The sequence below is a fragment of the Streptomyces lycii genome (genome assembly GCF_009735685.1).
Lineage (GTDB): Bacteria > Actinomycetota > Actinomycetes > Streptomycetales > Streptomycetaceae > Streptomyces > Streptomyces lycii.
In genome coordinates, this window is the sequence record NZ_WHPN01000331.1 from 1 (window position 1) to 44,854 (window position 44,854).

Consider the following 44,854-nt stretch of genomic DNA (forward strand, 5'->3'; position numbering starts at 1 on the left):
GTCCCCGATCATCGCCCCCGGTCTCCAGCCGGCGCTGCTGACCGCCGCGCTCGCCGCGCTGATCGCGCTGGCCGCACCGCTCCACCAGGCCGTGCTGGCCGTACCGGTGGTGCTGCTCCAGGCGGTGACGGCGGCCGGCTGGTTCCGGCTGAACGGCATGTGGCCGGCCCGGCAGGGCATCGCGCTGGCCTTCGCGGGCGGGCTGACCGCCGACATCGCGCTGCTGGCCACGGGGCCGGGCGACGCCGCGACAGTGGGGATCGGCACCCTCGGCGTCTGGTTCCCGCTGGTGCTCATCCTCCAACTGCGCAACCGGGGTTCGTCCGACGAGCGGCTGTACGCGCTGACGGCGGGCCTGGCGTCCAGCGCGCTGGCGATCGTGGCCGCGGGCCATCTCGCGGCCGCAGCGCACTCGGTGACGGCCGTGGTGGCGGGCGCCGTCGCGGTGGCAGCGGCCACCGTCGTGCGGGCGCTGCCGCTGCCGGCCGCCGTGTCGTACGCCGCCGCGCTGGCGGCCGCCGTGGCCGCGGGCCTCGGGGCCGGGCTGTTCGCGGACGCGGGCGGACCGGGCGCCCTGCTGGGCGCGGTGGCCGGGGTCTGCGCGCTGGTCGGGCTGCGGGTGGCGAGCTACGACTACCCGTCCCGCTTCGTGCACATGACCGCCGGTGTCGCGCTGCCGCTCGCCGTCGCGGCGCCCGCCGTGTACGTCCTCAGCCGCGCCATCGGCTGATCCTTGACGTTAGGCTCGGCCGGAACGGGGTCTTGATCACAGCTGGGGGGATGGAACCAAGATGCGCGCACTGCGAATACTTCTGATCACCGCCGTGGTGCTCGGCGGCCTGTTCGTGGCGGCGGACCGGGTGGCGGTGGGGCTCGCCGAGGACGAGGTCGCCAAGAAGGTCAGGAGCAGCCAGGGGCTGAAGGCGGACCCGAAGGTCTCCATCGAGGGCTTTCCGTTCCTGACCCAGGTGGCGACGAAGGAGCTGGAGGAGGTCAGGGTCGACCTCGGCGGCATGACGGCCAGCGCCGAGGGGCACGCCCTGCGGGTGACCGAGATGACCGCGAACCTCTACGACGTGCGGATCGGCGGCAACTTCTCGACCGCGACCGCGGCCTCCGCGACCGGCGCCGCGTCCATCGGCTACAGCGACCTGTCGAAGGCCGCCGACGAGGGCATCATGATCAGCTACGGCGGCGAGAGCGACTCGGGCAAGCCGCAGGTCAAGGTCACCGCCAACATCAGCCTGCCGGGCCTGCCCGCCTTCAACGGCAGCGTGCTCAGCACCGTCAGCATCGTCGACGGCGACACCCTCCGGCTCCAGGCGGACGACATCCCGGCCGAGGGCATTCCCGGCGTGGAGGAGCGGGTGCGGGAGAAGGTCGACCGGGACTGGAAGATCAGCGGCCTGCCGAAGGGCCTGGAGTTCGACACGGTCACGGTCACCAAGTCCGGCATCGACGTCACCGTCAAGGGCAACCAGGTCGCGCTCGCCGGCTGACGCTCCCGGGGCCCGCGCTCACCGGGCGGCCCGCCGCACCGCGCGGCGGGCACGCCACCCGGCGGCACACCGGATGACCACGGCGGCCGGGCGGGCGCGCGGCCGTGCGGACGCGCACCCGGGCGGTCTCGCGGCCGCCGGGCCCGTGAACGGGCCGGCCCATGAACGGGCCGGCCCATGAACGGGCCCGGTCCATGAACGGGCCCGGTCCATCGCCGACAGCTCCGTGACGGGGGCGGCCCGAGACCGGACGCGCCCGCCGTCCCCCGCGGCCCGGCCTCCGCCACGCGGCAGGGCGCCGCCCCTCTTCGGCCGGGGCGCCCCCTCCCGGCCGGGCGCCGCGGAGCCGGCCCTCTGCGTGGGCGGCGCCGCGGGGCACTCCGGCACTCCGGCCGAACGCACCGCTTGTCCCGCAGGGCGAGACGGTGGCGTCCGCGCCTCAGAAGTCCTCCGGACCCCGACGGCCCGCCGCCGGGCCCGCGGCCCTCGGACCTCTCCCCTGAGTCCCACATCACGGACATTCGCGTCTCACCATATGACCCACCGGTGACACATCCGCTTCCGGATCCTTACGATCGGACGCATGAAGCGACAGGCGGAACTCACGAAGCGGCGGGCAGTGGACCTGTGCCGCGTCGCCGCCATGCTGTGTCGCACCTTCTGAGCAGGGCTCGAACCCCCGCTTTCCCGGCCCCGCCGAGGGCCGCCCCCATGCCGTAAGCGCGTCGCCGCGCACCGACCCTGTCCGCAACGGGAGAAGTGTGCAGGCGGTGCCCGCCCCCTCGCATCCGCAACTGCCCCGGAGGAGTACGAAATGAGCCGCAGCGACGTTCTGGTGGACGCCGACTGGGTCGAGGCCCACCTCGACGACCCGAAGGTCGTCATCGTCGAGGTCGACGAAGACACGTCGGCCTACGACAAGAACCACATCCGGAACGCCATCCGGATCGACTGGAAGAAGGACCTCCAGGACCCGGTGCGCCGCGACTTCATCGACCAGGAGGGCTTCGAGAAGCTGCTCTCCGAGCGGGGCATCGCGAACGACGACACCGTCATCCTCTACGGCGGCAACAACAACTGGTTCGCGTCCTACGCCTACTGGTACTTCAAGCTCTACGGCCACGACAGCGTCAAGCTGCTCGACGGCGGCCGCAAGAAGTGGGAGCTGGACTCCCGCGACCTGGTCGAGGCCGTCCCGAACCGCCCGGCCACCCAGTACAAGGCCAAGCCGCAGAACACCGCGATCCGCGCCTTCCGCGACGACGTCGTGGCCGCGATCGGCGCGAAGAACCTGGTCGACGTGCGCTCCCCCGACGAGTTCTCCGGCAAGCTGCTCGCCCCGGCGCACCTCCCGCAGGAGCAGTCGCAGCGCCCCGGCCACGTGCCGTCCGCCCGCAACATCCCCTGGTCGAAGAACGCCAACGACGACGGCACCTTCAAGAGCGACGACGAACTCAAGGAGCTGTACGAGACCGAGGACGTCGACCTGTCCAAGGACACCATCGCCTACTGCCGCATCGGTGAGCGTTCCGCGCTGACCTGGTTCGTGCTGCACGAGCTGCTGGGCCAGGAGAACGTCAAGAACTACGACGGCTCCTGGACCGAGTACGGCTCCCTGGTCGGCGTGCCGATCGAGGTCGGCCCCGCCAAGTAACCGCCGGATCCGCAAGACCCGACGACACGAAGGACGTAAGAACATGTGTGGAGCGCAGGCCGGGGGCCCGGACGCCTCGACCGTCAAGCCCGGCGAGACCACGATCCAGGGTCACGTGACCCGCGACGGTGAGCCCGTGACCGGATACGTCCGGCTCCTGGACAGCACCGGCGAGTTCACCGCCGAGGTCCCCACCTCGGCCACCGGACAGTTCCGCTTCTACGCGGCCGAGGGCACCTGGACGCTGCGCGCCCTGGTCCCCGGCGGCACCGCCGACCGCACCGTGGTCGCGCAGCAGGGCGGCCTGGCGGAGGTCGCCATCGCCGTCTGACGCGGCAGCCGCCCGCTCGGGCGGAGGCGTCCGCCGGAACCGCAGGCGTTGAAGGGCCGCACCCCTCGGGGCGCGGCCCTTCGCGCTGCGCGCCGCGGGCCTCCGCGCGGCGCGGGCTGTGCGGGCTGTGCGGGCTGTGCGGGCTGTGCGGGCTGTGCGGGCTGTGCGGGCTGTGCGGCGGCCCTACCGTATGGCGTCCCTCGCGTGTGGCGGCCTCGCGTGTGGCCCGGCGGGCGGAGCACCCCCGGGGCCCCCGGAACCACCCCGTGCGCACCCGTCCCGGGCGTGGCACGGCCCATCGTTGCCCGCACCCTCCGCGACCTGCCCGGGAAGCCTCCCCGGTCGTACGCTGAAAGCATGTACGCGCGACGCCGGCGCAACTACTTCGTCCTGATGGGTGTGTGCCTGACGCTCTTCGTCGGGGCGTGGTCCGTGGTGCGGCTGTGGTCCGTTCCGGTCGCCGTCGGCATGTGCCTGGTCGCCATGGTCATCCCGCCGCTCGCCGCGATCGTCGGCAACCGCAGAGGACCCGACGACCACTGGTGGGACGAGTCCGGCGACCCGGAGTCCGACCGCTGGTGGGACGAGCTGGACCGGCACGACCACCGCTGACCGGTACGACCACCGGCGCCCGCCGGAGCACCGCGCGCGACCGGAGCCGCGCCGGCGAAAGCCCGGCCGAGGCCGGGGCTCAGTAGACGAGTGCCTGCGCCCCGTCCGCCGTCGCCTCGCTGACGAACACCTGCGCGCCCGCGATCCGTACGCCCTCCAGGGTGTCCTCCTCGCCGATCTCCCGGCGCGCCGCGCACTGGGTGCAGAGCGTGACCTGCCCGCCCGCGAGGACCGAGTCCAGCAGGTCCGGCAGCGGAGCGGCGTGCGGCAGCTCGAACTCGGCGGCCTTCCCCGGCAGCGCGAACCACGCCGACTCGCCCGTCAGCCAGAGCGAGACCTCGACGCCGCTGGCCACGGCGACAGCCGCCACCGTGAACGCCTGCGAGCACCGCTCGGGCGCGTCCGCCCCCGCCGTCACCTTGATCACGAGCTTCTTCGCCATGCCGCCACTTTATGCCCTGGCCCGTACAACCATTCGGCCCCGTGCCCTGTCAGGTTCACCGCCCAGTCATCACAAGATCACTGGTACATCACAAGCGGAATCGGCACGTCGCCCCACGGTCCACGGCCACCTGCCCGTCCGCGCCGTGTGGGGGGGACCCCGTAACCGTGGCCCAGAGCCGACCCGAACCACCCGAACCACCCGAGCCGTCTCCGCTTGTGCGCCCGCGCGGGCGCACGGGGCCGCTGATCGCGTGCGCCGCCGTTCTCGGCGTCCTCACGGGCGTCGTCATCGGATACACCGTCCAGTACGACCGGCCACCGACTCCGCTACCACCGCTGTCCCAGCGCGAGCTGCCGCAGCCGGAGCCGCTTCCGGAGAGCAAGCAGCCCGAGCCGCTGTCCGCCGCGCAGGACCGCATGGTGAAGACGGACGGCGACCTGCGCCGGCTGCTGCTGAAGAAGCCGGAGGGGGCGCAGGCGGTGCCGGGCGAGGTGGAGGGCGACTGGCTGTCGCTCGCCGAGTACACGCAGGAGTTCACCGAGCCCTCGTCGCTCTTCCTCCAGCTGACGGGACTGCATTTCCGCCGAACCGCGGGCACCTCCTGGGAACGGAGCGACGGATCGCGGGTGAACATCCGTCTGGTCCAGTTCCGTGACGCCGAGCAGTTGTCGTCCAGCTTCTTCCTCCAACACCAGCTGAGCTACATGGCGGACGCGGAGTACGCGGGCAACGAGGGCAAGCCGGTCCCGCAGACCCTCGAAGGCCGCTACTACGTCCACGACGAGCCGTACCGCGAGGCGGGATACGAGCCGGTGTACGCGGCCCGTGCACTCGCCCGCCGCGGCGACATCGTCATGGACATCGCCATCGCGGACTCGAAACCGGTCGACGACCGGACCGTCCTGTCCCTCGCCGAACGTCAACTGGAGCGGCTGTGACCCACGACTCCCCGCCGCCCACTGCCCCGCCGCGCCACGGTCCGGGCCGCCGAGTGCTGGCCATCGGGCTGAGCACCCTGCTCCTCGGAGTCGCCGGTGCCTCCGCGGTGCACCGACTCGGCCAGGCCGACCGCAGCGCCCCGACGACGGTGTGGGCGGAGCCGAAGGCCCAGCAGAAGAAGCAGAAGAAGGCGAAGCCCTCCTCCGGCGGCAGCGATCTCGCCGAACGCCTGCTGCCCATGCCCGACGGTTTCATCCCCGGACCGGACATCGGCGCGTTCGGCCATGACTCGGTCGTCACCGGGGAGGACGCGATCGCCCAGATCAAGGCCGCACGGCACGACCTCTCCGGCGCCCAGCGCCGCGCCTACGGCAAGTCGATCGACAAGCTGCGCGTCAAGGGGCTGGCCCAGCGCTCGTACGCCGGCGGCTGGGAACCCGGCGGCCAGGAGGCCGGCGGTTTCGTGGCCGGGATCCAGCTCGTCCAGATGGAGAACCGGAAGGCGCTGCGCGACCTGAGCCGGGTCCACGCGGAACTCGACGAGCTGCTCGACGGCCACGAGGACGGCCCGAGGATCAAGGGCCACGAGAACGCGGCCTGTTTCCGGCTTCCCGCGCCCGAAGGCGAGCACCGGGTGGGCGGGATGACCTGCACCGCGTACGAGGGCGATCTCCTGGTGACGATGTCCGTCACCGGCCCGGAGCCGCTGGCCGCCGATGCCGCCGCCGCGCTGCTCGAGGAACAGCTGGACCACATCGCGTCCCCCGGGGAGTACGTGTGACCGAGACACCGCCCGTCTCCGCGAAGCCGCCCGTGCCGGTCCGGGCACCACTCCCTCCGGGCCGGCCGGTGGCCGGGCCCGCGCAGCCGCCGGAGCCCGCGTCTTCGCACCCGCCGCGTCACGCCCTGCGAGCCGTCCTGCGCTGGACAGCGGCCGTGTTCGTGTTCGGCGGACTGGCCGCAGGCGTCGGCTACGGCATCTCGGCGGCCGACCGTACCGACGTGCCCGGTCTCGCGACCGAGCACGACGGCCGCTGGGACTACCCGCGGCTGGAGCGCCCGGCGCTGCCCGCCGGCGTGCCCGGCCCCTACGACAAGGGCAACGAGGCCGGAACCCATCACGCCGACCTCCGCGAACTCCTCCTGCCGGTCCCGGAGAGCGGCGAGCCGGACCCTGCCGCGCCCGCCGCCGAGGACGGCTGGCTGGACCCGGAGGATTTCCTGAGGGAGTACGCCGAGGAGGAGGACCGCGTCGAGATCCGGCGGCAGCTCACCGAGAACTCCTGCCGCCACATCGCCACCCGGAGCTGGATCATGCCGGACGGCACCCGGACCCGGATCCATCTGCTCCAGTTCAACACGGCCGCGATGGCCGTCGAGGCGCAGCGGTCCCTCCTCGGTGGTGACGTCGCACCGGAGGTCACCACGCCGGTGACGGGGACGGAGGCGTCGGATTCCGACAGCGGCTGGGCACACCGGGTGAAGGTCGAGGACATCGTGCTGGATGTGTACGACGAGAGGAAACCGCGCGGGGAGCGGCACGTCCGGCACGGATACTTCGTCTCCGGCGACACGATCGCCATGATCGTCCAGTCCCGGGAGGGGTACACGCCCGCAGTGCCCTTCCGGCAGACGGTCGTCCTCCAGACCCAGCTGCTGAGCTGAACCGCACGGACGAACGAGGACGGGGGCCGGCCCCGCTGGGCACGGGCGGGGCTGAGCGGGACTGGGCTGGGTCGCGCTGAGCAGAGCTGGGCTGGGCGGTACAGCTCACAGCACCGGCCCGCGCCGCCCCGCGCGGCGCCGACTAGACTCGGGAGCGGTCCGTACACCCTCCCCTCCCGGAAGAGGCGCGCTCGTGCTTGAGGCATTCTTCACCGCTCTGCTGGTCCTGGTCTGTGTCGGCGTCGTCGGGTTCGCCGCACTGACCGTGAAGAAGCTGTACCAGGGCCAGCGCTGACCTCCTCCTCCCGCTCTCTACAGATCGCCTGAGTTCATGATCGAGATCCCGTCCGACCTGCACCCGGACCTCGTCCCGCTGGCCTTCCTCCTCGGCAACTGGGAGGGCGCGGGCGTCCACGACTTCCCGGGTTCCGAGAAGTGCAACTTCGGCCAGGAGGTGACCTTCAGCCACGACGGCCGGGACTTCCTGGAGTACACCTCGCACACCTGGGAACTCGACGCCGAGGGCAAGAAGGTCCGTCCGCTGGAGTCGGAGAGCGGCTTCTGGCGCGTGGACAAGGACCGCAAGGTCGAGGTCGTCATGGTCCGCCAGGACGGCGTCGTCGAGGTCTGGTACGGCGAGCTGGCCGACCAGAAGCCGCAGATCGACCTGGCCACGGACGCGGTCGCGCGGACGGCGGCCTCCGGCCCGTACAGCGGCGGCAAGCGGCTCTACGGCTACGTGAAGAGCGACCTGATGTGGGTCGGCGAGAAGGCCACCCCGGAGGTCGAGCTGCGTCCGTACATGTCGGCGCACCTGAAGAAGGTCGTCGACATCCGGGACGTGGCCAAGGACCTCGCCGACCGCGACCTCCCGGACGACGGCATCGCCTTCTTCAAGTAACCTACGGCCCCACCCGCTCGGCCACCGGCCCGGCCGTCCCGCGCGGGCGGCGCGCCGCACCGAGGACGGCCCACACGACCTTCCCGCCCGCCGGCCGGAGTGAGGCTCCCCACGCGTCCGCCGTGCGGCTGATCAGGTACATCCCGCGCCCGCGCTCGGCACACCAGTCCGGCTCCGCCTCCGGTCGCGGCATGACCGGCGACCGGTCGGCGACGGCGATCCGCAGCCCGCCCCCGGCGCCGTGGCCGCCGCTGCTGCCGGGCAGCGCCTCCAGCGTCAGCTCGCACTCGTCCGACCCCGCGTGCCGGTGGACGTTGGACAGCAACTCGGTGACGCACAGGGCGGCGTCGGCGACGAGGTCCCCGTAACCCCAGAGTCGCAACTGCGCCCCGACGGCGCGCCGGATCAGCGCGAAGCGCTGCGGTGCCGCGAGCAGCTGGGTGCGGTAGGTCTCGCGGGCCTCGGACGTCACTTCGGGTGACGGAAGGTGCTTCATGACCCCCAGCCTTGTGGCTCGGCACTAGCCTGACCAGGCTTACACGGTGCACACAGCGGGTGTGCGCAGAGTTACGGCCGACGTGTACAGCCGGTGCCGGGGGTGGCGCGCGATGAACCAGACGGACGAGGGCTCCGTGTCGATGCGGATGTTCGGCTCCCTGATCAGATCGCTGAGGCAGGCGCAGGACCTGAGCCGCGACGAACTGGCGGACCGGATCGGCTACTCGAAGTCGCTGGTCGCCATGATCGAACGCGGGGTCCGGATGCCGAGCCAGGCGTTCATCGACAAGGGGGAGGAGGTGTTGGAGGCCCGTGGGGTGTTGCGTGGGGCCGCGCCGTTTCTGTCGCGGGAGCGGTATCCGTGGTGGTTCGGAGAGTACGTGGACCGCGAGGCGGAGGCGGTGAGCGTGTACACGTACAACGTGCACGTACTACACGGCCTGGTGCAGACCGAGCATTACGCCCGTTCGGTGCTCGGCGCCCGCTACCCGATCCTGGACGGCGAGGAGATCGACCGCCGGGTACAGGCCCGGCTCGCCCGGCAGTCCCTGTTGTCCCGGACACCGGCCGTCTCGCTGGCGCTCGTCATCGAGGAATGGGTGCTCCGCAGGCCCATCGGTGGCCATGCCGTCCTGAGAGGGCAGTTGGAGCGGCTGCTGGAGTTGACGGCGATGCGGAACGTCTCCGTGCAGGTCATGCCGATGACGCGGAAGTCGCACGCGGGCTTCAACGGTCCGTGGACTCTGCTGGAGACGCCCGAGCGGGACTGGCTGGCCTACGTCGAGGGTCAGGCCGGTGGTCTGGTGATCGATGACCGGAAGGAGGTCAGCGAACTGCACGGGCGTTATGGGATGATCCGATCGCAGGCCCTCTCCACGGAGGACTCCGCGAAGCTGATCGAGCAGATGGCAGGGGAGCTATGAGCGCCGATCTCGCATGGTTCAAGTCCAGCTACAGCGGCGACGCGGGCGGCGAGTGCCTCGAAGTCGCCGTCGAGTGGCGCAAGTCGAGCTACAGCGGTGACGCGGGCGGCGACTGCGTAGAGGTCGCCGCCTGCCCCGGCACCGTGCACGTCCGGGACTCCAAGGACACCACCGGCCCCACGCTGGCCTTCGCTCCCGCCCAGTGGTCCGCCTTCGTCGGTTACGCCGTGGAGGCAGAGGTCCGGTGAGCGATTCCCGGGGGCACCGGACGACCGGTACCCCCGGGTGAGCGGTCAGTTCCGGCTCTCCAGGAGACCGCCGATGCGGTCGTGCAGCGCGTGCGGAAGCTGAAGCCGCCACCGTTCGGCGGCCTCCGCCATCAGTTCACGGCTCCAGGACCAGCTGTTGCGGGCCGCCGTTCGTACCTCGGACTCCCGGGCCGCCGAGGTCGTGGCCGTGTAGCGCTCGCGGTCGGCCGCGGGCAGGTCGGCCTCCAGGGCGCGGCTCGGGGTGAGCCAGTGGTCGGTGCTGTCCCGCAGCAGTCGGCAGAGCTTGAGCTGCTGCGGCGCGACCATGGTGTTCAGGAAGGCGTGGCCGCGGGCGGTCTCCCCGCGGGCGAGGACGTGGCCGACCATGAGCGTCCAGTTGGCCAGCTCGCCGGCCAGCTGCTGGGCGGTGGCGACCGGGTCGGGCGGGCTGAGGGGGGCCAGCTGCCGGGCCGCGCTCGTCAGCCGGCCGGTGCGGTCCAGCAGGACGGCCTGTTCGGGCTTCGGCAGGTGCACCATGCCCTGCCAGGTGGGGACCTCGTCGATGCCGGGTCCGGCGGCGGTGAGGTGGAACTCGCCGCGCATCAGGTCGTCGAAGACGACGGCGAGGATGCCGTACAGGTTGGTGTAGGCGAGTTCGAGCGGCGCGAGCTGTTCGAGGAACGCGCGGCCGTCGAAGGTGTCCAGCTCCTCGTCGCGGACGTAGAGGTACGCCTCGATGTCGGAGTGGGCGTCGGCCTCGCCCAGGGTCCAGGAGCCGTAGAGCAGGACGCCTTCGAGGCGGGGTTCGGCGTGGGCGAGCTGCCTCAGCCGGTCGATGCGGGCGTCGAGGGCTGGGCTTGCGGAACGAACGGTCATGATGGTGGTGATCTCCTGAGCGGGCGTGCGGGCACGCCGACGGTGCCCGGCTGCTTGCCGGGTGAGGGGTCTGGGGCCGTGCCGGCCGGCTCAGGAGAAGTTGGCCATGGACACGATCGTACCCATGACATCCGGTGAGCGCAGACCGCGGTGACAGCGGCCCGTCGAGCCGCCGGGATGCCGCGGTCCCGGGCGCAGAGGTGCCTGGGTGCCCGGACGGGACACTGGTGTCGTGGATCAGGTTCGAGAGACGGTGCGGCTGGTCGGTGACGTGCTCGGCGCCGAGGTCGTCGGTGTGTATCTGCACGGTTCCGCCGTGCTCGGCGGTCTGCGGCCGGCCAGTGATCTGGATGTACTCGTCGTCTCCCGGCGAAGCATGGACGAACGGGAACGCCGGGTCCTTCTCGACGGGCTGCTCGAACGGTCGGGTTCCGCGAACGGGGTCCGGCCGGTCGAGCTCACCGTCGTCGTCCGTTCCGAGGTCCGCCCGTGGCGGTACCCGCCGACCGGTGACTTCCTGTACGGCGAGTGGCTGCGGGAGGACTACGAGGCGGGTCTGCTTCCGCAGCCGGAGCCCGTGCCGGACCTGGCCCTGCTGATCCCGATGGTGCTGGCAGGCGACCGGCCTCTGGCGGGACCGCCCCCGGCCCGGGTCCTCGACCCCGTGCCGCACGCGGATCTCGTACGGGCGAGTGTGGCCGGCGTCCCCGAACTCCTCGGCGAGCTGGACGGTGACACCCGGAACGTCCTGCTCACCCTCGCCCGCGTCTGGAGCACGCTCGCCACCGGCGAGATCCGGTCCAAGGACGCGGCCGCCGACTGGGCCCTGGACCGGCTCCCGCCGGAGCACCGGCCGGTCCTGGCGCACGCCAGGGAGCTGTACCTCGGCCGCCGGTACGACGAGGAGCACTGGAGCGGCGGGCTCCGGGCCCGGGTGCGCCCGCACGTGGAGGCGGTGCTCGCGGAGATCGAGCGGTTGTCGCCCCGCTGACGCACCCGGGCACGGGGCTCAGCCGGTGATCACCTCGTCGGACGCGAGGCTCTTCGTCCGGGCCGTGATCGTCGAACGGAGTGTTTCCGCCTTCGCGGCGAGGTCGTCCGGGTCCGCGCCCGCCGCCTCGGCGCGGGCGACCGCCGTGTCCAGCGCCTTCCCGGCCCGGCCGGAGGCGTAGTACGTCTCGTACAGCTCGCGGTACGCCTCGTGGCGGACGTCGTCGAAGGCGTCCAGCTCCAGGAAGCGTTCCTTGAGCCGGTGACCGGACATCCCGCCGCGTCGTCGTCCTTCACCCTCGGCCTGGTTCGGACCGGTTCGGTTCGGGTCCGCTTCGTTCTGGTTCCCTTCGTTCGGGGCGGCCCGGTCTGCGGGGTCCTGGTCTGCCGTTCCCTCGTCTCCCTCATCGGCGGTGCCCCGGGTGCGTGCGCCCTCCGGAGCCCGGCCTGCTCCGGCCGGGGGCTCGCCGGCGCCCGCCGGGGCACCGCCTCCGCCACCTCCGCCGAGCATGCCGCCCGCCTCGTCCGGTCCCTGTTCCGCGTCGCCGCTGAGGGTGAGGTTGAAGTCCCAGCCGAGGATGGTGAACTTCTTCGCCGACAGGTCGTACCAGAGGTAGTAGTTCTTGCCCGGACCCGACATGTCGTCGAAGTTCAGCAGGAGGTTCTGCGTCGCGACGTAGCGGGCGAAGGACTCGACGTCGACGTGGTCGGAGAGTTCCTTCTCGAACTCCTCGTCGGAGGCGGTCTCCACCCACTCGATCAGGTCGACCACCGGCTGGACGTCCTGGCTGCCCTCCATCGTGAGCTGCTTGAAGTCCTCCTTGTAGTCGGTCTGGTCGTCTCCCTTGTACGTGAAGGATCCGGTGGACAGGGCCTTGTAGAGGACGCCGTTGTCGCCGACCGTGTTCCGCGCGTAGTCGGCGCCCGGGTTCTCCACCATCAGCCGGGTCGCCGCCGGGCGGTTGTTGACCTTGAGGGAGGAGAAGGCAAAGCGCTCGGCGGGCTGCTCCGACGCGTCCATCAGGGAGAGGGTCACCGCCTCGTTGAGGGGGACCTCGGCGTTGCTGCCCGGACGGAGGGAGATCTCCTGGTGCCCCTGGTAGGCGCGGCCCTCGACGTACTTGTCGACGCTGATCAGCCAGGGCAGTTCCTCGGGCTTGTCGGCGGACAGCGAGACCATGCCGCCGCGACCGTCCGGGCCGACTCGGCGCCGCTGGGCCTGGTCGCCCTCGCCGTCCGCTTCGGCGGCCGGGGCGTCCTGGCCCTGCCGGCTCGCGCCGCCCGGGAGGCCACCGCCGGCACCCCCGGCCCCGCCGGCACTGCCTGCACCCCCGGCACCCCCGGCACCCCTGGCTTCCGCCTCCGCGCCGCCCGGGGCGGCTGCGCCCCGTCCGCCCCCGCCACCGCGCAGCGACCGGAGCGTCGAGTTGCCCTTCAGCCGGATGCCGACGCTGTTGAGGTACGTGCCGTCGACCGTCAGGTCCGCCTCGATCCAGTCCTTCTCGCCGTCCTCCTGGAACTTCTTCATCATCCGGTCGAAGTCGTCCACGTCGTACTCCAGTTGGAGGGTGTGCTCCGCCGAGTCGTCGTAGAGGTCCACGGTGCCCGCGACGTTCTCCGTGATCGCGGTCTCGTCGGACTCGGCCGCCGCGCTCGTGACGTACGGAATGATCCGTACGTCACCGAAGAACGCGAGCAGCACCGTCAGCGATGCCGCCAGCAGGGCCACCGGCCGCCAGTGCTGGCGCAACCGCACCGGGAGCCGGTGCCGGATACTGGTCAGGGCGCTCATCACAGGTCCGTCTGGTCGTATCCGGTGAGGACCGTGACCCGCTGGCCGAAGGTCCGCTCCTGGAGGGCGGTGACGAGCCCGCCCGGTTCGACGCCCTTCTTCATGCGGACCGTGTAGAAGAGTTCGGTGAGGGCGCCGCCGCGGATGGATTCCGTGCTGACCAGCTCGAACTCGGTGGTCTTGGAGATCAGTACGTCCTGGATGGCGGCGGTGTGGTCCTCGCCCGCCGGGACCTGCACCTTGACCACCTGCCGCTGCACGTTCAGCGCGAACCAGTTGAACTTGTGCATCACGACGACGATCAGGCACACCGCGACCGCCGCGATCGCCGCCAGGGTGTAGAAGCGGGCACCGGCCGCCATGCCGACGCCCATCGTCAGGAAGATGAAGCCGACGTCCCGTGTCTCCTTGACCGCGTTCCGGAAGCGGACCACGGAGAGCGCGCCGACCAGGGAGAAGGCACGGGCGAGGTTGGAGCCGACGACCAGCATGATCAGGGCGACGATCATGCCGATGATCACGAGGGTCTGGACGTAGGACTGGCTGTAGGAGATGTTCCGGTGGGTGGCCCGGTACACCCAGCCGATCAACGCGCTCAGCACGAAGGACAGGGACATCGCGATGACGATGTCGGTCACGCTGAACGTACCGCTGAGGTCTTGCACGTCGAAGGGCACGGGCTTACGCCTCCACAGGCTGGTGGGTGGGGGTGGGGGTGGTCTTGGAGCAGGTGGGGACGGTGGGCTGCCGGGCGGCGTCGGGCCGGACGTCCTCGTCGCGGACGTGGAACGCCGAGCGCGGAGCCTTGCCGTACGCCTCGATGCTCTGGCAGTACTTCGAGACGCGGACGACCTGGAGGTTCCGCCGGGCGGTGAGGTCGGTGACCCAGTACGGCACCCGCTCGTTCGCCTTGACCTCCATGACGCACAGGCGCGGCGGAATGGTGAACCGGTTCTCGGCGGCGGCGCCCAGGTGGAAGTCACGGTCCCGGCCCCGGACGCGGCGGTCGAAGGTGACGCGGAGCCCGGTGTCGGCGTCCCGGCCGACGAGCGCTTCGCGCTGGTAGCCGGTGACGGCGGTCGCCCGGAGGTCGAGCCGTACGAGCAGTTCCAGGACCTCGGCGACGAACGGCCGCTCCTCGGGGGCGTGCCCGACCAGCTCGCGCCCGTCACAGAGCCGGCGGGCCGTCCCGTACGGGAGGCGGACCCGGCGTTTCTGGGTGACGCGGTTGACGCGCTGTTTGACCTCGACGAAGACCGGCGAGTCGTCGGTGATCGCCGAGGGGTCGCCGTAGTGCCGGACGCGCAGCTTCCGGCGGAACTTCAGGCCCTCGATCTTCTCCCAGTAGAAACGCAGCTCAGGCGTGTCGTAGTAGAGGCTCCACACGCCGTAGCCGCCGACCGGGCTGTGCAGGTCACGGTCCATCCGCCGGGCGAACTCGTCCCGCAGCCCGACCGACTCCTCGACCGGCACGAGGTACTTGATCTCGTACCGGTTGAAGGCGTGCAGCCGGCTCGCGACCCGCAGGCCGGCGCCCTGCTCTTCCATGAATCCTCCGCCGTTGTCGGACACCTCATCGGTGCTGGCGAGAGGACACGAGACCAGGCGTTTCTGAGAACCGGCTGTGCGTTTCTTCTGAACGGCATGAGTCTTCCGGGCGAACGGCGGGCGGAGCACCCCCACGGCGGCGCCGAGGGCGTGTGGGACCCGGTCGCCCCGGTCTGCTTCTACACTGGCCGTGTGGTGACCACCGACTGGCAGAGCGACCTCCGACGGCGCGGGTACCGGCTGACCCCGCAGCGCCAGCTCGTGCTGGAGGCCGTGGACAAGCTCGAGCACGCGACGCCGGACGCGATCCTCACCGAGGTCCGGCGCACCGCGGGCGGAGTCAACATCTCCACGGTGTACCGGACGCTGGAGCTGCTGGAGGAGCTGGGCCTCGTCAGCCATGCCCACCTCGGGCACGGGGCGCCGACGTACCACCTGGCCGACCGGCACCACCACATGCACCTGGTGTGCCGGGACTGCTCCGACGTCATCGAGGCCGACGTCTCGGAGGCCGCCTCCTTCACCGCGCACCTGCGGGAGAAGTTCGGCTTCGAGACCGACATGAAGCATTTCGCGATCTTCGGGCGGTGCGCGTCCTGCGCGTCCCGGAGGCCCGGGGCGGACGGCTCCGGGGAGCAGCCGGCCGACGAGTCGTAGGCTGGTGGGCATGCAGCCACACCACCGCGCGAGTCCCCTGCTGACGCTGCCCGGCGCCGTAGCCGCCGAGGCGCCCGACGAGGGTGTCGCCGCGCACTACGGAGACCTGTTCCGCGAGCAGCGGGCGCTGGCCGACGGGCAGGGCTTCGTCGACCTCTCGCACCGCGGCGTCGTCACCGTCACCGGCGACGACCGGCTGAGCTGGCTGCATCTGCTGCTCACCCAGCACGTCAGCGAACTGCCGCCCGGGCACGCGACCGAGGCCCTGGTGCTCTCCGCCAACGGGCACATCGAGCACGCGCTCTACCTGGTCGACGACGGCACGACGACCTGGGCGCACGTGGAGCCCGGCACCGAGGGCGCGCTGATCGCCTATCTGGAGAGCATGAAGTTCTTCTACCGGGTCGAGGTGGCCGACGCGACCGACGCCTGCGCGGTCGTGCACCTCCCCGCGGGCTCGATCGCCGGTACGCCGCCCGGCGCGGCCGTCCGGGAGACCCCGCACGGCCGGGACGTGTTCCTGCCGCGCGAGGAGCTGGAGTCCTTCGCCGGGGCGCACGGCCCCGCGGCCGGCGTGCTGGCCCTGGAGGCGCTGCGCGTCGAGGCGCACCGGCCGCGCCTGGGCCGGGAGACCGACCACCGCACCATCCCGCACGAGCTGGGCTGGCTGGACTCGGCCGTCCATCTCCAGAAGGGCTGTTACCGGGGGCAGGAGACGGTCGCCCGGGTCCACAACCTGGGCAAGCCGCCGCGGCGGCTGGTCTTCCTGCACCTGGACGGCAGCGAGGTGAAGCTGCCCGCGCACGGCGCCCCGGTGCGGCTCGCCGCGGACGGCCCGGACGGGCGGCAGATCGGCTTCGTCACCACCTCGGCCCGCCACCACGAGCTGGGGCCGATCGCGCTGGCGCTGGTGAAGCGGAACGTCCCGGTGGACGCGGCGCTGCTGGCCGAGGGGACGGCCGCGGCCCAGGAGGCCGTGGTCCGGCCGTAACACCGCCGCGTCGCGGCACCCGGCCGCGGGGCTCCGGACCCGGGGCGGGCCCGCCGATCCGATCCGGGGCGGGTGCTCCCGATCCGGGGCGGGTGCTCCCGATCCGGGGCGGTCGGGCGGCCGGTCCGGGGCGGCGGCCGGTCAGTTCCGCGGCGGCGGCCGGTCCGCGCCGGGGCCTCGGTGCGGACCTCGACCAGCGTCGCGCACGGGTTCAGGTGCCGACCAGCGTCGCGCACGGGTTCAGACCCCGCCCAGCACCATGAACCGGTTCAGACCTCGACCAGCACCGTGAACGGGCCGTCGTTCGTCAGCGACACCTGCATGTCCGCCCCGAACCGGCCCGTCTCCACCTGCGCGCCGAGCGACCGCAACTGCGCGACGACCTCGTCGACCAGCGGCTCGGCGCGCTCGCCGGGCGCTGCCGCGTTCCACGTGGGACGGCGGCCCTTGCGGGCGTCACCGTAGAGAGTGAACTGCGAGATCACCATCAGTGGCGCGCCGAGGTCCGAGCAGGACTGCTCCGGCCCGTCCTCGCCCTCGCCGTCGAAGAGCCGAACCGTCCAGAGCTTGCGCGCCATGCGGGCGGCCTTCTCCTCGGTGTCGTCGTGCGTGACGCCGACCAGCACGCACAGCCCCCGGCCCTTGATTTCGCCGACCGTCCGGCCGTCCACGACGACGCTCGCACCGTTCACTCTCTGTATCACCGCACGCATGCGTCCATGATGCCCTGCGTCCAACCGGGTCTGATCGGGTGCGGTGGCTGTGCACGCACGGTACGCACGGTGGCACGATGCAGACATACGGTGCGCGTCCTGCCGAACCCGGCGCCGGACCGCGCCGAACGGAGGGGAAACACACGCATGAGCACCACCCGAGCCGGTGAGACGCCCGGCCCCGTACCGACCACCCGTGCGAGCAGTCGCACAGACGCTCGCGCGACTACCGCCGCGGCGTCCGCATGTGCCACCGTCAGAGTCACCGCCGCTCGATCCGTTCCGTCACGCACCGAGGATGGGCCCATGCTCCACCAGGCCGCCGATGCCATTCAGCCGCGCCCGCCGCTCCAGCGCACGGCTTCGCTGCCCGACGCGCCCCGGCGCGACCTGGGGGGACTGAGCCTCCCGGAGCTGCGCCTGCTCCGGCGGGACGCCCAGCGGGAGGAGGCCGACCTCAGCTATGTGCGGCGGCTGCTCCAGGGCCGGATCGACATCCTGCGGGACGAGCTGAACCGCCGGGCAGCGGCACCCGGGCGCCCGGTTCCCGAGCGGCTGGAGCTGCGCCGTCTGGACGTCGGACGGCTGTCGGCGATCCTGGCCGACGCGCCCTCCCGGGTCCGCTCCTCGGCGCGGCACGTGACGCTGGGGACTCCGTACGGCGAGGAGTACCGGCAGCTTGCCGAGGAGATGCTGTCCGAGGTCGGGCTCTCCGACCTGGAGGCCCGCACGGACACGGAGCTGCACACCGGCCTCGGCCGGCTGATCCGGTACGAGCAGCAGGTTTCCGTACGGCGTCAGGCGACGCAGCGCACGGCCGACGACTGCAGCGCCGAGATCGCCCGCCGTTACCGGGAGGGCGAGGCGCAGGTGGACGATCTGCTCGTCTGACGGACGGGAACGACGGGGGCCCGCCGGACCGCGGAGAGGCGGTGGACCGACGGAGGGGCGACGGACCACGGCGGGGCGGTGGACCACGGCGGGGGCGGCGGACCGGGGCGGGGGCGGCCGCCCCGGCAGGACCGCCTCAGGACTCGCGGGACCGGCCGCCCCGCCACCCGGCTCGCGGAACCGGCCGCCCCGCCACCGGACTTCGCGGGCCGGGACACGGGGTACGGGGAGACGGGGACTCGCGGACTCGCGGACACGCGGACTCGCGGATACGGGGACACGGAGCCTCGCGGACACGGGAGCACCGGGGCACCGGCCACCCGGCCGACCGCACCGGCCGACCGCATCCCCCGGCGGACGCCCCGCGCCCCGGCCGCCCCCGGAAAATGGCGCGCCCCGCTGCGAGGGCGGCGTCTAGCGTGGCGGCATGAGTTCCGAGGTCCGCACCATCACCGACGCCGAGTTCCACGATTGGGTCCGCGCCGTGGCCACCGGTTTCCTCCGCCCGCCGGACATCTCCCGGGAAGAGGTCGACGTCCGTCGGACGACCACGGACCTGGCGCGCACGCTCGGCGCGTTCGACGGCGGCCGCTGCGTGGCGACCCTCCGCAGCTTCACCCAGGAGTTGACGGTGCCCGGCGGCACGGCGGTGACGGCCGACGCGGTCAGCAATGTGACGGTGGCTCCCACGCACCGCCGCCGCGGGCTGCTCAGCCGGATGATGGCGGCGGACCTGGCGGCTGCCGAGGAGCGCGGGGACGCCCTCGCCACGCTCACCGCCGCCGAGTACCCGATCTACGGCCGTTTCGGATTCGGGCCCGCGACCTGGACCACCGAGTGGCGGGTCGACGTGCCGCGTGCCGGGCTCGACCCGCGCTGGTCGGGGCCGGGCGACGGCGGCCGGATCGACCTGGTCGACGGCGCCGAGGTGCGGAAGCTCGGGCCGGAGCTGCACGACCGGATGCGCGCCGCCCGGCACGGCGTCGTCAGCCGTGACGACCACTGGTGGCGTGTCTTCACCGGAGACGTCCGGCACCCCGGCGGCGGCACCTGGATCGAGCCGTTCTACGCGGTGTACCGCTCGCCGGAGGGCCGCGTCGACGGCCTGCTGGTCTACCGGGCGGACGACAAGTGGGAGGCGAAGGTCCCGCACAACACGGCGACCGTCAGCGATCTGCTGGCGGACGGCCCGGCGGCCGAACGCGCCCTGTGGCACTTCCTGCTCTCCGTCGACTGGGTCACGACCGTCGACTCCGGGCCGCGGGCTCCGGACGATCTGCTGCCGCTGCTGCTCCCCGATCCGCGCGCGGCCCGGATCACGACCCATGCGGACTTCCTCTGGGTGCGGCTGATGGACGTACCGCGCGCCCTCGAGGCCCGCGGCTACCAGGGCTCCGGCAGCCTGGTGCTGGAGGTGCACGACGCCACGGGGCTGTCCGGCGGCCGGTTCCGGCTGGACGCCGACCCCACCGGCTCGGCCTGCGCGCCGACGACGGAGTCCCCGGATCTGGCACTGCCCCTGGGCGCGCTGGGATCGCTCTACCTGGGTGACGAGTCGGCCGTACGGCTGACCGCGCTGGGCCGGGCCGAGGAGCTGCGGACGGGCGCGGCGGTGCGGGCGGACCAGCTGCTGCGCACGTCCCGGCGGCCGTGGTGCCCGGACGTCTTCTGACCCGGCCGGCGGACCGGCACGAAGCGAAATGAAACGAAACGGCACGGGCGGGACCGGAAGGGCGGCCGGGACCTGCGCGTGAGCCGGCCCAGGCGTCCATGACGGAGGGAGCCCGCCGACGGGCCCGGGGAGAGGGGCCCGCCGGCGGGCTACTGTGCGAGGAGCATCGCGAGCACGACGGCCCCGATGCAGCCGCACGTCAGGTTCTTGGCCTTGACCCCGATGGTGACCAGCAGGAGGCCGACCACGCCGACGACTCCGAAGTGGAACTCGATCAGCTCCTCGAAGCTGATGGCGGCCACAGCGGCGAGCAGGGCGAGGAGAGGCATGGGGATCACTCCCTTCCGAACAACCAACCAGACAACTACCAAACAGATCGGTGAAGTTGTCTTTCGTAGTTGATACATCCCCCACTTGCGCTGCATATAATCTGCTTACAGAGCAGACAAGTTGACCGGACATCATCCAGACACCCTCCAGGACGCCTGGAAGATGACTGGAGTTGGCGATGAGTCACCCTGTCGAGCGCGTGGAATCAAACTCGACACGGCACATCAATTTCGCGAATGTGGCTGCAAGTTGTACGGTGACCCGGTGAGCACCGATGCGCGGGACGACCGCTCCGGGCGGGACGATCGCGATGCGCTGAAGTACCAGCGCATCGCCAATCAGCTCCGCATGGAGATCAGCGACGGCGTCTACGCCGTGGGCGACCGCATGCCCACCCAGGAAGAGCTGGTCGCCCGTTTCGACGTCTCCCGCGCCACGGTGGTGCACGCGCTGGACGATCTCCGCAAACAAGGCTGGATCAAGACCCGCAAGGGCAGCGGCTCCACCGCCGCCCGGCCCGACACGGGCGACCGGCCGTTCGACGTGGCGGACACCTCGTCACCGATGGCCGCGCTGCGGCCCCATCTGACCGCCGCGTTCCGGGAGGAGCACGTCACGATCGACGTGTTCTCACTGACCGCCGAGACCATGAGCCGCCACATCAGCGCGCAGGTCCTCGACGTCGAGGCAGGAGTCAGCCGGCCGCGATCCATCCGGCTCCGGCTGATGCTGCCCGCACCCGACATCCAGCTCGCACTGCCCCGGGCCAAGGACGATCCCTCGGACGAACGCCCGCTCCAGCGTCACCGGGCCCTCACCGTGCGGCATGTCGGAACCCTGCGGGACGACCTCTACCGGCTGCGTACCGTCGGTCTGGTCCCCGAGGTGTCGGTCGAGATCCGGTCCGTACCCCTCACCCCGAGTTCGAAGCTCTACCTGCTCAACGGCCGCGAGGCGCTGTACGGGATGTACCAGCCCGTGGAGCGGTCGGTGACCATGCCCGACGGTGAGACCGTCACGATCCTGGACGCGCTGGGCGTGGGGGCGCGCCTGTTCCGGGACGTGAAGGACGACCGCCGGCCCAACTCCCGGGCCTCCCTCCACGTCGCCGAACTCCAGCAGTGGTTCGACAACTGGTGGCAGGAGCTCGCACGAGAAGAGAGCTACGGCAACTGACGGTGAACGCCCCCCTCACGGCGGACGGGCCGGTGGCCCCCCGGGGCTCCGCCCCCGCCGATTCGCTCGTCGCGCTGTGCAGCGACGTCCTGCTGCGCGACTGGTGTGTCCTGTTCGACTTCGACGGCCCGCTGGCCGACCTGTTCGCCGCGCCCCGCTGGTCGGTCTCGGGGCGGCGGCGGACCGTGCGCGCCACCCGTGACCTGCGGCGGGTGCTGCGCCGGCACGGGGTTTCGGCACCGCCGCTGGACGACCCGCACGATCCGCACGAACTGTTCCGGCGGACCCTGGACGGGCTCGCCCCGGCCGCCACGCGCACCTTCCCGGCCGGCTCGGGCACCTTCCCGGCCGCCACGGACACCTTCCCGGCCGGCTCGCGGTCCGGGGAACGACCGGCAGAGGTACGGGAGGCCGGGGCACGGGAGCACCGGGTCCGGGAGGCCGCGGCGGGACGTACGGACGGCGCGCGTCCGGGCGCCCGGCCGGACGGGGTACGCCTCGGGGAACGGCCGGCCGGGCCGCTGCGGGACGCGCTGCACGCCCGGCTGGACACCCAGGAGCGCCGGGCGGCGCGGACCGCGCGCCCCACTCCGGGCGCGGCGGAGACCGTACGGCTGCTGCACGGGCTCGGTCTGCGGCTGGCGGTCACCTCCAACAACGCCGAGGCCGCCGTTCGCGCGTATCTCCGCCGCGCCCGACTGCTCGGCTGCTTCCTCGAACGCGGTTCGCCCGGAGCGGGCGCCACGTCCGCGGCGGGCGGTCCCGCGGCCGTGATCGTCGGCCGCGACGGCGACCACCGGCGGATGAAGCCCGAACCGTACTGCCTGGAGCGTGCCATGGAGCGGCACGGGGCCGTTCCCGCGGCCAGCCTGCTCATCGGCGACGCGACCACGGACGTGAAGGCGGCGCGGGCCGCGGGCGTCGCCGTCTGCGGCTACGGCCCGACCGAGGACAAGGCCCGCGCCCTGCGCGACGCCGGGGCCGATGTCGTCGTGACCCACATGTCGCAGCTCACCGCCGCGCTGGCCGAGGCGCGGGCCCGGGTCACCCGCCCGGTGTCCGCGGGAGGGTGACCCGGGCCGCTGAGCTACGCGGCACCTGGTCACCGGATCCGGGCCCGGGCCCGTCGCTGTGCCGCGGCGGGCCTCCCGCCGGGGCGCGGCCGTGCCGTGTCAGTGGTGCTCCAGCTCCACCTTGGGCAGCAGTCGGCGCAGCGCGGACGGCAGCCACCAGGCCCGGCGGCCCAGCAGTTGCATGACCGCGGGAACGATCAGGCAGCGGATCACCACCGCGTCGAGCAGGATCGCCACCGCCAGGCCCAGCCCGAACTGCTGGAGCATCCGGTCCGGGCTCAGCACGAAGGCCGCGAACACCACGATCATGATGGCCGCCGCCGCGGTGATGACCTTGCCGGTGGCGGCGAGGCCCTCCCGGACCGCGCCCTGCGCGTCCTTCGTGCGCTCCCACTCCTCGTGGATCCGGGACAGCAGGAACACCTCGTAGTCCATCGACAGCCCGAACACGATCGCGAAGATCATGACGGGGATGAACGACTCGATCGGCCCCGGCTCGACCCCGAACCAGCCGTGCTGGAAGACCAGCGTGATCGCGCCGAGCGCCGCGCCGATGCTCACCAGGTTGAGCAGAGCCGCCTTCACCGGGATCAGCACCGAGCGGAACACGACGAGCAGCAGGAGCGCCGACAGACCGACGACGACGGAGACGAACAGCGGCAGCCGGTCGGCGACGGTGGCCGCGAAGTCCTCGGAGGCGGCGGTCGGGCCGCCCACCAGATACTCCGCACCGGTCTCCCGTTCGAGCGCCGGGAGTACGTCGTCCCGGAGGCTGCCGACCAGTTCGGAGGTCTCCGCGGACTGCGGTGAGGTCTCCGGGAACGCGATGACCGTCGACACACCGGAGTCGTCCCCGGCCGGGACCGGCGGCGTCGCGGCGGCGATGCCGGGGGTGCCGGCCAGCGTCCGCCGCAGCTCCGCCCCCGCCGCGCCGGGATCTGAAGCGTTTGCTCCGGCCGGGTTGGAGACGATCACGAGCGGGCCGTTGAAGCCGGCGCCGAAGCCCTCCGCCAGCAGGTCGTACGCCTGGCGGCTGGTCTTCGTCTCCGGGTCGTTGCCCGCGTCCGCGAAGCCGAGCCGCATGTCGGCGGCGGGCGCGGCCAGGGCGCCGAGCGCCAGCAGCGACACCACGAGCGCGGCCCACGGCCTGCGCTGCACCCCGGTCGCCCAGCGCCGCCAGCGCGCGCCCTCCTCGCCGGCGGCCTTCGCGGCGCGCTTCTCGACGTTGCGGCGGATGCGCGCCCCGGTGATGCCGAGCAGTGCGGGCAGCAGGGTCAGCGAGGCCAGCATGGTGACCAGTACGGTCAGCACGACGGCGAGGGCGACGCCCTGGAGCGAGCCCAGGCCGAGCACCACGAGGCCGAGCAGCGCGATGATGACCGTGCAGCCGGCGAAGAAGACCGTACGGCCGGCGGCGTCCAGGGCGGTGCGGGTCGCCTGCTCGGGTTCGGCGCCGCGCAGCAGTTCGCTGCGGTAGCGGGAGAAGATCAGCAGGGCGTAGTCGATGCCGACACCGAGCCCCACCAGCATCATGATCGGCGGGGTGAAGTCGGCGACGGTCGCCAGATGCGAGGCGAGCCCGATCAGGCCGACCGACACGCCCACCGCGAAGACGGCCGTGACGACCGGCAGGCTCGCCGCGACCAGCGAACCGAAGAGGAGGACGAGGACGACCAGGGCGCCCAGCATTCCCGCGCCCTCGGCGGCACCGCCGCCGCCCTCCTCCGCGGCCCGGGCCGCGTCACCGCCCACCTCGGCGCGCAGCCCGTCGCCCCCGGCCTCCTGCGCGGTGTCGATGATCCGCCGCACGTCCTCGACGGGGACGGACTCGGCCGGGCCGTCCAGGGTGACGGTCGCGTACGCGATCCTGCCGTTCCCGGCGACGGCGGCGGCGTTGCCCTCGGCGTACGGGCTGCGGACGTCGAGGACCCGCGGCAGCTTCGCGACCTCCGCGAGCATCGGCTCCACCCGGTCCCGCACCGCCGCGTCGCGCACCCCGCCCCCGGCCTCGAGAACGATGTCCAGCGTGCCGCCCGCCTGGGCGGAACCGTGCTCCTCCAGCAGTTGCCGGGCGGCCTGCGAGTCGGTGCCCGGGAGGGAGAAGTCGTTGCGGTAGTCGCTGCCGGCCAGGCCGGCCAGCGCCGTGACGGCGGCCAGGGTGAGGACCCAGAGGAGGAGGGCACGCCGGCGGTGGCGGTGGGAGAAGACGGCCAGCCGTTCGAAGACGGACGGCCGGCGAACGGGTGGACCGACGGCACCGGGCCCGGCCGGGTCGCCGCCGGCCGGGTCTCCGCCGTTGCGGCTGCCGCCGGTCGGGTCTCCGCCGTTCCGGCTGCCGCCGGACGAGCTGCCGGTGCTGCCGGTGCTGCCGCCGGAAGATCCGCCGTCGGCCGGACCCGGTGAAGGCGTTGATGTCGTACTCATCGGTCACTCACTTCCTGAACACTCTCCTGGCACCCCTGTGCCCGCGCTTGTGCACGCCGTGCGCGCCGGTACGACACCCGGTACGACGCCCGATGGGGCCTCGTGTTCTCCCGGGGCTTCCCCGGCCCTCCACGGCCCGGCCGACCCGCCCGGACAGTCGGATCCGGCGCGGATCCCACGCGGCACGCGGACGGGTGGGCGGACCTCGGACGAACCTCACGCGGACCTCGGACGGACCTCGGGCAGAACTCGGACGGACCTCACAGGGCGGAGCCCACGCGGCACGCGGATCTCATGTCCGACCAGGATCGTCCGCCGGGGTGCCCCGGGGCGTCGGCCGTGGGCTGACACCTGCGGTACGGCCGGGGTTGCGAGGCGGGGGCGGCGGCTACCCCGTGGGTTGCGCCGGGCCCCGACACGGCCCCGAGGCGGTCCGGGCGTCGGGTCGGGGTCGGGTGCGGCCGTGGCGGGGGCGCGGTGCGGGTGAGCGGGAGGCGCCGGGGCACGGGCTCGGGGTGTTCGGGCCTTCGGAGCGGCGCGCGGTGACCGTTTTACGGACGTTTGCGGGCGAATTGTCCCGCCGTACGGGCGCCACGGGACGGCGGGCACGGCTCCGGGCTGCCCGGAGGGGTCGCCCCTGAGCGCGTCAGCACAGGGCACGGGGGTGCGCCGGAGCGGGTCGGCTGAAGGTCGTCCCGGAGCGGTTCGGTGCAATGCCCGGAGCGCGTCGGTTCGGAGTTCGTTCCGGAGCGCGTCGGTTCGGAGTTCGTTCCGGAGCGAGACCGCTCAGGGGTGCGCCGGAGCGCCTCAGCTCAGCCAGCCCGGGGTGACCAGGCCCGACTCGTACGCCAGGATCACCAGTTGGGCCCGGTCCCGGACGTCCAGTTTCGTCATGATGCGGCTGACGTGTGTCTTCGCCGTCGCGGGGCTGAGGACCAGCCGTGCCGCGATCTCGTCGTTCGACAGGCCCTCTCCGACCAGGCGCATCACCTCCCGCTCGCGCTCCGTGAGCACACCCAGCCGCGGCCCGGGGTCGGGCTGTTTGGCGCGGCTCGCGAACTCCGCGATCAGACGCCTGGTGATCGCGGGCGCGATGAGCGCGTCGCCGCGCGCCACGACCCGTACGCCGTGCAGGAGTTCGTCCGGCTCGGTGTCCTTCACCAGAAAGCCGGAGGCGCCCGCGCGGAGGGCCCCGTAGACGTAGTCGTCGACGTCGAAGGTGGTGAGGATGACGACCCGTACGCCCGACATCCGCTCGTCGCCGACGATCCGGCCGGTCGCCTCCAGTCCGTCGGTACCCGGCATCCGGATGTCCATCAGGACGACGTCGGGACGCAGTTCGCGGGCGAGGCGCACCGCCTCGTCTCCGTCGCCCGCCTCGCCCACGACCTCCATGTCGTCCTCGTCGCCGAGGATGGAGCGGAACCCGGCACGGACCAGGGTCTGGTCGTCGGCGAGCAGGATGCGGATCATCGGTTCGGGTCGCTTTCTGCGGGACTGTCGGTGCCGGAGGCCGGGGGCGGCGGGGGTGACGTGGGGGGCGTGGGCGGCGGGGTCTGTTTGTCCTGTGGGACCCGTGGGGTCTGCTCGGACTGTGAGGTTTGCGGGGGCTGCTTGGACTGTGCGGCCTGCGGGGTCTGCTTGGACTGCGGCGGGGGCCGCCGGTCGGTGGCGGGGGTGCGGGAATCGGGGCCGCTGTCGCCGGGCGGCAGCGGAATTCGGGCCTCCACCCGGAAGCCCGTGTCCGTGTTGCGGGCACTGAACGTGCCGCCGAGCGACTCCGCCCGTTCGGCCATGCCCCGGACTCCGCTGCCGGTCGCGGTGGCGTCCGGTCCCGCTGCGCCCCGGCCGTCGTCCTCGACCCGCAGCAGCAGTTCGTCCGCCGAACGCCGGACGGTCACGGTCGCGCGCCGGGCGGCGGCGTGCCGGGCGACGTTCGTCAGGGACTCCTGCACGATGCGGTACGCGGCCAGGTCCACGGCGGGCGGCAACGGGCGGGGACCGGCCCGGTCGCCACGGCCCTCCGGGCCCCGGTCACGGTCCCGGTCACGGCCCCGGTCCCGCTCCTGGCCGGGCGCGGGGTCGGGGACTGAGTCGGATCCGGAGTCGGGGTCGGGGTCGGGGTCGGGGTCGGAGTCGGGGTCGGAGTCGGAATCGGATCCGGCGTTTTCGGGGACGGAGGTAGGAGCGGGGACGGGGGTAGGAGCGGGGACGGGGGTAGGAGCGGGGCCGGGGTGAGGGGCGAGGCCGGGGCTGGGGCAAGAGCCGGTCGGGGGAACACCGGGCACGCCCTCGACCCGGGTACGGATCTCCAGGCCGCCCGCCCGGGCCCGTTCGACCAGTTCCGGGAGCCGGTCGAGCCCCACGCCCGCCGGTGTCGTCGGTGCCGCCTCGTCGACCTGCCGCAGCAGTCCCAGCGTCGCGCGCAACTCGCGCAGGGCGTCCTTGCTGGTGGCCTTCACCGCTTCGAGCGCCCGTTCCGCCGGTTCGAGCTGCGCCGGGTCGCCCGGACGCTTGGTCAGCCGGTGCAGGGCGGCGCTGGACTGGACGTTGATCAGGGAGATGCTGTGCCCGAGCACGTCGTGCAACTCCCGCGCGATCCGCAGCCGCTCCTCGGTGGCGCCCTGCACGGCTCGCGCCTCCTGTTCCCGTTCGGCGGCAAGCGCCCGCTGCTCCGCCTCGTGCAGATACGCGTTCCGGGTGAGCTGGGCGCGGCCGATGGCGAGCACGCTGAGCAGCCAGCCGCCGAGCATGAACAACGACGCGTCGTCGACCTGCCGGTCGTCGGGGTCCTGGAGGGTCTCGCCGTAGGCGACGGCCACCATGGTGAACACGGACAGCGCCACGGCCGCGCCGAAGCGGTCCGCGACGATCGCGCTGTAGAGCGCCACCACGAATACGATCATGAGCGGGCCGTCGTACTCGCTGACCGGGTAGTACACCGCGCAGACGGCGAGCGTCACGGCCGCCACCGTCACCGGCCGCGTCCGGCGCCAGTACAACGCCGCACAGCCGACCACGACCAGCAGCCAGCCCGCCAGGGTCTGCTCCGGCGTCTCCGCCTTCCCCCGCATGCTCAGGGCCGTGCCGACGGCCACGACGAAGGCGATGCCGAGTGCCGTCGCCGCGTCCGTGAACCGCTCGGGACCCTCCGCACGGCCCTCGTCCCCGCGCCCCGCCGGACCGGCCGGCCCCGGACCGGCGCCGTTCCGGAGCGAGCCGGATTCGGGCCGGCGCGGCCGGCCGGGTCCGAGGAGCCGCCGCAACCGTTCCTCCAGGCGACGGAGCGGGGTACGCGGAGGAGTTGCCATGCCCGCAGGATAGGCGGCGGCCACCGGGCCGACCCGCCGTACGGAACGGGCCCCCGAAACCGCACCCGACGGTCCCGCGGCGGGCCGTGCAGCGCGCACCGACGGGCGCGGGCGGCACCGGACGCGGGCGGCACCGGCGGCACCGCCGCGGAGACTTCCGTACTCCGGAATGCCCCGCTCCGGAATCCCGTGCGCAAGAGAGCCCCGTCGCAGCGGCCGTACACCGGAATGCCTCGCGCAGAGGCCCGTACGCGGACGTGCCGCACGTCGGAACCGCGTGCGCCGACGACCCCGTGCGCGAGACCTCGTACGCCGGAACGCCTGCGCAGAAGCCCGTACGCGAACGTGCCGCACGTCGGAACCGCATGCGCCGACGACCCCGTGCGCGAGACCTCGTACGCCGGAACGCCTGCGCAGAAGCCCGTACGCGAACGTGCCGCACGTCGGAACCGCATGCGCCTGCCGTGCGTCGAGCCCCGCGCACCGGCGGTGCCGTGCCGGAGACCCGAGGTGCGGCCGCCCCGCACCGTCCCGCCTGCCCGTGCTGTCCCCTGCACAGCACGGGTGTGCGGGCCGCGCCGCGCCCGCACGTCGTGGGCGCGGAGCGGCACCTCCCGGCACGGCGCGGCCGACACGGCACGGCACGGAACACGGAGCGGCGCGGAACGGTCGGCACGGAACAGCGCGGAGCCCCCGGCGCGGCGCGGCGCGCGGTCAGCCTCCGGTGCGGTGCCGGAACAAGATGCCGGACAGGACGACCGACACCGCCGTGATCCCGGCACACCAGGCGACCGCCGTCCACGGGGCGTTGTCCACCGGCTGGTCCAGGAGCAGTCCCCGCAACGCCTCGATGACGGGCGTGACCGGCTGGTGCTCGGCGAAGCCGTGCAGCCAGGACGGCATCGTCTCGATCGGCACGAAGGCGCTGCTGGGATACGGCAGGAACAGCACCAGGAAGGTGAACCCGCCCGCCGCCTCCGGGGACTTGGCGAGCAGTCCGACCGCCGCGCCCAGCCACGAGAAGGCCATCACGAAGGCGAGCAGCACACCGACCGCCGCGAGCCAGGCGCCGAGGCCCGCCTCCGGCCGGAAGCCGATCAGGAAGGCCACGCCGAGCACGAGCACGGTCGAGACGGTGTTGCGCGCCGCGCTGGCGGCGACGTGGCCGGTGAGCATCGCCGTGCCGCCGACGTCGAGGGTGCGGAAGCGGTCGATGATGCCGCCGCTCATGTCGTACGAGACGCTGACGGCCGTCGACGAGGAGCCGTAACCCGCGCACAGGACGAGGACACCGGGGACGACGTACGTCACGTAGCTGGTGCCGGTGTCGATGGCCCCGCCGAAGAAGTAGACGAAGACCAGCATCAGCATGACGGGCAGCAGCAGCGCGGTGAGCAGCGCGTCGATGTTGCGGCTGCTCAGCCGGAGCGCGCGGGCCGTCATGGCACCGGCACCGCCGAGCGGGACGCCCGCGGTGCGCCCGGCGTGCCGGGGCGGGTGGGAGCGGCCGGGACCGTGCGGAGTACGGGCGGCGGTCGCGCCCCCGGTGGCCGGATCCGAGAACGCGGCGGCCGGATCCGTGACCGCCGTGGCGGCAGCGGCCCCGCCCGGGTGCGGCGTCCCGGCCCGCACCTCGCTCGGGTGCGGGGCGGGGTGCGGGGCCGGGCTCGCGGTCGGGCTCGCGGTCGGGGTCGGGAACGGGAACGGGGCGGGGGCCGGGGCCGGGGCCTGGCTCGCGGTCCGGGACGGAGCCGGGGACGGAGCCGGAGTCCCGTCCCCGTTCCGGTTCCGGTTGGGGGCCGTGGTCGGGTCAGACATCGGCGGTCTCCTTCGCTGTGCTCCCGGTGGTTCCGGCGGTTCCGGTGGTTCCGGTGGTTCCGGCGCCCGCGGCGGCGCCGTCGATCCGACCGGCCGTGCCGATCGGGTGGGTGGTGCCGGCCGTGCCGGTGGGGTCGGTCCGGCCGGTGAGGGCCAGGAACACGTCGTCGAGCGTGGCGCTGTGCACCGAGAACCGCCGCACCGCCAGCCCCTCCGGATCGATCTCGTCGAGCAGCGCCCTGATGTGGGCGGCGCTCCCGTCCGTGGCGGCACCGGCCGTCAGCCGTGCCGGATCACTGCTGACGACCCGGTCGCCGAGGGCGCGCAGGATCGCGTCGAAGGACGCCGGGTCACCGGCCGTCAGGTCCAGCCGGTGGTCGGCGACCCGGCGCTTGAGTTCGGCGGCGGTGCCCTCGGCGACGATCCGGCCGCTGTCGATGACGGCGATGCGGTCCGCGAGCCGGTCGGCCTCCTCCAGGTACTGCGTGGTGAGGAAGACGGTCACCCCCGACCCGGCCAGCCCGGTGACGACCTCCCACATCGCTTGCCGGCTGCGCGGATCGAGCCCGGTCGTCGGCTCGTCGAGGAAGACGACCTCGGGTCCGCCCACGAGTCCGGCCGCGATGTCGAGGCGGCGGCGCATGCCTCCGGAGTACGTGGCGGTGCGGCGGCGGGCGGCACCGTCGAGGTCGAACCACTCCAGCAGTTCCCGTGCGCGGTCGCGGGCGGCTGAGCGGGTCAGCCCGCTGAGCCGGCCCATCATGCGGAGGTTCTCCTCGCCGGTCTGCTCCTCGTCGAGTGCCGCGTACTGCCCGGTCAGGCTGATGGCGCGGCGGACCTCGCGGCGTTCGGCGACGACGTCGCGGCCCGCGACGTACGCCCTGCCGCCGTCCGGGCGGAGCAGCGTCGACAGGACCCGTACGGTGGTCGTCTTCCCCGCCCCGTTCGGGCCGAGCAGCGCGAACACGCTGCCGCGCGCGACGGCGAGGTCGACACCGGCGAGCACGTTCAGTTCCCCGTAGGACTTGGTGAGGCCGTGCGCCTCGATCGCCGGCCGGTTGCTTTGCGCTGCGTTCTCGACATGCGCGGTGTGCGCGGTGTGCGCGGTGTGCGCGGTGTTCTCGGTGCGCCCCGTCCGGCCGGTGCGCCTTGCTTGTCCGATGGCTCCGGTGGCTCCGGTGGCTCCGGTGGCCCGGTGGTCGGTCATGAGCCCCCGCCCCCTTTCTGCGTATGACATACACATCTTGCGTACACCATACACAGCACTGCGTAGGACGTACACTCAATTGGGTAAGGGTTACGCAGACATAGGATGACCACCGGCCACGGAGCGCGGGGCGGGATCGGCGGAGGCGATGGACAACGACAGCGGTACCGGCCTGCCGGCGAGCCTCGAAGCGGCCTGGGGCCTGCGGGAACGGCCGGGGAGAGGGCCCAGACGGGGCCTCAGCCTGGACCGGATCGTCGCCGCCGCGGTCGAGATCGCGGAAACGGAGGGCCTCGCGGCCGTCTCCATGGGCCGCGTCGCCAAGCAGCTCGGCTCCTCCCCCATGTCCCTGTACCGCTATGTCTCCGCCAAGGACGAGCTACTCCTGCTGATGGTGGACGCCGCCACGGGCCCGCCCCCCGCGCCTCCCGGGCCGGACACCGGCTGGCGGGCCGCGATCACCGCATGGGCACGGGCCCACCGCGAGGTGCTGCTGCGCCGGCACTGGATCCTGCGCATCCCGATCAGCGGCCCGCCGATCACACCGAACACGCTCGCCTGGATGGAACAGGGACTGGCCGCGCTGCGGCACACCTGGCTGCCCCCGGGCGACAAGATGTCCGTGCTGCTGCTGGTCACCGGCTTCGTGCGGAACGAGGCCACGCTGACCACCGACATCCGGGAGGCGACGGCGGGCACCACGGCGGCCTCGGAGGTGCTGCGCTCCTACAGCACCCTGCTGCGCAAGCTCACCGACGCCCGGACCCACCCGCATCTGCACGAGGTCGTCACGGCCGGGGTCTTCGAGGACGAGGACGACGACTACCCGGACTACGACTTCCGGTTCGGCCTGGAGAGACTGCTCGACGGCGTCGAGACACTCGTACGGACCCGCGAACACCTCACGGACGCCCCACCCGCGCAGCCGGGCCCGGCCCCGGCCTGACGACGGGACCGGCCGGGCGCGGGGGACACCGCGCCGGGTCGGCCCCGTGGCGCGGGCAGCCGGATGTCAGCTCTCTTCGAAGATCCCGCCGGCCTCCGAGACGGTGAAGGAGAGATCCAGCCAGCGGCCCAGGGTCTCGAGATCGGCACAGCCGGCGACCCGCTCCCGGACCTCGGGCGGCACGGAGACGCCCCGGTTCTCCAAGACCCGCACGACCAGCCGCGCCCGCTCCTCGGCCTGGCCGACAGCCTGCCCCTCGACCTTGCCCTCGGCCTTGCCTTCCAGGAACTTCTCCTCGACGAGGGTCCCCCGGCCGGGGAAGTAGCTGCCCACAGTCATCAGGTTCCTCCAGATGTCTCGCGCCGGGGTGTTCCCCAGACCGATCTCGAGCATTTCCGAGTAGTAGACGACGGACTCGGGGTCGGCCGTCCCCAGGGCACACGCCAATGCCTCCAGTATGGCGGGAGCCTCGCGGTCGCGGCCATGTGTGATGGCGGAGAACGCCGCCAGCGCCAGATTCCCCGCAGCCTCGTCCGGATCGAGGATGACCGGCACGTTTCCGGGTCCAAGAACCAGCGGATGCACCGACAGCGCGGCCCACCCCTCCGGACCAAGCCGGAAAGGCCCGGCAGCCCAGTCGGCCGTTGCCTTGTCCTGACAGACGACGAGCAACAGCGCCGGGCATTCGTACTTGGCCTTCAGAAAGGACAGGTAGTACGCCCAACTGACGGCCTTGATCCGGTCGCGACGCCCCTGGGCCTCGATGGCCAGGAGGAAGCCGCCACTACCGTCACACGGCTCAACCCGGAGCACGCTGTCCACACGCCGCTCCAGCGGACGGATCTCGGTGGCGTCCGGGGTGAGCACTTCGATGGCCGCGGCCGCGGGGAGCGGCACGCCCAGAATTCGGAACACCGGCGACAGAAGTTCCGGCCGGTCGCCGAAGATCCGGTGCGATGCCTCATGCTGCGAAGTGACCATGATCCGACGTTATGCCTGGTCGTGGTCGTCCATCGGCCATACGCAGGACGTCCATCCGTTCGAGCGAAACCCTGGCATCAGGGTGACGCCCGGCCCCGGGGCACCGCCGCGGGACCGGACGTCGAGGCCTTGCGCCAGGGCCCTTCCCTGGCTTCGGACGGAAACACCGGTTCGGCTCGGGACTCGGTTCGGTTCGGTTGGGGATCCGATTCGGCTACCGGGCCGTCGTCCAGCCCTCCGCCGGCCCGCCCTCAGTCCGCCGTCGTGCGGCTGCGGTGGTGGACGTACGGGGTGGTCGAGCCGAGCGGGGTGAAGCCCAGCCGGCGCAGGATGGGGGTGCTCTGGTCGGACGCGTCGACCTGGAGCAGGCGGTACCCGCGTTCGGCCGCGACCCGGGCGCGAAAAGTGACCAGGGCGCGGTACAGGCCGCGTCCGCGCCACTCCGGCACGGTGCCGCCGCCCCACAGCCCGGCGAAGTCCGTACCCGGGTGAAGCTCCATGCGGGCGGCGCTCACCGGGACGTCACCGGCCAGGGCCACGACCGCGGCGACCGTGTCCGGGGCACCGGACAACTGGCTGAGCAGGCGCTGCCCGATCCGTGAGCGTTCGGTGGCGCCCACCCCGAACGCCTGCTCGTGCACCCGCACCACCAACTCCACGCCCGCCGCGTCCACCACCCGCCGCAAACGGATCTCCGGGGCGGCCGGCGCGCCCGCGACGTCACCGCCCGGCGGGCCTCCCCCGCGCGCGATCACCGCGGTCTCGGCGACCATCAGCGTCTCCGTCGGCTCGGGCCGGAAACCGGCCGCGAGGAGACGTTCGGCGAGATCGCCGGGGCGGTCGTGGGCGTAGAGCTTCCATTCGAACCCGTCGAGGCCGAGGGCGGTGAAGTCGCGGATCTGCTCCGCGACGGCCGCGTCGGCGGTGGCCGGGTCCAGCCGCGACCAGAGGACGGCGTTCCAGTCGTCGGCCGTGCCGATCTGCCGCACGATCCGGGCCGAGCGTTCGATCCGGGCCCGTGGGCTGTCGGCCCGGGCACCGCGCCGCATCTGTTCGTCGTACCGGGCGAGCAGTTCGTCCCGTACGCGCCGCTCCCCGGCGCGGGCCGCTTCCGGGTGTCGCCTCATCGGCGTGCCAGCCGGGCGACGCTGCCGGTTTCCAGGGCGACGTAGAGGGCGCCGTCGGGGCCCGCCGTGAGGCCGTGCGGTTCCGAGGACGGGGTCGGCAGGTCGTACTCCTCGACACGGCCGTCCGGGGTGACGGTGCCGACGCGGTTCGCGCCCCATTCGGTGAACCAGCAGGTCCCGTCCGTGTCGGAGACGATCGCGTGCGGGCGGCAGCCCGGATCCGGGAGCGGGAACTCCGTCACGGCGCCGTCCACCGTGATCCGGCCGATCCGGCCCGCACCGATCTCCGTGAACCAGAGCGCGCCGTCCCCGCCACGGGTGATGCCGACCGGCGCCGCCTGCTCGGTCGGGAGCGGATGGACGGTGACGTCGCCGTCGAGGGTGATCCGGCCGATCGCGTCGGCCTGGTTGAGCGTGAACCACAGCGCCCCGTCGGGACCGCTCGTGACGGCCGACGGAAACGCGCCGCTGACCGGCAGCGGGAACTCCGTGACCTCGCCGTCCGGGGTGATACGCCCGATCCGGTCGGCGTTCAGCTGCGTGAACCACAGCGCTCCGTCGGGTCCGGCCGTGATGCCGTACGGGCCCGAGTCCGGCGTCGGCAGCGGGAACGACGTCGCCTCCCCGGTGACCGTGACGCGGCCGATCCGATGGTCCCCGTAGCGGGTGAACCACAGGGCGCCGTCCGCGCCCGGGGTGATGACGGTCGGACCGCAGGACGGGGCGCCGAGGGAATGACGGTCGAGAGAACGCCCCGTCCCGCCCGGGCCGCCGGGGACGAGCCTGGCGATCTCGCCCGCGTGGACGAGCGTGCACCACAGGGCGCCGTCGGGTCCGGTCGTGACGGCGTACGGTCCCGCGTCGGCACCGGAGACCGGGATCTCCTCGATGCCGGTCTCGGTACCGGTCTCGGTACCGGTCGAGACGGCGGGGCGCGAGGACGCGGGTTCGGTTGCGCGTGCGGGGCGGGGCGCGTTGGGCATGTGGCTCCTTCGGGTGGGTGGTTCCGGCGGTGGTCTGTGGCCAGCGGCCAGTGAGCAGTGAGCAGTGAGCAGGGAAGACGGCAGGCCGCAGGCCGCAGGCCGCAGACCGCAGACCGCAGACCGCAGACCGCAGACCGCAGGCGAACGGTGCGAGCGACTCCCCGGGTACGGGGCGCCGTTCGGGCTGCACGCTGCCGCCGGTCGGGGCCTGCGACCCTGCGGGCCGGTCGCACGGAGGACAGGCGCCGTACGCAGGTCCCGTGCGGCGGCCCCCGTACGACGGACCGTGCTCCCGTGCCAGGCCCCGTGCCCGTACGAGGACCGTTCTCCCGTACGACGACCCGGGCCGGTACGGCCGACCGTCTCCTTGCGACGACCCGCGCCCGCACGACCTACCGTCTCCCGTACGACGACCCGCGCCCGTACAGCGCACCAGCCCATGCGGAAGGCACGGCCCCGTCCGCCCCGTACGAGCCGCCGGCCTCAGCCGTCACTCCCGGCAGGCGCCGGGCGCCCGTCCGGGTCCGGCTGCCCGGCCGGGGCGAGATGCCCGCCCCGCCACCGCCGCCGGAGCCTGCGGTCGTGGCTGACGACGACCAGCGCCCCGTCGAACGTGTCCAGAGCCGCCTCCAACTCCTCGACCAGGTCCGGCGAAAGGTGGTTCGTCGGCTCGTCGAGGAGCAGCACGTCGGCCGGTTCGGTGACCAGCCGGGCCAGGGCGAGGCGCTGCCGCTGACCGGTGGAGAGGCCGCGGACCGGGACGTCGAGCCGTTCGGGCGCGAACAGGCCGAGCGCCAGCAGCCGTTCGACGTGTTCCTCCAGGGTGCCGGGGCGGCCGTGGGCGAAGGCGCCGAGCAGCGTCTGGCCCGGCCGCCCGGGGCCCGGTTCCTGCGGGAGGTGACCGATGCGGCCGCGGCGGGTGACGTGCCCGGCGTCGGGCGCCAGTTCACCGGCGAGCACCCGCAGAAGGGTGCTCTTGCCGGCCCCGTTCGGCCCGGTGACCAGGATCCGTTCGCCCGCTGCGACGGTGAGGTCGGTCGGGGCGAGGCGGCCGTGGACAGCGACACCGACGGCTTCGAGCACGGGCTCATTCGGCTGCGGCGGCCGCCCGGCCGCGCCGTCGCCGCCCGGCTTCTCGGAGGCGCCGTTCCGCTTCTCGGAGGCTCCGTCGGAAGCACCGGTCCGCTTCTCGGAAGCGCCCTCGGAGGCGCCGGTCCGCCCGGCCTCCTCCACGTCCCGCAGCACCGGCCTGAACCGCAGCGGCTCGGGCGGTGGCGGCACCGGTTCGGCGAGGAGGCGCCGCAGCCGTTCCTCGGCGGCACGGACCCGCGCCGCGACCGACTGCTGCACACGGTCGCCCGCGCGTCCGTACGCCATCTTGTTGCGGTCGCGCATGGCCCGCCCCGGGGCGACCCTGCGCGCCGTGGTCCCGATGGCTTCGCGCACCTCCTCGGTCTCCGTCCGCCACCGTTCGTAGGCCTGCGCCCAGCGCCGCCGGGCCAGCGCCTTGCCCTCCAGATAGCCCGGATAGCCGTTGCCGTACCGGACGACGCGGTGCCGGTCGGCGTCGACCTCCAGCAGGCTGGTGGCGGTGCGTTCGAGGAAGACCCGGTCGTGGCTGACGGCGACCGTCGTGCCGCGCCGGGTGCGCAGATGGTTCTCGAGCCAGTCGAGGGCCTCGTCGTCGAGGTGGTTGGTGGGCTCGTCGAGCAGCAGCACCTCGGGGGCGGCGGTGAGGACGGAGGCCAGCCGCAGCCTGACCTGTTCGCCGCCGGACAGGCTGCCGACGGTACGGTCACGCGGCAGCCGGGCCAGTCCGAGGCCGGCCAGGGCGCGTTCGACGCGGGCGTCGGCGTCGTAACCGCCGCGGAGCTCGAAGACGGTCAGCAGTTCGCCGTACTCGGCGAGCGCCGACTCGTCGCCGTCGCTCATCGCGGCCTCGAGGCCGCGCAGCCGTGCCTCGACGGCGCGCAGCTCCCGCAGGGCGTGTTCGACGACGTCCTGGACCGTCAGCCGGGGTGGCAGCCGGCCTTCCTGGGAGAAGTGGCCGACGCCGCCCTCGGCGCGGACGACGATCTCACCGTCGTCGGGCTGCTCGCGGCGGGCGAGCAGCCGCAGCAGGGTGCTCTTCCCGGAACCGTTCTCCCCGACGATGCCGGTGCGCTCGCCCGCGGCGAGCGTGCAGTTGACGGAGTCAAGGACGAGACGGCCCCGGTAGGCCTTGGTGACGGCGCGTGCCGTGATCTGCGTGGACATACGGGAACTCCGAAGCGTGGGATGGCGGGACTGCGGCCGCCCGGGGCCGCGTGGCCGGAGGAACGCTTCGGAAGAACACCGATGACTCCACTCGTCGACGACAGGTCGCCGGAACGCTGACACGTACGAGCGCGCGGGAGCAACCGATTTTCGGCAACCGGGTGACCGGCGCCCGGCCCTCCGGTCCCCGGCCCTCCGGCCCTCCGGTCCCCGGCGGATCCCGGTCGGAAGGGCACCGGCACCCCGGCACCGGCACCCCCGCGCCGGGGCCCCGCGGTGCCCCGGTACGCGCCGCGCCCCGGGCACCCCGGGCGCCGCGGCCGTCCCGGCGTCTCAGCCGTGCAGCAGGGCGAGTTGCTGCCGTACGGCGGCGGTCGTCCGGCGCTCGTCGTCGGTGGCCAGGAGGTCGAGCAGCGCACCGCGGAGCACCGCCAGCGCCAGCGTGCGGCGGGTGGCGCCGTCCTCGCCGTCCCTCTCCGGCGGCGGCTGGCAGTCGGCCAGCGCCCCGAGCCAGTCGTCCACCGTCGCGCGGGCGAAGCCGGCCCACGCGCCGCCGGGCTCGACGAGGGAACGGGCGTACGCCTCCGCCCACAGCCGCAGCAGCGGGCGGTGTTCCTCGACGGCGAGCCACGCCCAGATCCGCTCGACGGCCGGGGCCAGGCCGACGGGCGCTCCCCGGCCCGCTCGCCGGAGGCCGTCCAGGATCGCCAGCTCGTCGGTACGGGCACGCGCCAGCAGCGCCCGCACCAGGCCGTCCTTGTTGCCGAACAGGAACATCAGCACGCGAGGGCTGGAGCCGATGGCCGCGGCGAGCGGGCGCAGCGACAGGTCGGCCAGGCCGTGGGCGAGCGCGTACCGGTAGGCCGCCTCCAGCAGCTCCGTCCGGCGCGCCGACGCGGTTGTCGCTTCCCCAGGCATGGGGCTAGCCTAGCGTTACTGAAACAGTCGTGTCAGTCGCCGGGCGGGACGGACTCCCGGCCGAGGGGGCGAGCGGCCCGGCACGCACCGGGCGTACACGACCGGGGCCGGCCGCGGCGGTCTTCCGGCGCGCACCCGGTCCCGGCGAGGAGTCGGGGAGATCTCATGTCGCAGCAGGATCACCGGCCGCACACCGCCGTGCGCCGCGCCGACCGCCCCGGCGACCTGGGCTGGGTGGTCATGGCCCACGGCGAGGTCTACGACCGGCAGTACGGCTGGAACACCGAATTCGAGACCCTGGTGGCCGAGATCGTCGCCGACTACGCCACTCGGCACGACCCGGCGGCGGAGGCGGCCTGGATCGCCGAGGCCGACGGCAGCCGCGCGGGCTGCGTCTTCCTCGTCGCCGGCGACGAACCGGGGGTGGCCAAGCTGCGCATCCTGCTCGTCACCCCGGACGCCAGGGGTCTCGGCCTCGGCACCCGGCTGGTCGGGGAATGCCTGGCCTTCGCCCGCGAGGCCGGCTACCGGCGGGTGACGCTGTGGACCAACGACGTACTGGTGTCCGCGCGCCGCATCTACCAGGGCTTCGGCTTCACCCTCACCGACGAGGAGTCCCACCGCAGCTTCGGGCACGACCTCGTCGGCCAGAACTGGACCCTCGACCTGTACGGCGACCCGCCCGGAGAGCGCCGGGACCGGGACGACCGCCCGTGATCACTCCCGGCCGCCCCCGCTCCCGCTGCCGTGCGCGTACGGCCCCGCAGCCGCAGCCGCAGTCGCAGTCGCAGTCGCAACCCCACTGATGCGCGCCCGCCCGCGCCCGTAGCACGTCCGCAGCCGCACGCCCCCGCAGTCGCAGCCGCAGCCGTACGCACACGCGATCGTCACCACAGCGACGCGCGGTCGTCCTGCCCCCGGCGTCCCGGCCGACCCCGCCGACGCGGATTCCGGTCCGCCTGTCAGAGAAACGGCCCGCCTGTCACAGAACGGCCCCCGCCGGTGTCTCCATGCCGAGAGCAGTACGACGAGGAGGAGACATGACCGACGACACCCGGGTGCCCAAGGCCGAGATCACCGGCCTCTACGGCGCCGTACTGAAGAAGGCCACCAAGAAGATGCTCGGCGAAGTTCCCGAGCCCCTCGGGGTGATGTGGCACAACCGTCCGGTGCTTCGGGCGAGCATGACCCTCGGCCGGAAGGCCAACAAGTGGAACAAGTGCGACCGGAATCTGAAGTCCTACGCCCACATGGCCGTGGCGTCCCTGGTCGGCTGCGCGTTCTGCCTCGACCTGGGGTACTTCCAGACGCGCAACGAGGGGCTCGACGAGGCCAAGGCGCGGGAGGTCCCGCGCTGGCGGGAGTCGGACGTGTTCACGCCGCTGGAGCGCGACGTGCTGGAGTACGCCGAGGCGATGTCGCAGACACCGCCGACCGTCACCGACGAGCTTTCCGCACGGCTGCTGAAACAGCTCGGGGCGCCCGCGATGATCGAGCTCACCTCGTGGATCGCGATGGCGAACCAGGCGACGCGCACGAACGCCGCCCTCGGCATCGAGGCACAGGGGTTCGCGGCGGCGTGCGGCCTGCCGCCGCTGGCGCAGCGGAGCGGGGCGACGTCCCGGGCATGACCGGCGATCCCCTCCAACCGGCCGGGAACGTGCCGTTCGCCGACCGTGCCGGAGGCCGGGGCCGGATTCACGGCCCGCGTCAACCGGCCGCGGCGGGCGGGCGTCAGCCCTTGACGGCCTCCGCGATCCGCAGGGCGGCCTCGGCGGGTGTGAGGTGCGTGGTGTCGACGACCTCGGCCTCGCCGTGCAGCCAGGTGCGGGCCGCCTCGGCGTAGGGCTCGAGGTACTGGAGCCGGAACGGGGAGTCCGGGCCGAGAACGGTGTCGCCCGCGATCCGCGCGCGGAGGGTGTCCTGATCGGCGTGGAGTACGAAATGCCGTACGGGAATGCCGTGCCGACCGAGGCCCTCGCTGATTTCCCGCCAGTACCGCTCGACCAGGACGGTCATGGGCACCACCAGAACGCCGCCGGTGTAGTCGAGCACGCGGCGGGCGGTCTCGACCACGAGCGGCCGCCACGGCGGCCAGTGTTGGAAGTTGTCCGTCGCGGGCAGCCCCGGCTTGATGTCCATGAGCGTCTCGCCGACCTTCTCGGCGTCGAACACCCGTGAGTCGGGGATCAGCTGCTGCACGAGCGCACTGGTCGTCGTCTTGCCCGCGCCGTGGGTGCCGTTGAGCCATACGATCACGGGCCAACGCTAGCGCCACGCGGGCCGCGGCGACGGACGCAGCGGAAAACCGGTACGGCTGCGGCGTTCCGCGGGGCGGAGCGGGCCGCGGGGGCCAGGTGGCGGACGGCCGGCCGTGTGGGGCCGTCGGGCGTCCGGCGCCGGGGGCGGCGCTCGCCCCGGAGAGGGGCGCGGACGCGTCCGACGCCCGCCCGGAGTGTGATGGAGCACTTTTGCAAGCGTGTTGCTTGCAAAAGTTAGCAAGGGTGCGGCAGCATGCAGGCATGGCTTCACTCAAGGTCGGCAATCTCGGCGAGTTCCTGCGGGAGCAGCGGCGCAGCGCGCAGCTGTCACTGCGGCAGCTCGCCGATGCCGCCGGGGTGTCGAATCCGTATCTCAGCCAGATCGAGCGCGGCCTGCGGAAGCCCAGCGCGGACATCCTCCAGCAGCTCGCGAAGGCGCTGCGGATCTCCGCCGAGACGCTGTACGTGCAGGCCGGGATCCTCGACGAGAAGGACCGGGACGAGCTCGAGGTCAAGAGCGCGATCCTGACCGATCCGACGATCAGCGAGCGCCAGAAGCAGGTGCTGCTGCAGATCTACGAGTCCTTCCGCAAGGAGAACGCCCTCGCGGCCCAGGAGGCCGGCGAGGCCGCCAAAGCCGACCCGGCCAACGCGGCCGATGCGGCTGACCCGGCCAATGCGGCCAACGCGGCCGATGCGGCCGGGGACCACGGAACAAGCGACACCCTCGCCGGGACTGACCCGTCGGCCGATACGTCGGCGGACGACGGCAGCGGCGAAGCCAAGCCGTCCAGCTAAACGATCCGGGAGGACCGTCGTCATGGCCACCACCGACGAACTGCGCAAGACCCTGACCGACCCGACCCCCCTCTACGCGGCCGTCGGCACCGCCGACCTCGCGGCCGAGAAGCTGCGGGAGGTGCCCGCTCTGATCGAGAAGCTGCGCGCGGAGGCTCCGGAGCGGTTCGAGGCCGTCCGTGCGACCGACCCGAAGGCCGTGCAGGAACGGGTGGCGCAGCAGGCCCGGGAGGCGCAGAGCACCGTTCAGACCAAGCTGACCGAGGTTCTGGGCACCCTGGACACCGACATCAAGAAGCTGCGCGAGACCGCGCAGACGCTGGCGCTGCAGGGCGTCGGCCGCGCCGCCGAGTACGCGGTGCGCGCCCGGGAGACGTACGACGAGCTGGCCGAGCGCGGCCGGGGCACCGTACAGACCTGGCGCGGCGAGGTCGCCGACGAGGTGCAGGAGATCGCCGTCGCCGTCGAGCCCGGGACGAAGCCGGAGCCGGCGCCCGAGGTGAAGGCCGCCGCCGAGGCCGTCGCCCCGAAGGCCGCCGAGCAGCCGGCCGCGAAGCCGGCCGCCGCCAAGCCCGCCGCGGCGAAGAAGCCCGCGGCCCGCAAGGCCCCGGCGAAGAAGCAGGCGCCGAAGTCCGCGGAGTGATCCCGCGGCCGGTGCGGGGCCGGTGACCTCGCGGCGGCAGGCCTCGCGACCGGAGCAGTGGCTCCGCGGGCGGCCGCACGGGCGGTGGGACGCGGCCCGTGGGCGCGCCCACGGTCCGCTGATCACCGTCCGTTGATCACCGTCCGTTGATCACCGGCAGCACAACGGGCCGGGCACATCTGGAGTGCCCGGCCCGTTGTACGGGTACGGTGGCGGGCGCGGCGTGACGGCCACGAGCGGTGACAGGGCATCGCGGCAGGACGCAGGGAACCGACGATTCAGGTGGTGGACGGCGTGTTGGTACAGGGCTTCTACTCGGTGCTGGGGATCATTTCCCTCGCCCTCGGCGCGTTCAGCCTGTTCGCGTTCATCGACTCGGCGATCCGCAGCGAGGACGCCTACCGGGCGGCGAACAAGCAGACCAAGCCGTTCTGGCTGATCATCCTGGGGCTCGCGGTCCTGGTGAACTTCCTCTTCGGCATCATGTCGATCCTGCCGATCATCGGCCTGATCGCCACCATCGTGTACGTCGTCGACGTACGGCCCGCGGTCAAGCAGATCTCCGGTGGCGGTCGCGGCGGCGGACGCCGGGGCAGCAGCTCGGACGGCCCGTACGGCCCGTACAACGGCGGCCGCTGAACCGCCGGCCCGCCCGGCCCGTCCCTCCGGCCCGCCCGGCCCGTCCCTCCGGCCCGCCCCTCCGACCTGTCCGCCCGGCCCGTCCGGCCGGCTCGCAGCCGCGCGGGCAGAGGCAGCCCGACCGGTGCGGCCGCACGACCGGAGACCGCCGGTCCGCCGGCAGCCGCCCGCCCGGAGACCGCCCGGCCGGGCCGGAGCCACGCCCCCGAGGCGCTCCCGTCGCGGGCCGTCCGGCAGGCCCGCAAGCCGCCCGGCCACCCCGGGCCGCGGGCATCCCCCGCTCCGCTCCCGGCCGTCCCGTCCGTCCGTCCCGTCCGTCCGCCCCGGCAGGACGCCCCGCCCAGCAGCCCTCCGCCCGTAGTCGATCCCGCCCAGCAGCCCCCGCCCGCAGTCGGCCCGCCCGGCGGGCGCTCGCCGGCAGACCACCCGCCCGGCAGGGCGCTCAGCGCCGCCCGCGGTCCAGCAGCAGGACGGCGACGTCGTCCGTCAGCTCGCCGCCGTTCAGCGCCCGCACCTCGGCGATCGCCGCGTCCAGCAGCTCCTCGCCGCGCAGCCCCTGCTCCCGCAGCCGGGCGATCATCTCCACCATGCCGTCCTGGCCGAGCCGCTGCGTGCCTCCGCCGACATGGCCCTCGATGAGCCCGTCGGTGTACATCATCAGGCTCCAGGCACCGCCCAGCTCCACCTGTCGGCGCGGCCAGCGGGCGTTCGGCAGCACCCCCAGCGCCGGGCCGCAGTCCTCGAAGGGCAGCAGCCGCGGCAGCTGCGCCTCGCGCACCACCAGCGGCGCCGGGTGCCCCGCGAGGCACAGGCCCGCGCGGCGCCCGTCGGGGGCGATGTCGACGGTGCACAGCGTCGCGAAGATCTCGTCGTTCGGCCGCTCGTTCTCCAGCACCTTCTGCAGCGTGCACAGCAGCTGGTCGCCGCAGAGCCCCGCGAAGGTCAGCGAGCGCCAGGCGATGCGGAGCAGCACACCGAGCGCCGCCTCGTCCGGGCCGTGCCCGCAGACGTCGCCGATCATGACGTGCACGGTGCCGTCGGGCGTGCGCACCGTGTCGTAGAAGTCGCCGCCGAGCAGCGCACGGCTGCGGCCGGGGCGGTAGCGGGCGGCGAAGCGCAGCGGGGAGCCCTCCAGCAGCGGCTTCGGCAGCAGGCCGCGTTCGAGCCGGGAGTTCTCCTGGCCGCGCAGCCGTGACTCGGTGAGCTGGCGCTGCGCGACGTCGGCGCGCTTGCGTTCGACGGCGTAGCGGATGGCGCGACCCAGTGCGCGGCCATCCAGCTCCTCGCGGAAGAGATAGTCCTGTGCGCCGACGCGCACGGCCTCCGCGCCGCGCTCGGCGTCCGACTCGGCCGTCAGGACGAGTACGGCGTGGCTGGGCGCGAGCCGCAGCACCCGCCGCAGCGTCTCCAGCTCCGCCCCCGCCTGCCGGCCTCCCGGTCCGCCCAGCGCCAGGTCGAGCAGGATGCAGTCGACGTCGGCGCTCAGCAGCCGTTCCGCCTCGGTGAGATTGCGGGCGGTGCGGATCCGTACGGGCTCTCCGACGGCGTCGAGCTGGGCGGGGACCGGGACGACACCGCTCGGTTCGTCCTCGATCACGAGAAGCGTCAGCGTGCCGTTCCCGGTCGGTGCCGGGCCCGGCAGGTCCGGTGCCGCGGCCGGTCCGGGCGTCTCCGACGCGGGGGCCCCGTGCGGCCACGGCCCGTGGTCCGGCACGGTCACGGCGCCGGCCGGGTACTCCGCCGTGGAGTACGGCAGCGGTCCGGCCGGACCGCCTTCCGCAGCCAGGGTCTCCCCCTGACGCTGCGCGGGTACGGGCATTGCTCGGTTCCTTCCCTCCCCCCGAGGGCAAGGCGCCGCCGATCAGCAGGCGCCGAGGCCCGGTACACGCCGAAATGGTCGGATCGCGGGCTGTGCCCGGGCGCATGTCAGGCGATGACGATAGCGGCACGGCCCGGTGGAAAGGAATGCCAACGGGCCGACGGTCGCTGTCATATGCCGCGGGATGCGGACGGTTTGCCCCGACATGAGTTGATCTCTCCGTTGACGCCCGATGACGAACGTCACTACGGAACCAACACTTCCGGCAGCCGGGAGAGTTGGGACCGCCCAGCCCCCGG

Annotated in this window: 43 protein-coding genes and 3 pseudogenes; 25 read left to right on the forward strand and 21 right to left on the reverse strand. The window is 73.1% G+C overall.

The genetic code is table 11. From position 1 onward, the window contains the following. The 6 genes and pseudogenes from GCU69_RS32760 to GCU69_RS20955 form a co-directional block, all read left to right on the forward strand. A pseudogene (locus GCU69_RS32760) lies at window positions 1-730 on the forward strand (hypothetical protein); the annotation flags it as partial. A 61-nt stretch (window positions 731-791) separates the two neighbouring features. Beyond that, the gene (locus GCU69_RS20940; protein ID WP_098753063.1) at window positions 792-1,499 is read left to right on the forward strand and encodes an LmeA family phospholipid-binding protein; all 708 of its coding nucleotides are present in this window, start codon (window positions 792-794) and stop codon (window positions 1,497-1,499) included. 583 nt (window positions 1,500-2,082) lie between these two features. Then, the gene (locus GCU69_RS34790) at window positions 2,083-2,163 is read left to right on the forward strand and encodes a putative leader peptide (RefSeq protein ID WP_363051509.1); all 81 of its coding nucleotides are present in this window, start codon (window positions 2,083-2,085) and stop codon (window positions 2,161-2,163) included. 150 nt (window positions 2,164-2,313) lie between these two features. Continuing rightward, window positions 2,314-3,153 (forward strand): sulfurtransferase, encoded by an 840-nt coding sequence (locus GCU69_RS20945; RefSeq protein ID WP_098753065.1) that lies wholly within the window; start codon window positions 2,314-2,316, stop codon window positions 3,151-3,153. 43 nt (window positions 3,154-3,196) lie between these two features. After that, window positions 3,197-3,484 (forward strand): DUF1416 domain-containing protein, encoded by a 288-nt coding sequence (locus GCU69_RS20950; RefSeq protein ID WP_098753066.1) that lies wholly within the window; start codon window positions 3,197-3,199, stop codon window positions 3,482-3,484. Between the two features lie 321 nt (window positions 3,485-3,805). Next, window positions 3,806-4,096 (forward strand): DUF3099 domain-containing protein, encoded by a 291-nt coding sequence (locus GCU69_RS20955; protein WP_328630011.1) that lies wholly within the window; start codon window positions 3,806-3,808, stop codon window positions 4,094-4,096. Between the two features lie 79 nt (window positions 4,097-4,175). Here GCU69_RS20955 and GCU69_RS20960 read toward each other — a convergent pair whose 3' ends face one another. Then, window positions 4,176-4,538: a DsrE family protein gene (locus GCU69_RS20960; protein ID WP_098753068.1), complete on the reverse strand. Its 363-nt coding sequence runs from the start codon at window positions 4,536-4,538 to the stop codon at window positions 4,176-4,178. Between the two features lie 218 nt (window positions 4,539-4,756). Between GCU69_RS20960 and GCU69_RS20965 the strand changes: the two genes are divergently transcribed. From GCU69_RS20965 to GCU69_RS20985, 4 genes are all read left to right on the forward strand, one after another. Next, on the forward strand, window positions 4,757-5,479 hold the full coding sequence (locus GCU69_RS20965) for a hypothetical protein (RefSeq protein ID WP_098753069.1): 723 nt from the start codon (window positions 4,757-4,759) through the stop codon (window positions 5,477-5,479). Continuing rightward, window positions 5,476-6,261, forward strand: a complete 786-nt coding sequence (locus GCU69_RS20970; RefSeq protein WP_143671177.1) for a hypothetical protein — start codon at window positions 5,476-5,478, stop codon at window positions 6,259-6,261. Before GCU69_RS20965 ends, GCU69_RS20970 begins: the two co-directional genes overlap by 4 nt. 155 nt (window positions 6,262-6,416) lie before the next feature. Continuing rightward, the gene (locus tag GCU69_RS20975; RefSeq protein WP_098753071.1) at window positions 6,417-7,145 is read left to right on the forward strand and encodes a hypothetical protein; all 729 of its coding nucleotides are present in this window, start codon (window positions 6,417-6,419) and stop codon (window positions 7,143-7,145) included. Between the two features lie 331 nt (window positions 7,146-7,476). Beyond that, entirely contained in the window at window positions 7,477-8,046 is a 570-nt protein-coding gene (locus GCU69_RS20985; RefSeq protein ID WP_156206879.1) for an FABP family protein, read from the forward strand. A 1-nt stretch (window position 8,047) separates the two neighbouring features. On the opposite strand, the gene GCU69_RS20990 is transcribed toward GCU69_RS20985, so the two are convergent. Continuing rightward, window positions 8,048-8,542: an ATP-binding protein gene (locus tag GCU69_RS20990; RefSeq protein WP_156206880.1), complete on the reverse strand. Its 495-nt coding sequence runs from the start codon at window positions 8,540-8,542 to the stop codon at window positions 8,048-8,050. Between the two features lie 112 nt (window positions 8,543-8,654). On the opposite strand from GCU69_RS20990, the gene GCU69_RS20995 reads away from it, so the two are divergent. Both GCU69_RS20995 and GCU69_RS21000 read left to right on the forward strand, forming a co-directional pair. After that, window positions 8,655-9,467, forward strand: a complete 813-nt coding sequence (locus tag GCU69_RS20995) for a helix-turn-helix domain-containing protein (protein WP_235978604.1) — start codon at window positions 8,655-8,657, stop codon at window positions 9,465-9,467. After that, window positions 9,464-9,715, forward strand: coding sequence for a DUF397 domain-containing protein (locus tag GCU69_RS21000; RefSeq protein WP_156206881.1), 252 nt, complete (start codon window positions 9,464-9,466; stop codon window positions 9,713-9,715). Before GCU69_RS20995 ends, GCU69_RS21000 begins: the two co-directional genes overlap by 4 nt. A 45-nt stretch (window positions 9,716-9,760) precedes the next feature. On the opposite strand, the gene GCU69_RS21005 is transcribed toward GCU69_RS21000, so the two are convergent. After that, complete coding sequence (locus GCU69_RS21005) at window positions 9,761-10,591, reverse strand: nucleotidyltransferase domain-containing protein (RefSeq protein ID WP_156206882.1); 831 nt, start codon at window positions 10,589-10,591, stop codon at window positions 9,761-9,763. A 232-nt stretch (window positions 10,592-10,823) separates the two neighbouring features. Between GCU69_RS21005 and GCU69_RS21010 the strand changes: the two genes are divergently transcribed. After that, window positions 10,824-11,582, forward strand: a complete 759-nt coding sequence (locus tag GCU69_RS21010) for an aminoglycoside adenylyltransferase family protein (protein ID WP_156206883.1) — start codon at window positions 10,824-10,826, stop codon at window positions 11,580-11,582. A gap of 18 nt (window positions 11,583-11,600) precedes the next feature. Here the strand turns inward: GCU69_RS21010 and GCU69_RS21015 are convergent, their stop codons facing one another. Genes GCU69_RS21015 through GCU69_RS21025 form a run of 3 tightly spaced genes read right to left on the reverse strand, consistent with a single transcriptional unit; the run spans window position 11,601 to window position 14,921 of the window. Next, window positions 11,601-13,373 (reverse strand): CotH kinase family protein, encoded by a 1,773-nt coding sequence (locus tag GCU69_RS21015; protein ID WP_156206884.1) that lies wholly within the window; start codon window positions 13,371-13,373, stop codon window positions 11,601-11,603. Further along, window positions 13,373-14,050 (reverse strand): DUF4956 domain-containing protein, encoded by a 678-nt coding sequence (locus GCU69_RS21020; RefSeq protein WP_156206885.1) that lies wholly within the window; start codon window positions 14,048-14,050, stop codon window positions 13,373-13,375. Before GCU69_RS21020 ends, GCU69_RS21015 begins: the two co-directional genes overlap by 1 nt. Window positions 14,051-14,054: 4 nt before the next feature. After that, window positions 14,055-14,921, reverse strand: coding sequence for a polyphosphate polymerase domain-containing protein (locus tag GCU69_RS21025; RefSeq protein ID WP_098753079.1), 867 nt, complete (start codon window positions 14,919-14,921; stop codon window positions 14,055-14,057). Window positions 14,922-15,113: 192 nt separating this feature from the next. On the opposite strand from GCU69_RS21025, the gene GCU69_RS21030 reads away from it, so the two are divergent. Continuing rightward, window positions 15,114-15,578: a Fur family transcriptional regulator gene (locus GCU69_RS21030; protein WP_098753083.1), complete on the forward strand. Its 465-nt coding sequence runs from the start codon at window positions 15,114-15,116 to the stop codon at window positions 15,576-15,578. A 10-nt stretch (window positions 15,579-15,588) separates the two neighbouring features. Next, complete coding sequence (gene ygfZ / locus GCU69_RS21035; protein ID WP_156206886.1) at window positions 15,589-16,569, forward strand: CAF17-like 4Fe-4S cluster assembly/insertion protein YgfZ; 981 nt, start codon at window positions 15,589-15,591, stop codon at window positions 16,567-16,569. A gap of 269 nt (window positions 16,570-16,838) precedes the next feature. On the opposite strand, the gene dtd is transcribed toward ygfZ, so the two are convergent. After that, window positions 16,839-17,282 carry a D-aminoacyl-tRNA deacylase gene (dtd, locus tag GCU69_RS21040; protein WP_098753080.1) on the reverse strand — a complete coding sequence of 148 codons (444 nt, stop codon included), beginning with the start codon at window positions 17,280-17,282 and terminating at the stop codon, window positions 16,839-16,841. Window positions 17,283-17,429: 147 nt separating this feature from the next. Between dtd and GCU69_RS21045 the strand changes: the two genes are divergently transcribed. Both GCU69_RS21045 and GCU69_RS21050 read left to right on the forward strand, forming a co-directional pair. Next, window positions 17,430-18,173 (forward strand): RsiG family protein, encoded by a 744-nt coding sequence (locus GCU69_RS21045; protein WP_098753081.1) that lies wholly within the window; start codon window positions 17,430-17,432, stop codon window positions 18,171-18,173. Between the two features lie 427 nt (window positions 18,174-18,600). Beyond that, window positions 18,601-19,845, forward strand: coding sequence for a GNAT family N-acetyltransferase (locus GCU69_RS21050; RefSeq protein WP_156206887.1), 1,245 nt, complete (start codon window positions 18,601-18,603; stop codon window positions 19,843-19,845). Between the two features lie 149 nt (window positions 19,846-19,994). Here the strand turns inward: GCU69_RS21050 and GCU69_RS21055 are convergent, their stop codons facing one another. Next, the gene (locus tag GCU69_RS21055) at window positions 19,995-20,174 is read right to left on the reverse strand and encodes a hypothetical protein (protein ID WP_098753086.1); all 180 of its coding nucleotides are present in this window, start codon (window positions 20,172-20,174) and stop codon (window positions 19,995-19,997) included. Window positions 20,175-20,439: 265 nt separating this feature from the next. On the opposite strand from GCU69_RS21055, the gene GCU69_RS21060 reads away from it, so the two are divergent. Both GCU69_RS21060 and GCU69_RS21065 read left to right on the forward strand, forming a co-directional pair. Beyond that, the gene (locus GCU69_RS21060) at window positions 20,440-21,351 is read left to right on the forward strand and encodes a GntR family transcriptional regulator (RefSeq protein ID WP_170315896.1); all 912 of its coding nucleotides are present in this window, start codon (window positions 20,440-20,442) and stop codon (window positions 21,349-21,351) included. Window positions 21,352-21,353: 2 nt separating this feature from the next. Then, window positions 21,354-22,424, forward strand: a complete 1,071-nt coding sequence (locus GCU69_RS21065) for an HAD family hydrolase (protein ID WP_156206888.1) — start codon at window positions 21,354-21,356, stop codon at window positions 22,422-22,424. Window positions 22,425-22,523: 99 nt separating this feature from the next. Here the strand turns inward: GCU69_RS21065 and GCU69_RS21070 are convergent, their stop codons facing one another. The 6 genes and pseudogenes from GCU69_RS21070 to GCU69_RS21095 all read right to left on the reverse strand — a co-directional run bounded on the left by GCU69_RS21070 (window position 22,524) and on the right by GCU69_RS21095 (window position 31,184). Further along, entirely contained in the window at window positions 22,524-24,848 is a 2,325-nt protein-coding gene (locus tag GCU69_RS21070) for an MMPL family transporter (RefSeq protein ID WP_156206889.1), read from the reverse strand. 807 nt (window positions 24,849-25,655) lie between these two features. Next, on the reverse strand, window positions 25,656-26,321 hold the full coding sequence (locus tag GCU69_RS21075; protein WP_156206890.1) for a response regulator: 666 nt from the start codon (window positions 26,319-26,321) through the stop codon (window positions 25,656-25,658). Continuing rightward, window positions 26,318-26,842, reverse strand: a pseudogene (locus GCU69_RS34795) (sensor histidine kinase); the annotation flags it as partial. The pseudogene GCU69_RS34795 and the gene GCU69_RS21075, both read right to left, overlap by 4 nt. A 411-nt stretch (window positions 26,843-27,253) precedes the next feature. After that, window positions 27,254-28,159, reverse strand: a pseudogene (locus tag GCU69_RS34800) (sensor histidine kinase); the annotation flags it as partial. A 714-nt stretch (window positions 28,160-28,873) separates the two neighbouring features. Then, window positions 28,874-29,602, reverse strand: coding sequence for an ABC transporter permease (locus GCU69_RS21090; RefSeq protein WP_156206892.1), 729 nt, complete (start codon window positions 29,600-29,602; stop codon window positions 28,874-28,876). A gap of 367 nt (window positions 29,603-29,969) precedes the next feature. Next, a complete protein-coding gene (locus GCU69_RS21095; RefSeq protein ID WP_156206893.1) occupies window positions 29,970-31,184 on the reverse strand; it encodes an ATP-binding cassette domain-containing protein in 1,215 nt (404 codons plus the stop codon). A 148-nt stretch (window positions 31,185-31,332) separates the two neighbouring features. Here GCU69_RS21095 and GCU69_RS21100 point away from each other — a divergent pair, with 148 nt between their 5' ends. Further along, window positions 31,333-32,130, forward strand: a complete 798-nt coding sequence (locus GCU69_RS21100; RefSeq protein ID WP_098753093.1) for a TetR/AcrR family transcriptional regulator — start codon at window positions 31,333-31,335, stop codon at window positions 32,128-32,130. Window positions 32,131-32,196: 66 nt separating this feature from the next. On the opposite strand, the gene GCU69_RS21105 is transcribed toward GCU69_RS21100, so the two are convergent. The 5 genes from GCU69_RS21105 to GCU69_RS21125 all read right to left on the reverse strand — a co-directional run bounded on the left by GCU69_RS21105 (window position 32,197) and on the right by GCU69_RS21125 (window position 38,395). Then, window positions 32,197-33,111, reverse strand: coding sequence for an RpnC/YadD family protein (locus tag GCU69_RS21105; RefSeq protein ID WP_156206894.1), 915 nt, complete (start codon window positions 33,109-33,111; stop codon window positions 32,197-32,199). A 251-nt stretch (window positions 33,112-33,362) separates the two neighbouring features. Next, window positions 33,363-34,238 carry a GNAT family N-acetyltransferase gene (locus GCU69_RS21110; protein WP_170315897.1) on the reverse strand — a complete coding sequence of 292 codons (876 nt, stop codon included), beginning with the start codon at window positions 34,236-34,238 and terminating at the stop codon, window positions 33,363-33,365. Beyond that, window positions 34,235-35,221 (reverse strand): Vgb family protein, encoded by a 987-nt coding sequence (locus GCU69_RS21115; RefSeq protein WP_235978606.1) that lies wholly within the window; start codon window positions 35,219-35,221, stop codon window positions 34,235-34,237. Before GCU69_RS21115 ends, GCU69_RS21110 begins: the two co-directional genes overlap by 4 nt. Window positions 35,222-35,704: 483 nt before the next feature. Beyond that, window positions 35,705-37,477, reverse strand: a complete 1,773-nt coding sequence (locus tag GCU69_RS21120) for an ABC-F family ATP-binding cassette domain-containing protein (RefSeq protein WP_156206895.1) — start codon at window positions 37,475-37,477, stop codon at window positions 35,705-35,707. 333 nt (window positions 37,478-37,810) lie between these two features. Further along, window positions 37,811-38,395, reverse strand: coding sequence for a TetR family transcriptional regulator (locus GCU69_RS21125; RefSeq protein WP_098753096.1), 585 nt, complete (start codon window positions 38,393-38,395; stop codon window positions 37,811-37,813). A 165-nt stretch (window positions 38,396-38,560) separates the two neighbouring features. Here GCU69_RS21125 and GCU69_RS21130 point away from each other — a divergent pair, with 165 nt between their 5' ends. Further along, window positions 38,561-39,112 carry a GNAT family N-acetyltransferase gene (locus tag GCU69_RS21130; RefSeq protein WP_156206896.1) on the forward strand — a complete coding sequence of 184 codons (552 nt, stop codon included), beginning with the start codon at window positions 38,561-38,563 and terminating at the stop codon, window positions 39,110-39,112. A 323-nt stretch (window positions 39,113-39,435) separates the two neighbouring features. Beyond that, window positions 39,436-40,026, forward strand: a complete 591-nt coding sequence (locus GCU69_RS21135) for a carboxymuconolactone decarboxylase family protein (protein ID WP_156206897.1) — start codon at window positions 39,436-39,438, stop codon at window positions 40,024-40,026. Between the two features lie 103 nt (window positions 40,027-40,129). Here GCU69_RS21135 and GCU69_RS21140 read toward each other — a convergent pair whose 3' ends face one another. Continuing rightward, window positions 40,130-40,654: an AAA family ATPase gene (locus tag GCU69_RS21140; RefSeq protein WP_098753099.1), complete on the reverse strand. Its 525-nt coding sequence runs from the start codon at window positions 40,652-40,654 to the stop codon at window positions 40,130-40,132. Window positions 40,655-40,917: 263 nt separating this feature from the next. Here GCU69_RS21140 and GCU69_RS21145 point away from each other — a divergent pair, with 263 nt between their 5' ends. The 3 genes from GCU69_RS21145 to GCU69_RS21155 all read left to right on the forward strand — a co-directional run bounded on the left by GCU69_RS21145 (window position 40,918) and on the right by GCU69_RS21155 (window position 42,736). Then, window positions 40,918-41,454: a helix-turn-helix domain-containing protein gene (locus tag GCU69_RS21145; RefSeq protein WP_098753100.1), complete on the forward strand. Its 537-nt coding sequence runs from the start codon at window positions 40,918-40,920 to the stop codon at window positions 41,452-41,454. 22 nt (window positions 41,455-41,476) lie between these two features. After that, window positions 41,477-42,097: a hypothetical protein gene (locus GCU69_RS21150; RefSeq protein ID WP_098753101.1), complete on the forward strand. Its 621-nt coding sequence runs from the start codon at window positions 41,477-41,479 to the stop codon at window positions 42,095-42,097. A 294-nt stretch (window positions 42,098-42,391) separates the two neighbouring features. Continuing rightward, on the forward strand, window positions 42,392-42,736 hold the full coding sequence (locus tag GCU69_RS21155) for a DUF2516 family protein (RefSeq protein ID WP_098753104.1): 345 nt from the start codon (window positions 42,392-42,394) through the stop codon (window positions 42,734-42,736). Between the two features lie 442 nt (window positions 42,737-43,178). Here the strand turns inward: GCU69_RS21155 and GCU69_RS21160 are convergent, their stop codons facing one another. Further along, window positions 43,179-44,555: a PP2C family protein-serine/threonine phosphatase gene (locus GCU69_RS21160; RefSeq protein ID WP_098753105.1), complete on the reverse strand. Its 1,377-nt coding sequence runs from the start codon at window positions 44,553-44,555 to the stop codon at window positions 43,179-43,181. Between the last annotated feature and the right edge of the window lie 299 nt (window positions 44,556-44,854).

Coding starts and splice junctions, on each gene's coding strand:
- GCU69_RS20940 (WP_098753063.1), top strand. CDS start 792: ATGCGCGCACTGCGAATACTTCTGATCACCGCCGTGGTGCTCGGCGGC.
- GCU69_RS34790 (WP_363051509.1), top strand. CDS start 2,083: ATGAAGCGACAGGCGGAACTCACGAAGCGGCGGGCAGTGGACCTGTGC.
- GCU69_RS20945 (WP_098753065.1), top strand. CDS start 2,314: ATGAGCCGCAGCGACGTTCTGGTGGACGCCGACTGGGTCGAGGCCCAC.
- GCU69_RS20950 (WP_098753066.1), top strand. CDS start 3,197: ATGTGTGGAGCGCAGGCCGGGGGCCCGGACGCCTCGACCGTCAAGCCC.
- GCU69_RS20960 (WP_098753068.1), bottom strand. CDS start 4,538: ATGGCGAAGAAGCTCGTGATCAAGGTGACGGCGGGGGCGGACGCGCCC.
- GCU69_RS20985 (WP_156206879.1), top strand. CDS start 7,477: ATGATCGAGATCCCGTCCGACCTGCACCCGGACCTCGTCCCGCTGGCC.
- GCU69_RS20990 (WP_156206880.1), bottom strand. CDS start 8,542: ATGAAGCACCTTCCGTCACCCGAAGTGACGTCCGAGGCCCGCGAGACC.
- GCU69_RS20995 (WP_235978604.1), top strand. CDS start 8,655: ATGAACCAGACGGACGAGGGCTCCGTGTCGATGCGGATGTTCGGCTCC.
- GCU69_RS21000 (WP_156206881.1), top strand. CDS start 9,464: ATGAGCGCCGATCTCGCATGGTTCAAGTCCAGCTACAGCGGCGACGCG.
- GCU69_RS21005 (WP_156206882.1), bottom strand. CDS start 10,591: ATGACCGTTCGTTCCGCAAGCCCAGCCCTCGACGCCCGCATCGACCGG.
- GCU69_RS21015 (WP_156206884.1), bottom strand. CDS start 13,373: ATGAGCGCCCTGACCAGTATCCGGCACCGGCTCCCGGTGCGGTTGCGC.
- GCU69_RS21025 (WP_098753079.1), bottom strand. CDS start 14,921: ATGGAAGAGCAGGGCGCCGGCCTGCGGGTCGCGAGCCGGCTGCACGCC.
- ygfZ (WP_156206886.1), top strand. CDS start 15,589: ATGCAGCCACACCACCGCGCGAGTCCCCTGCTGACGCTGCCCGGCGCC.
- dtd (WP_098753080.1), bottom strand. CDS start 17,282: ATGCGTGCGGTGATACAGAGAGTGAACGGTGCGAGCGTCGTCGTGGAC.
- GCU69_RS21045 (WP_098753081.1), top strand. CDS start 17,430: ATGAGCACCACCCGAGCCGGTGAGACGCCCGGCCCCGTACCGACCACC.
- GCU69_RS21050 (WP_156206887.1), top strand. CDS start 18,601: ATGAGTTCCGAGGTCCGCACCATCACCGACGCCGAGTTCCACGATTGG.
- GCU69_RS21055 (WP_098753086.1), bottom strand. CDS start 20,174: ATGCCTCTCCTCGCCCTGCTCGCCGCTGTGGCCGCCATCAGCTTCGAG.
- GCU69_RS21070 (WP_156206889.1), bottom strand. CDS start 24,848: ATGAGTACGACATCAACGCCTTCACCGGGTCCGGCCGACGGCGGATCT.
- GCU69_RS21075 (WP_156206890.1), bottom strand. CDS start 26,321: ATGATCCGCATCCTGCTCGCCGACGACCAGACCCTGGTCCGTGCCGGG.
- GCU69_RS21090 (WP_156206892.1), bottom strand. CDS start 29,602: ATGACGGCCCGCGCGCTCCGGCTGAGCAGCCGCAACATCGACGCGCTG.
- GCU69_RS21095 (WP_156206893.1), bottom strand. CDS start 31,184: ATGACCGACCACCGGGCCACCGGAGCCACCGGAGCCACCGGAGCCATC.
- GCU69_RS21100 (WP_098753093.1), top strand. CDS start 31,333: ATGGACAACGACAGCGGTACCGGCCTGCCGGCGAGCCTCGAAGCGGCC.
- GCU69_RS21105 (WP_156206894.1), bottom strand. CDS start 33,111: ATGGTCACTTCGCAGCATGAGGCATCGCACCGGATCTTCGGCGACCGG.
- GCU69_RS21110 (WP_170315897.1), bottom strand. CDS start 34,238: ATGAGGCGACACCCGGAAGCGGCCCGCGCCGGGGAGCGGCGCGTACGG.
- GCU69_RS21115 (WP_235978606.1), bottom strand. CDS start 35,221: ATGCCCAACGCGCCCCGCCCCGCACGCGCAACCGAACCCGCGTCCTCG.
- GCU69_RS21120 (WP_156206895.1), bottom strand. CDS start 37,477: ATGTCCACGCAGATCACGGCACGCGCCGTCACCAAGGCCTACCGGGGC.
- GCU69_RS21125 (WP_098753096.1), bottom strand. CDS start 38,395: ATGCCTGGGGAAGCGACAACCGCGTCGGCGCGCCGGACGGAGCTGCTG.
- GCU69_RS21130 (WP_156206896.1), top strand. CDS start 38,561: ATGTCGCAGCAGGATCACCGGCCGCACACCGCCGTGCGCCGCGCCGAC.
- GCU69_RS21135 (WP_156206897.1), top strand. CDS start 39,436: ATGACCGACGACACCCGGGTGCCCAAGGCCGAGATCACCGGCCTCTAC.
- GCU69_RS21145 (WP_098753100.1), top strand. CDS start 40,918: ATGGCTTCACTCAAGGTCGGCAATCTCGGCGAGTTCCTGCGGGAGCAG.
- GCU69_RS21150 (WP_098753101.1), top strand. CDS start 41,477: ATGGCCACCACCGACGAACTGCGCAAGACCCTGACCGACCCGACCCCC.
- GCU69_RS21160 (WP_098753105.1), bottom strand. CDS start 44,555: ATGCCCGTACCCGCGCAGCGTCAGGGGGAGACCCTGGCTGCGGAAGGC.